Origin of the sequence: Rubripirellula tenax (genome assembly GCF_007860125.1) — a bacterium.
In the GTDB taxonomy this organism is placed as follows: domain Bacteria; phylum Planctomycetota; class Planctomycetia; order Pirellulales; family Pirellulaceae; genus Rubripirellula; species Rubripirellula tenax.
Map to the genome: position 1 here is coordinate 692,058 of NZ_SJPW01000001.1, position 57,671 is coordinate 749,728.

Consider the following 57,671-nt stretch of genomic DNA (forward strand, 5'->3'; position numbering starts at 1 on the left):
GCACGTTTGATTTTCCGCTGCGGTCGATCGTGCTGCGCAATCGTGACGGCGGCTACTGGACGGCTGACGCCGTTGGGCCCCGTGCGACCATCGACGCGAAGCCGGTCGCGTCAAAGGTTGCCACGAAGTTGATGGGCCGAATGTATAGCGAATACCGACCCATCTCCGTCACCAAGCAAGCCGGAAATCGGCAAAACTACAGCAACGCAATTTTTGATTTGGTTTTGGATACGAACCGACTGATTGATAGCCAAAATGTTATGACCGACGGTTCATTCGAATTGGTGCTGCAGCAACGTTTGCAATCCGACGGCGATATCCCGGCCGGTTACTTCATCGCGACGGCTGAGCCAAGCGGCGACGTCATTTGCATCGACGAAGTCGATACCGTCGATAGTGTTCGCTACCTCTTTGGGACGCTTCCGTAGACGATGAATTTTATTCCCGAAACTGATTCCGTTCCTGGCGCCGAATCTAGCACCGAATCCGTCGCCGAGTCGATGGTCGTACCCGCGGTACACGTCGCGACGGATGACTGTATCGAACTACGACGGTTGCACCGGTTCTTTGGAAAGACGAAAGCCGTCGAAGATATCTCGTTCACGGTTCGGCGCGGGCACGTGTTCGGCTACATCGGACCTAACGGCGCGGGCAAGACGACGTCGATGCGGATACTGGCGACGTTGGATTTGCCCAGCTACGGTGACGCGTTCGTCGATGGATTCTCGGTTGTCAACGATCCCGAACACGTTCGCCGCCGGTTGGGATTCATGCCCGATTCGTTCGGCACCTATCGCGACGTGAACTGCACCGAGTACCTAGATTTTTTCGCTCGAGCTTACGGTTTGGTCGGCCGCCAGCGGACCGAGCGATTGGCTTGGGTGCTGAATTTTACAGGGACCGAAGGGATGGCGGAAAAGCCCATCCGCGGACTCAGCAAAGGCATGAAGCAGCGGTTGTGTTTGGGCCGCGCTTTGATCCACGACCCGGCCGTCATGATTCTGGACGAACCGGCGGCAGGACTTGATCCGCGCGCGCGAATCCAGCTTCGGAAGATGATTCGCGAATTGGCCGATCGAGGCAAAACGGTGCTGATCAGCAGCCACATTTTGACCGAACTCGCCGAAATGTGTGACAGCGTCGGTATCATCGAACAGGGCCGGCTATTGGCCACCGGCAGCGTCGAACAGATTCAACATCAACGCGAGACCCATCGCGAATTAAAGATTCGCATTTTGCACAACGCCGACGGAGCCGGTGCCAGCTTGAGTGCGGTAGATTCGGTCACCAACTTGATCGTCGATGGCGAATTGTTGAAGTTCGAATTTGCCGGGGACTTAGAGGCCCAGGCGGGATTGGTCTCGCACTTGGTTCAACAAGGTTTCGCGGTCGCCGAAGTCGAATCGCACAAGAAGAGTCTCGAGGATGTTTTCTTGCAGGTCACCGAAGGCTTGGTGCAGTAGTTCGGGATTCGCTTTGCCAGCGCAATCTTACGCCAAAAATTCTTTCCGCAAACGCGTCAGATATTCTAAGATCGGGCGCGGTTGCCCGTCGGCATCGATGACGCCCGAGTGACTGTTGACGTGCGGTTCAGCGTCGCTCCACCCGTCCCACACAATTCCGTGGACGATGTGCTTTGCCAACAAAGTGCGAATCAAGGGGCCGGCGATTCGCAACTGTTCGGTGGCGGCATCCTTGGTCATCGCGTCGTACTGCAGCACTTCGCCCGGCGCCTGGGCTTTCAGGTCGGATCCCGTTCCACCGGGTAACGAAAGTTGAACCAGCAACGGCATGCCCAACGTCGCCCAGCGATCGATCATCGCGCCGAAATCGACGGCTGATCGTGGCAGCGTGGATCCGGTTTTGTAGTTGACGCGGAATTCCAAACCGATACCGGCCATCTGCAGGCCTGTCCGCACCAACGCGTCGGCAAAGTGCAGCGGCGAGATCGCTTCACGGCTTTTTGCCATATATTCGCCGAACGGTTGGTCGAAAGTCATGATCGCGGGCGTGTTCGGATCGGTGCGTCGGACGGCGGCCAGGATTTCCAATGCCAGCCGCATCGCCTGTTCATCATCCAACTTCAACGGACCGATCGTGTTCAAGCCCGATGCACAATTCCAAAGCTGGACCGAGCCCCGGAACTTGGTGACGGTCGTGGTCACGTAGTGCGTTGCCGCCTGCAGGAACGATTCGAAGTTGTCTTCTAAGAGATACAACCAGTGCGGCATCAACCGTTCACGGAAGTCGATCAACGGTCCACCGATCACGCGAACTCCGCGGCCCGCCAGTGATGCGATCGTGCTTTCGGCCGACTCAAAATCGAAGCGGCCTGAATCGGTTTCGATATCGGCCCAGTTCAATCGGACGGCAGCCGCGTTGAAACAATTCGCAAACAGATCCATTTGAGAATCGTTCGACGGTGACGGCGGGATCACGGAACCGGCAAGCAGGGTACCGATGTTCGGTTCACGCTGTTTCCGGAACGAAATTGATTGGACGCTGTACGATTCGCCCAAGTCGGCAATCGCCGTTTCAAGCAGTTCGATCGAATGGATCGCGAATCGGGCGCTGGCGGATGGATCGGCGCGTCGACCGGCCGCTTCCAGAAACGCGTCGGTGCCATCGGCTAAAAGGTCAATGAACTGTGGACTCAAGTTCAATCCCGCACGTTGCCAAGCATCGGATTGAATCCGTGCCCGGTAACAACTGTTCCGTGCAAGTTCCAACGGCAACAGGTGGCCCTCTTCGCCCAAGGGACGAAGGCTGCACGTGCTGAGCATTCGATAGCCGAATCCCTTGATATCGCACGCCAGGTAAAGTTTTCCTGAAGCGTCGACGGAGGGTCGATTGATCGAAAGCCGCGAACCGTTGAAACTGTTGAACGACTGGAAGGGCACGCCTTCGATCCCGCAAATGTACGCGTCACCCCAAAGCGACTTGCTGATGAAGTCGCTGGCCGATTCGGGGACGTCGTAATGAAACTGCCCCATGCCGGGTAGCCGAAAATTGGGTGCGGGAATGCAAAATCAGGAAAGGGTTCGCCGCCGAGAAGGCATACTTCAAGGGTGGAATTGCTAACATAATCAACCAACGCGGGGTTGGCGACCAGACGGTTGCCCCAAGGCGTAAGGTTTGCCACATTACGCTCGAATGAAACGATTTCACTGACAACGACGGTTCGAGAATGCACTATTTGTTTGACGATGCCGGGGCGATGATGCGAACCGATTTTCCGCTCCCTCGGCGGAGCGGTAAGGTGCGTGATGTCTACGATCTCGGCGATCAATTGATGATTGTTAGCACGGATCGCATCAGCGCGTTCGATTTTATCTTGCCATCCGGAATCCCCAATAAAGGCTGCATCCTTACCTCGACCAGCAAGTTCTGGTTCGATCATCTCGACGTCCGGCACCACCTGCTTTCCACCGAAGTGCCGACGGCCCTTGCCGACCAGTTCGATATCGAGCCGTTGGTCGGCCGCGTCATGATTACCGAAAAAGCGTCGGTCGTACCATTTGAATGCGTCGTGCGAGGCTACTTGGAAGGAAGCGGACTGCTCGAGTACCAACGAACGGGCGTGGTCTGCGGCAACTCACTACCGCCGGGATTGCGGCAATGCGACAAGCTTCCCGAGCCGATTTTTACGCCGGCGACCAAGGCCGAAGAAGGTCATGACGAGAACGTCCGGTTTGAAAGAATGGTCGCTGATCTTGGTGAGGACTTAGCCAATACGCTGCGAGAAAAGAGTCTCGGCATCTACGGTGCTGCGTGCGAACATGCCCAGCGTCAGGGACTGATCATCGCCGATACCAAGTTCGAGTTCGGCTTGGTCAACGGCGAAGTCGTCTTGATCGATGAAGTGTTGACGCCCGACAGCAGCCGGTTCTGGTCCGCCGACGTGTATCAGCCTGGCCAGGCTCAACCTTCGTTCGACAAACAATTCGTTCGTGAATGGTTGTCAACGTGCGGGTGGGACAAGCAGTCCGATCCACCGATGTTACCGAGCGACGTGATCGAAAAAACGAAGTCGAAGTACGAAGAAGCGTACCGACGATTGACCCAGTAACCGTCGCCTAACGTAGCCCTGCGACTCCGCTGGCAGGGTGTACGATGTTTTCACATGAACTGCTTCGCAGTTCACATCCCGCAAGCGGAGTCGCGGGTCCACATCGAGTGCCCGAGTTTTGCAACTCGCTTACGGCAGCACATCACCTGCTAGCTCGATGCCGAAGGCCGTTTCTAACTTCGATCGATCAAACGCCAATACGATTCGGTGCTGGCCGGCCGACAAATTCAAATCGGCCAGTTCCCAAATCGGCGTTGGTTTTCCGTCGACCCACGCGTCGATGCCCTCGGCCGGCAACTTGACGGCGACGTTGCCGTCGTCCGACAGTTTGACATCGAATCGGATGAAGGACGTCGGTGGCGTTTGTTTGTGTTGTTGAAACCGATCCAATTCGGAAAGCGGGATCGTGCCGTTGACCGTCGCCGTCATCGGACGCCAAAGCATGTCGGGATCGTCACCGGCCACGGTGTCTGTGCTGGTTCGATTGAGCTTTCGGTTGGCTTCGGGTGAGAAAACCAGTGTCTCGAATGATCGCAGTAGTGACTGGGTTGAAACGGTGAACTCCGCCGTGCGTCCAAGCGCCGACATGAATGCGATCAGGTCGACCAATTCGGATTCGGTCAGCGAATCGACCAAGCCCGCGGGCATCAGCGACTTGCCCGGTTTTTCTTGTTCGATCGAATCGGCGTCGATACGCACTTCTTTCCCGTCCGCAAGACGCAATCGAACCGCTTCGTCGTCCTTGCCGATGACAATCCCGTTGATCAATTGGCCGTCGTCCGTCAGCACCGAAAGCGTCGTATAGCCTTCCTTGAGCTTTGCGCTGGGGTCGATCAGCGACTCGACGATGTAATCCAGTTGCGCGCTGCCGCCAAGGCTGATCAAGTTCGGCCCGACGACGGAGCCCGCCGAACCGATCGCGTGACAGTTCACGCACTGAAGCGCTGCGCGGCGATAGATCGCTTCGCCACGTTCGGCTGATCCGGTGGATTGAACTTTCGCGATGATCGACGACGACCACTCGGGCGAAAGTTTCCAGGACGCGTCTTGCAATTTACCCGCGGTAGCCAAAGCGCCTTCGATCGATGTGTTGCCGCCCGCCGCACGAACTTGCCCCACCACCATCCGCGCGACATCCGCGTCGATCGACACCCGTTCAATCGCGCTCGACAATCGACTGGCGGCTTCCTTTCGGTTGGCCAACTGTGCCACCCAGTCCCCAATTTGCTTCGCGGTGACTTTGTCGTCGGCCGACACCGCCGCAAGCATCGCAGCAATCCGCCCGATCGCTTCGCCGGGATTCCGCTTGACCATCGCGGCCACCGCAGCGATCCGAGTCGCCGCGTGTGTCGAATCCGCGAGCGTTCGGATCTTCGCGATGGCGGTCGGCGAATTCAGTGCGCCCAATGCCGCGACACTTTGGGATCGCAGTTCGTCGTTGCCGCTTTCAATCGCATCGAATAGCACATCTTCCAATGCGCGGACGTTCCATGCGGCGGCCACTGTCGTCACCGTTTCGGCCCAAGCCGAATCGCTGGTCAGCGTATCGACGTTTGTGACCAAGTCGCCGAGCACGGGACCGATGCCAGCCGGGATGATCTTGTCGCGTGTCGTCCGGTCGACAAGAGGGGCGAGCAGCGCGAGCGAGCGGGCCTTTTTGTCGACGAGTAAAATCTTTGCCAACCGGCCCAGTTGATCGGCATCACCCGCGCCGGCGATCGCATCGACCAGTGCACCCAAGGCTTCGCCGTCGGCAGATTGTGTTTGCAGGAATCGCAGCGCCGTTTCGGCAGCCGCAGGACTCGAGATGGCGGACACGGCATAGGCTAGCTGTGCGGGACGATCGGCCCAGTCGATCGGATCCAGAATCGAATCGCCGCCGTGATCCGCCGCATAAGTTTCCGCGATGGCGCGAACCGATTGCCAGATCGCAAAGTCCAGGTTCGCATCGATGCTATGGTCGGTTGCCGCCAAGACAGATGTCATCGCTTCCGTGCCCGAGAGTTGGCCGACCGACACGACCGCCTCCAATCGCGTCGTCGGTTCTGCATCGGACGTCAACGAGCGGGCGACCTTTTCGATGTGAATCCGCTGGGCAGATTCCGGGGCCATTCGCAATCGTTGTCGCCAGATGCTGCGCAGTGCAGCGCGGCGATACGCCGGATCAATCGCCGACAGTCGATCGAGTTCACCAACGACCTCGTCTGGTTTCGTCTCCGCCGCGACTTCGTTGATCCACAGCCATTCGTTCGTCCGCGTACTCGGCTTTTCCGCCGTCCATGATCGCATCGCCGACATCACCGACGCTTCGTCTCGGGACAGGCGTTTCCAGAGTTCTTGTCGAGCGAATTGAGCCACCGCCAATGAAGGGTCTTCCAACATCGTGATCAATTCACCGGTTGTCGCCGTCGAAAAATCGGGCCATGGGTCCAGCGGTCGACCATCGAAAGAGACTCGCCAAATGCGGCCGTGCGTTCGATCGCGACGAGGGTCGCGAAAGTCGACTTCACCATGTTGAATGATCGGGTTGTACCAATCGGCGACATAAAGCGCACCGTCGGGGCCCATGCGGGCGTCGATCGGGCGAAACGCGACGTGCGGCGTCGTGATGATCTCCGGTTGTTGGCGACTGATGTATCCACTGGCCGACGGCTTGATGCTGAATCGGCAAACGCGGTGCGACCTAAAATCGCTGGTCACCAGCGAACCCGCCCATTCCGGCGGGATATGAGTGCCCGACAAAATTTCCAACCCACAATGTTTTGGGCTGCCGGGGTTCATGCCGGCCAACCAACGCGACGCGCCGGGTGACGTGACAAATACCGCATCGGGGAACGTGTAGTTGATGCCTTCGAAAAATGCACCGTCGGTGACAAACGATTCGCCGTGCGTGTCGAAACTGTGTCCCCAAGGATTGATGAAGCCTTTACAGAAAATTTCCAATTCGTTTGTCGTTGGGCGATAACGCCAGATGCCGCCGCCGTCCAAATGCCGCGAACCGTCCAGCGTATCGACGTGGCTGTGGATATAGATCGATTGGTTGAAGTACACGCATCCGTCGGGACCGAACCGAAGCGTGTGAATCAGGTGGTGGGTGTCTTCCGTTCCAAAGCCCGACAACAGGACGCGGCGACGATCGGCGCGACCGTCGCCGTCGGTGTCTTCCAGATACAGCAGCCGAGTACTTTCGGCCACATACGCGGCGTGGGGGCCGTCGGGCAGTACGCCGGTCGGGATCAACAGTCCGTCGGCGAAGACGGTCGCCGAATCACTGACACCATCCGAATCGGTGTCGCGCAGCACGACGATCTTGTCGTTCGCTTCTTGGCCCGGTTCGATCTGCGGATACACTTCGCTGCTGGAGATCCAAAGTCCGCCCTTCGAATCGAAATTCATTTGAATCGGTTTGGCGATATCAGGATCGCCGCCGAACAGTTGGACCTGGGCGCCGTCGTGCAATCGCATCGCGGCAGCTTCGGCAACCGGATCGGGCGTCGGGATGTCTGTCAGGTCGTTTTGCCCCGACGCATCGCCGGCAAGTGAGGTTCCCAGCAATCCGGCCAGACAAAGCAGAGTGATCGGGTGGAAAGCGTTGCGTTGACACATGGTGGACCTGGCAAAACGGTGATCGGCGGGAAGCCCAGAGTATAGACGCAAACCGAGCGGACTTTGCGACCGACGATTCACGGGCATCGTTTGGCACAAGGCCGGGATCTCCGTCGCTTGCCAATGTTTGACCGGTGAACGCCTCACACCTAACCTTGGGAGAGAGTAAACTGGGTGTCTGCCCCGAACTCTTCTCTTCCCATGAAGTGTCGCGACGTTTTCCCCGTCGTGACGCACGGCAAAGTCGAAAAGGTAACTCGAATGCGATCGGTCGCTGCTACTCAACATTGCGAACACTCGAACCAACGGACGCGCCGCACCCTCAGTTGCTTTGTGTTCTTGATTGCCGTTGTCATAGCGGCCACGGCGTCGGCTCAGAAGCCAAAGAACGCGAAAAAGGATGATCCGAAACTGAAGCCTAGGCCGGTCACCTTAAAGACGAAAGACGGCGTCGAACTGCGAGCGTTCTTTTTTCCTTCGGACAAGTTGAAAGACGAAAAAGGAAAAGAAGCGCCGACCGTGCTGGTCGTTCATGAATGGGAGGGGCAAGCCAGTCCGTATTTGAATTTGGTAATGGCGTTGAAGGAGGCCGGATGTGCGGTCTTGATTCCCGACTACCGCGGACACGGCGGCAGCAAAGAGTACGTCGGCCGCGGCGGAAAAATGGAGACATTCAACGTTGCCCAAATGGGAAAACGCGACGTTGAAAATATCATCCTTTTGGATCTCGAAAAGGCGAAAGGGTATTTGAAGGACGAGAACAACAGCGAAAACCTAAATCTGAATGCGTTGGTGGTCATCGGCATCCGCGAAGGCTGTGTGATGGCGACGCACTGGGCCGCACGCGACTGGAGCTTCCCCAGCATCGGCAGTAAGAAACAAGGACAAGACGTCAAAGCGTTGGTCTTGATTTCACCCGAGAAGCAAATCAAGTCGATCTCGCTCGATCAGGCTTTGACCAACCCGACGATCTTGCGATTGCCGATCATGGTCGTCGCCGGCAAAGACAGTCCCGAGGGTAGCGAGGCGGAACGGGTCATCAAACGCATTGAAGGAATCAAGAAACGCATGGGCGGGGGTACCGTTTCAAAGTTCGAGTCCAAGATGGTTAGCACGGCGCTGAGCGGCCCGTCGTTGGTCAACGACGTCAGCGACGTGATTCCCGCGATCGTCAAATTCGTAACCACGGAAGTCGACGCGAAAGACGACAATCCGTGGGTCAATCGCGAATAATTACTGCGTCAATAGTCCTGCTGTTTCCCGTACCTACGAAGGCGATTCATCGCATGCGCATTTTCTTCGCCATCACGACGATGGCTCTCGTGTCGTTTTCATGTCTGGCAGATTCGCCGAAGATCGACGCGGTGAAAGTTGCCCCGAACGAGATTGCGACCTGGATCGACTCGCAAATGCCGTCGCTGGTGCAAACGTATCAACACCTGCACACGCATCCGGAATTGTCTTGGCAGGAAGACGAAACGGCCGCGTTAATCGCCAAGACATGGCGTGACGAGGGCTTGGAAGTCACCAACGGCGTCGGCGCCGGTGGCGCCATCGATGGTTCCGGCGGCGGCGGAGTTGTCGGCATTCTGAAGAACGGCGATGGGCCGACGTTGATGTTGCGCTGCGACATGGATGCGTTACCCATTACCGAACAAACCCAAGTTCCCTACGCATCGACCAAGACCGTTTCCTTGCCGGGAGGCATTTCGACCGGCGTGATGCACGCGTGTGGTCACGATATTCACATGACCAACGTGATCGCGGTGACGCGTTACATGGCGACGCATCGCGACGATTGGTCTGGCACGCTGATGGTGATCGCTCAACCGGCGGAAGAAAAAGGCGAAGGCGCTCGTGCGATGATCGACGACGGTTTGTTCACGCGGTTCGCGAAGCCGGACTTCGCTGTCGCGCTGCACGTTTCGGGTGATACGCCGACGGGGCAGGTTGGGGTTTTGGCTGGTTTCACGCAAGCGAACGTGGACAGCGTCGATATCGACGTCAAAGGTCGTGGTGGGCACGGCGCCGCCCCCGACACGACGATCGACCCGATCGTCCAGGCCGCCGATTTGGTGATGTCGCTACAAACGATCGCCAGCCGTGAAATCAAACCGAGCCGTCCCGTGGTCATCACCGTCGGCGCGATCGCGGGCGGAACGAAGCACAACATCATCAGCGACTCGTGCCACTTGCAGTTGACCGTCCGCACGTACGGCGATGTGATCCGCCAACAAGTTTTGGCAGCGATCACGCGGAAAGCCAACGCGGTCGCCCAAAGCTATGGTGCCCCGCCGCCGGAATTGATGTTCAGCAAAGGCACTCCCTCACTGGAAAACGATGTCGAGCTGGCTGATCGACTGCTGCGCGTATTTGAAGAACTGGTTGGTTCGGAAAACATCGCGTTCAGCGAACCGTCGATGGGCGGCGAGGACTTCAGCCGCTATGGACGCGAGGGTGTGCCGATCTTGATGTACAAGTTGGGCAGTGTCAGCCAAGCCCGTCTGGATCGGTTCGTCGAACTCGAAGTACCGCCACCTTCGCTGCACAGTTCCAGCTACTATCCCGATGTCGAGCCGACGCTTCGAACCGGTGTGTTGACGATGACGTCCGCGGCGCTGGACTTGCTTGGCAAATAATCGACGGTCAGAGCGAGTCGATCGCGTTGGGGACCTGCGTTACGCGGATCAGCAACACGATTTGTTCCAATTGGTTGTCGGCGTTGATGCCCGAGAACATGTGCTTGGCCAGTCCGGTCAATGGCCACGTCGGCGCGATCACGATCGTGTCGCCTTCGGCCGCCTCGATGTCCAAATCAAGCGTGGGTATCGCCCACGTGTCTCGCTGTTGCACGATTCGCATCGCCGCTTCGGCGCCGACGTACTTCTGGCGCAGTTCGCCGTGCTGGATTTCCGTTCTTAGCGACAAATGGACTCGCTTTTGCCCGGTCAATTGAATCGGGTTTACGGCCATCATGTACTGGGCGTTGTTGAGCGTGCGGCCGATTGTATTTTGGTCAACGCGGACCATGGCCACGTGCGAGCCTTCCATTGGATTGCGTAGCGCCAGTTCGTAGCGTTTGCCGATCCGCATCGGAATCTGTTTTTTGCCGCGAGATAAGTCGCTGGCGACCGACGCGCTGGCCAAGAACTCATCAACGTCATCTTGATCCGCGGCCAGCGAAGTCATCCGCTGGCGGAATCGTTCGTGGTTGTTCACCATGCCGACGCGGATTCCGTTGCTGAGAAATCGCCCGCGCAGCTTCAGGTCGATCGAAGTCTCGTCGACCCACTGCCAAATCGAGGCCGCTTGATCTGCGTCGGTCTGGGCGACGTCGAAGTTCACGAACTCGAAGTCCAGCACGATGCTGCTCTTGCTTTCGCCGATGCGAAGGTCTTGAGGCGGGGGTGATTTCGCTTTCGCCAGGATCGAATCGACACTGGAATCGTCTTTCCAAGTCGCGCAGCCGACCATCAAAATCGCCGCAGCGATCCCGATCAAGCATCGGTAGAGCCGAAAAGTACGAATCGTCGCTTCCCGTCGGGATGGGGTCCAAGGAACGAAGTCCAAAGGTTCGACGGTACGAATCAACGGCATTTCACGTCAAGAGAAGATAAACTGCTAGCAAATGGCGTGCTTGTCGGCGGTGGCTTGACGCTTTGTCCACGGGCCAATTGGTACAGTCGTTAAGATCGGCGCTGGTTGGGGGCATCGGCTGCGTTTCTGCGAGAAACGGTTTTCTTGACCCTCGTTTGTGACACACCTTTCCAGTGGTGTTACGCATTCGTATACGTAAACCGCACGACGGGGATTTAATCCTGAGCAAAGGGGCTTTGCTATGTCACCCGAAAAGATATCTTCCGAAAGCACGAGCCAACGCGGCTTGGTTCAGCTTGTCTATGTCAGCGCAGCGAACGCTGCGTTTAGCGACGATCAACTCGACGAGCTTTTGGCGATCGCTCGCCAAAACAACACCTCACTTGATGTAACCGGTGTTCTGCTATTCACCGAAGGAACCTTCTTTCAGGTTCTCGAAGGTCACCCCGACGTCGTTCAAAAACTTTACGACAAGATCGCTTTGGACTCGCGTCACAGCAACGTGCTGATGCTCGCCAAAAGCGAAATCGATGAACGCAACTTTGGTGACTGGAGCATGGGCTTCGTGCGTGATCAACGCGTGATGAACGAGTTGACCGGTTTCGTTGACTTCTTCAGCGGTCGGAGCTTCATGGATTTGGCCGGTGATTCTCGACGCGTCGAGCAAACGCTTGACGGATTTCGCCGCGGTCGTTGGCGGCGGCAAATTGCCGAAGCCGCATCTTAAAGAGACTCGTATTTAGGCGTGGCGGAATTTATCCGGGATCAGTCACGCGCCACCTAAAAACTACTGAATCCCTGCGGATCCAGCAACGAAACGAAAAGGGAAGTGCCATGAAGGGAATTGTTTTCACCGAGCTGATCGAAATGGTTGAGGAAGATCTCGGCATCGAGATCGCCGACCGCATGATCAGCGGAGCCAAGACGGCCAACGACGGATCGTACACATCCGTCGGAACCTACGATCACGCCGAACTGATCCAGCTAGTCATTTCGTTGTCCGCCGAAACGGGAATCCCGGTTGCCGACCTGGTTCAAACGTTTGGCAAGCACCTGTTCGCTCGCTTTCATGAGCTGTACCCACAGTTCTTTGCCGGCGTCGATTCCGCGATCGACTTCCTGCCCATGGTTGAAACGTACATTCACGTGGAAGTGCGAAAGCTGTATCCCGACGCCGAATTGCCATCTTTCGATTGCGAAAGCAACGGCGGAGTCTTGAGCATGACGTACCGATCCAAGCGACCGTTCGCCGACTTGGCGGAAGGTCTGATCTTGGCCTGCGTCGATCACTACCGCCAACCGATCAGCGTCACTCGCCACAATCTAGGCAAACAAGATGGCACTCATGCGTGCTTCGTTCTTACACCTACGTCCGACGTTCCCGCTCAGGAACTGGCAAGCTGATGCCCAACGTTGAACTCCTGCAACGACGATTCGAACGCGAGCGGGCTGCCCGCAAAGCAGCCGAGGCGCTGCTAGAGCAAAAGTCGCTCGAGGCCTATCGAGCGAACCAAAAAATTAGCGAGATGGCCAAGCACACGCAGGCGATCGTCGAAACCGCTGCCGAGGGCATCATCAGCTACGACGCCGATGGAATCATTCGTTTGTTCAACCGTTCGGCGGCCAGTATCTTTGGCCTCGAATCGGCAATCGGAACCAGCATTCACCATCTCTTTGAATGTAGCGATAACCTTTGCGACGCCCTCTTTTTGGCCGGCGAATTTGGTACCGAAGGCAACTCGACCAACTCGCGGGAATTGGTCGGTCTGCGTTCCAACGGGCGAACATTCTTTGCGGAAGTTTCGACCAGTCGCGTCGACCAAAATCAATCGCCCGTCTTCACCGCACTGATTCGCGACCTTTCCAAACGCAAAGAACTCGAGGTCCGTTTGAGTCAAGCCCAGAAAATGGAATCCGTCGGTCAATTGGCCGCCGGGATCGCTCACGAAATCAATACGCCGATCCAGTTCGTTGGCGACAACATCAAGTTCCTGCAGGGCGCGTTCGAGGACATTGCCGGACTGATTGAACTGTACGACCAACTCGCCGAAGCGGTGACCAGTTCGAGCCCGACCCGAACGTGCTTGGACCAAATCAAAGAACAAGCTGAGATTGCCGATCTGCCGTTTTTGCGAGAAGAGTTTCCCAGCGCGATCGAACAATGCCTCGAGGGTATCGAGCGGGTGGCCACGATCGTTCGCGCGATGAAAGAGTTTTCGTTGCCGGCGACCGAAAGCAAATCGGCCGTTGACATCAACCGGGCGATCGAAAACACGCTGACCATCGCCGCAAGTCAGGTTCGCGATATTGCGACGATCGAAACCGAACTGGACCCATCGCTCAAGCCCGTCGTCTGCTTGGCGGGTCAAATGAATCAATGCTTCCTGAATCTGCTGACCAACGCGATTGAAGCGATCGAACAACACTGCGAATCCGGCGCTGGACGCATCAAAATCACAACGCGATCGAACGAGGATTCGGTCGAGATCCGCGTTGAAGACAACGGTCCGGGAATTCCCGCAGAGATCACCAGCCGAATCTTCGACCCGTTCTTTACGACCAAACCCGTCGGCAAGGGCACCGGCCAAGGACTCTCGTTCGTCTACGGCGTAGTCGTGGACAAGCATGACGGCAGCATCCACGCACACTCATTACCCGCGGGCGGGACGACGTTCGTTGTTTCCTTACCGATCCACCATCAAGCAGCATCAAAGGAGCAGACTCATGCGAATTCTGCTCATTGAACCCGATTCACAGCTGCACGAACGTTGGCGCAGTCGCCTGCTCGGATCGCCATCCGAGTTGACGATCGTTTGCTCGGATGCCGAGGCAATCCACGCGAACGAGTCGTCTCACTTTACCGTCGTCCTGCATGCTTGCAACGAGTCGGGTCACGCGTCTGGTCACGCGTCCGAGCCTTTCCCAAGTGAATCGCTGCTCGGCCAACTCCGCTTGCGAGCCGGCTATGCAATCTGCGTTACCAGTGTCGAAGCCGTTCGTCAAATCGCTTTCGCGGCGGGCTACGACGATTGCATCGCTCACGAATGCTCCGACGCCGAACTGGCCACTCAACTCCGGCACGCTCGTGATCTGCAGAATCTCAATCAACGATTGGCCCAGGCACAGAAGCTCGAATCCATTGGCGAACTCGCCGCGGGGATCGCACACGAAATCAACACTCCCATTCAATACGTCGGCGACAACACTCGGTTTGTCCAGGAAGCTTGCAACGATCTGCAATTGGTTCTGGAAAGTTGCCAATCGTTACTCGTCGCCGTTGACTCCGGTGCCAACGTCGACGAGGCAACACAGAACTTGCGAGTCGCAATCGAAGAAGCCGACATCGACTACTTGATTGAAGAAATTCCGTCCGCGATCACACAAACGCTCGAAGGCGTTGATCGTGTCGCCAACATCGTCCGTGCCATGAAAGAATTCGCTCACCCGGGCGTTTCCGAAATGACGCTGACCGATTTGGCGCAATCGATCGAAAACACTGCCATGGTTGCGCGGAACGAATGGAAGTACGTCGCGGATCTCGAAACGATCTTCGATCCGGACATGCCTCCGATCCACTGCTTGCCGGGTGAGTTGAACCAAGTCCTGTTGAACATGATCGTCAACGCCGCTCACGCGATTGGCGACACGCTTAGTGAAACACCCGATGCAAAAGGCAAGATCACGATCAGCACTCATTTGAAACCCCAAAACGCCGAAATTCGAATTTCGGATACTGGCAGCGGCATTTCGGCGGAGAACGTCGAGCGGATTTTCACGCCATTCTTCACGACCAAGCGAGCGGGAAAAGGAACCGGCCAAGGGCTAGCGATCGCCCATTCCGTGATCGTCGAAAAACATGGCGGCTCAATCGGCGTGGAGAGCGAAGTCGGCAAGGGAACGACCTTCGTGATTCAGATTCCACGCGAGAGGCAACGAGTATCGGACATTGCCAGCCAACCACAAAAAACTGAGCCGACGGCGCAAGCCGCGGGTGTCGCCGGTTGAACGGGCGGCACACACACTGACGGCAACAGCACAACGAAGCAGACCAGAGAAACACCATGAAAACTAAAGTACTTTTTGTCGACGACGAAGCCAATGTGCTTGCCGGTTTGCGCCGCATGCTTCGCTCGCAGCGCAACGTCTGGGACATGCAGTTTGCCGGTGGCGGCGCGGAAGCTCTCGCGGTACTCACAAACGGTCCGATCGATGTGATTGTTAGCGACATGCGCATGCCCGGCATTGACGGCGCCGAATTGCTGACGCGAGTTTCAAAGCTGTACCCCAACACTGTACGCTTGGTGCTGAGCGGTCAATCCGAACACGAAAAGATCTTTCGCGCGATCGGTCCGGCGCATCAATTCATGTCCAAGCCGTGTGACCCCGAGGTTCTGATCAGCACCATCGAACGGGCATGTGGATTGCAAAGTCAACTGTCCGACGAATCGCTCAAGAAAGTCGCGTCACAGATCACGTGCCTGCCAAGCCTGCCGTCGATCTATCGCGAACTGGTTTCGGAACTTGAATCCGACGACGCGTCAATGGAACGGATCGGACGCATGATCGGCAGCGATTTGGCTATGACCGCCAAGATCCTGCAACTGGTCAATTCTTCGTTCTTCGGATTGCCTACTCATGTCACTTGCCCCAAGCACGCCGTTTCGATGCTTGGGCTGAACATCATCCGGCCATTGGTGCTGACCGCCGGCGCGTTTGCTCAATACGACGATCCAGGGATCAGCGGATTTTCGCTGCAAAACGCGATCGAACACAGCTTGGCCGTGGCCACGTCGGCTCGAACGATCGCGAAAAGCGTCAGCCAACAAAACAACTTGGTCGATGATTCGTTCATCGCCGGCATGCTCCACGACATCGGCAAACTGATCCTGGCTGCAAACCTGCCCGAAAAGTATGGCGAAGCGTCGCGAATCGCTAGTGAAGAAAACCTTCCAATGTGGCAGGCAGAACTGCAAGTCTTCGGAACCACGCATGCGGAAGTCGGCGCTCACTTGCTCGGTCTGTGGGGATTGCCCAATCCGATCCTCGAAGCGGTCGCGTTTCATCATCGCCCCAGCGACGCCGGAACGAAATCCTTCACACCGCTGACGGCCGTGCATGTCGCCGATGTACTGCAAGACGCGAACTATCCCAACGATGATTCGCCGTTCAGTCTCACCTGGGACCTGAACTATATCAACTCCATTCAAGCCACCGGACAACTCGACGGCTGGGCTATCCTGGTCGAATCGGGAGCACCGCAATCGGCGGCGATCGGATGAGCAACAAAGTTCTACTCGTCGACGACGAACCTAACGTGCTGAAGGGCTATCAACGCCACCTCAGGAAGTCACACGACATCGAGCTTGCCATCGGTGGCGCCGAAGCTCTGGAAGCGATCGCATCCCAAGGTCCATTCGCCGTTGTTGTTTCCGACATGCAAATGCCGGAGATGTCGGGCGTCGAATTACTAAGCAAAGTTCGCGAAGTCAGTGAACACACTGTTCGCATCATGCTGACCGGGAATGCCGATCAAAAGACGGCCGTCGACGCCGTGAACGAAGGCAACATCTTTCGTTTCCTGAACAAACCCTGTTCACCCGAGAAGCTGGCTCAAGCCATCGACGCGGGGCTGGAACAATACCGGCTGATCACCGCCGAAGCCGAACTGCTAAACAAAACGCTTGCCGGCAGTGTGCGAATGCTGACGCAAGTCTTGTCGCTCGTGATGCCACAAGCGTTCGGAATGACGCAAGAATCGCGGCGGCTTGCCAGAGCGATGGCCGAGACGGTCGGTGACGCCGGTCCGATGTGGCAAGTCGAGATGGCCGCGATGTTGATGCGAGTCGGCTGTGTTTCATTGCCAACCAACGTGCTCAACAAGTACCTCGCCGACCGCGCGCTCGACGCCGATGAAGCGAAACTGATCAAAGAAACGCCTCAGCTTGGATACAAGCTTGTTTCCGCGATACCGCGACTGCAACCCGTCGCCGACTTGATCCAAGCCCAGAACGATCCACCCGTGCCCAGCACGCCGGTCATTTGTCGAATCCTAAAGATCGTCGGTGATTACCAGCGTTTTCAAGCCGCTACGTCGCCCTTCACGGCGCTCGACCGACTGGCCAATTCGCTGCTGTACGATAGCGAGCTCGTGAAGGTGCTGGCCAACATCATCTCAGCCGGTTGCCAACTGAAGGACGTCGGCATCATCGAAATGAAGGAAGGCATGGTGCTGGAGTCCAATGTCGAAGACCTTTCGGGCCGAGTCCTGATCGCCAAGGGCGCAGAAATCCACGAAGCCATGATTCAAAAGCTCGCCCTGTTGAAACGTTCGGCCACCGGAGTGCGTGAACCGATCCGAGTCCGAGTCGTCACCACCGTCGGTCAAGCGAAGTCGCTGGCCGCGACTTCCCCAACCTAAACCTTTTCGCAAACGGCCTTCGGCAACCGCCGTTCGTTCGCACCTTTCCAACCGGAGACTTCCGATGCTTTCCATCTTGATCGTAGACGACGACGTCAACCTGCTGAGCGGCCTGCGCCGCACACTGCACTCCCAGCCCTACGACCTCTTCACGGCCAATTCCGCCGAGATTGCGATCGACATGTTCCGACGCAAAGCGTTTGACCTTGTCGTCGTCGATCAAAAGATGAGCGGCCTGACCGGCTCGGAACTGATCACATGGATCGCCAAGGAGTTTCCGGAAACCGTTCGACTGATGCTGACCGGTCACGCCGACGTCAACATGATGATGGACGCGATCAACAAAGGCAAAGTCTTTCGCTTCCTAACCAAACCCTGCCACAGCGTCGACATCGCTCTGGCGATCCTAGAAGGTCTCGAATCCAAACTGCAGCTTCAGTAACGAATATCCGGCGATTCGAGAGCCGGTGGCCCCGACCAAAACGCTTTCGGTAAAATGTTCACGAAACGATTCTATCTGGATTTCCTGGCTATGGGGGAAGTCCTATGGTGGAGACACGAGCAACTTGGGAGAGCGATTTATGCAAGCCGAACTCAAATAATGCCTCGTCAGCAGAATTCGTGGGTTTGATTTGGTTCAGGAAGCTTTCCCAGTTGGTGATACAGAGCGATTTCGATCGTTTCATAGGACTTGAAACCGAATGCCTTTCCGATGGCCAGCTTCGCTTTGATGTTCATGCCCTCCACGCTGCCGTTTGAGATCTCGCCGCGTGCGCGGAACCAGTTTAGCAGGATCGGTCGATGACGACGTAGCGTGCCGGCCATTTCTTTCATCGGTTCGATCTTGCTGCGCATCGCTCGGGTACACCATTGATCGAGAAACTTGCCTGCCCAAGCCGGACTGCTGTACATCCAGAACCTCTGAAAGTCCTCACGCATCATGTACGCTTTGACGCACCGGAGATTCGTTTTGAGTAGCTCGCTCATCTTCACCGCTTGCTTTTCACTCAGATTCTCGCGGCGTTTGAGCAGGCACCACCTGGAGTGCTTGAGCAATTCTCCCTTGCCCTGACTTTTCAGCTGGCGTGATTCCTCGGCACGAACCTTGTTGATCTTCTCATTCATCTTCTTCATCACGTGAAAACGATCAAAGACATGCACCGCATCGGCGGCACACTCGGCAATCACGTTCATGTACCGTCGCCACATATCGGTGCAAATGAACTTCAGACTTGCCAGCGACGACTTCGGAATCGTCTTGAAGAATCCTCGCAGACTCTTTTCGGTGCGATCCCGCGCAACGTACAGCAGACGTCTGCGCCCTTCGTCGATCTGATAGACCAACGTCAGGTATCGGTGCCCTCGCTTGTACGCGATTTCGTTAACGCCAAGTGCTTCGATGTCACCGATTTGCCGGTTCACCAGTCCCTAACGCACGACCCAGTCGATCGCTCGAAAGACGGTGTCCCAACTGCTGCCGAAGATCATGGCGGTTTCCTTCCAGCTCAGTCGCTTGGCCCACCTGGCCAGAAAGATCCGGTAACTGCAGGTGCTCTGGTGCTTGCCGTCGGCCCAGGGAACTTGCTCGACCTTCACGCCGCAATCGGGACACTCGACACGACGCATCGCATAGACGAAGTACACCGAAATCGCCCACAGTGGCACGAACTCGAAGCGTCGCTCGGGCAAACGATCGTAGCCGGTCCGTGTCTTGCCACAATCGCTACAGATGGGGCGGCTGCGAGCACGCGGTTTGATGTCGATAAGGATGGCCGACTTGTTTTCGCCGAATCGGGCTGCTGTGTAGACGAATCCCTTTTGCTATTCGACGTGGTTGAGGATAGCTTTGAGTTGCATCTTGTCGTGGCCGGGTTGTTGTTGATGTGTTGCAACAACATCAATAGCTCGCCTTCCGGCAAGATAAATTTCTTCATTCAAAAAATCGGTGATGAAGCCCCTTCCGCCTCGCCGTCGCGTCGGCCTGACACAGGCACCGCCGAGGCCGACACGACGGCGAGGCGGGAGGGGCGGCCCCATTCTGCGGAGCCCGAACCAAGGTCGACGCCCGCCACAGCTGACGACCAATTCACACTTTTTCGACCCACGAATTCAGCCGAAGAGCCCAAATAGTAATGAGAACAAAGCCATTCATTCCGTTCACAGTGGTGATGAGTGACGGTACGCACGTTACGATCAAATCCTGAAATGGCATGGCTGACAAAGCACTGGCTTTGTGTGACGACTGACGGAGGTGAAACCACCGAGCATCTTTACTTGTTGCACGTCACTCGTATCCAGCGACAAGAACGCGACGTAGCGTAGCGCTGGCTGCGATCAGCGCCGCGAAAGATCGCGGCATCGAGTCGCAACATTCGCGACGATTGGCGTCATTCGCGGTCAAATCATTGCGACAGATTGCCCGCCAACAATGGGAACCCAATGCTTCGGCGAGCAATCCTGCACGGCCCTGCGACTCCGTTCGCAGGGTGTCCAACGACTTCTTTCAACTGCTTTGCAGCTTACATCCCGTCAGCGGACTCGCGGGTCCACATCGGGTGGTCGGAAACCGGGCGAACGCATCACTAGATCGGATCGAGTGGAACGAATTCGTTGTTCGGCACATCGCTTGATCTTCCCGAGGGCGTCAACAGGGCCTGGTAGATCGGGTAGGAAATGGATTCGGTGACGAATCGGACACTGCCGTCGACCATCGCCATGTTCACTCCGCCATCGTGCAGCGACGACGGGCGGGCTAGATCGGGAGCGTTGGCGGCCGTCATCAGATCTAGATACACGTCGCCTCCGTTGATCTTGTGAACGGCGTTGGGGGTCGGAGCGCCGGCGAACCCGTTGGGGTCTTCGAAATGCCAAACCGCGCCTTGCAAATACCGCGACGACGCTGGGTACTCGACGACATCCTTGCCATTGACGTTGACGATGTTGGTCAAGTGGTTGGTGTTGTTGGTCAGCCGTGTGCGATACAACGCACCGGCTTGGTGATTTTCGGACAACAGCATCGTTTGGCTGGCGCCGTCGTCACAGTCATCGATCCGGAACGGTTTACCCGTAGCAACCAATTGCGTCGGAGCCGATCCGACAAAGCCGGCATATTGGTTGTTGAAGATGCCGTTATCGTGGTGCTGTGACTTTGCAAAACCGACCGTTCTCGCCGGCGAACCGGGCCGCGTGTAGGTGAAGGGGAATGAATCGGCGTGCATCCCCGTGTTGGCAACGTAGTGGTTGATGCCTCGCGTGGTCAGGTAGTTTGACGCGCTGGGGCAAATGAAGGTTTCAAAATTCACGGCCGCGAATGGGCTGTATCCTTCGGCGGTCGGCGCGTTGATGGATTGGTTGTCGGCGATGATCGGATAGCGATCCAGGCTCCATCGTTCGTAGGCCGGTTGGTTGCCCAATTGGCCCAGCAACGCGATGGGCCAACCGCCGACCTTGACGTGCCGCGGCACGTTGCCCGCGTAGTTGCTCGGATCGGTCGGATCGACGCCGCCGTTGAACTCGCCGAACTTCTGCAGGTATCCCGGCATGTGCCCGTGCGTCGTCTCGAACAACGTCGTTGCCAGCGCCAGTTGCCTGAGGTTCTCGCCGCATTGGGCGCGAGCGGCGGCGTGCTTGGCGTGCATCACGGCAGGGATGGTGATGCTGATCAGGATTCCGATGATCGAAATTACCACCAGTATTTCGACCAGTGTGAAACCCGGCCGGCGGCAGCGGGTTGCTGGCGAGGCACAATCACGTGCAGGAGCGCATGCTGAAAACATCGCAGAGTCTCCGATTCGATTTTGAAGAGAAGGGACGCGGTGAAGCGTGCCTTGAGAAGAGACCCTAATTTTAAAGAGTCGATCGCCCCCGAAGCAAGGAAATTTGGGCAATGTAGATCACCAAACAAGCAAAACCATTCGGGAGCTTTATTTTCCCCAAACGGTTTCGTCGTGGTCATTCGATCGATTTCGGCGTTCTAGCAGCCTGTTGAAAAAGGGGTCTGACCCTCTCCGACGTTTTGAGTTCACAATGTTTCAGCAACGTCACCAAAGGGGCAGACCCCTTTTTCAACAGGCTGCCAGAGAAGGCATTTCCGCGATGTGGTCGGCTTTTCTACTACCAACGCAGGCCGAATTTCTCGCCACCGGACGCCGTATTGTTGCCGCCCTTGAGCGGACCGGTGTGGGCCGGTTTGATGGCGACTTCGCGTTGCGGTTCGTCGTCTTCGGCTTCGGTTTTGGCCGATGGGTCAACTGCAACCGCATGGACCTGCTTCATCGACAACGAAATTTTCTGTGCGTCGCGGTCGAACGACAACACTTTGACTTCGACTTCCTGCCCTTCGCTGACGAAGGAGTCGATTCGCGAAACGCGGTGGCTTGCCACTTCGCTGATGTGTACCAAGCCTTCGACGCCGGGGGCCAACTTGACGAAGCAACCGAACGCCGCGATCCGCGTCACGGTTCCATTGTGAATGCTGGCCGGTGCAAATTCGCCTTCGGCGGTGTCCCACGGGTTCTCCTGTAGGTCACGTAGCGACAAGCCGATCTTGCCCGATTCTTTGTCGACCTTGTCGATTTGGACATTGACCTTTTGGCCCACTTCGACGACTTCGCTGGGGTGGGCGACGCGGTCCCAGCTCAGCTTGCTGATGTGGATCAATCCGTCGAGTCCGCCCAAGTCGACGAAAGCGCCGAAGTCTTTGACGCTGCGGACGATGCCTTCCATCGTTTGACCGGGTTCGATCTTTTCGAGTTGGTCTTTACGTTTCTCTTCGCGTTCACGTTCCAAGATCGCTCGGCGGCTGAGCACCAAGTTGCCACGTCGCTCGTTCGATTCGGTGACGACGCACAAGAATTTTTGGTCAACGAATTCGCTGGCGTCTTCGACGCGATGTTCGGAAATTTGGCCCATCGGGATGAACCCGCGCCCGCCGCCGACTTTGCATTCGAGTCCGCCCGCGTTGTGGCCCGTGATGGTGACTTCGACCACGGTGCCTTCGTCGATGTCTTCCCAATCCGAAGCCGAGACGACTCCGCCGGGCAGCGACAAAACGTAAAGACCATCGGCCGTCGCAAAGGCACGGATAATGACTTCGATCTGTGATCCGACGACGGGTTCTTCGGTGAATTGTTCGAACGGAACCATCCCCTCGTCGGGGCCGCCCAATCCGACGAATACATGATCAGCATCGATCTTCAGCACTTGGCCGGTGACGCGAGCATTTTCTTCGAGCGGTTCTTTGCGGTCGGGCATACCGGCGGGGCCGCTCAGCATTGCGTCGACGTCGGCCGCGGCCAGTTCGGCATCCAATTCGGCCTGCAAGTCGTCGGACAATCCCATCCGTCGGTTGGGCACCATGACTCGGGGCGAAGTTTTTGGACGTTGGATCTTGTCGGGGTCGCTGCTTTCACTGCTGAATGCACCGGCCGGTTTGGCTTTGCCGGAACCGTCGGTTTCGCCCGCCAATCGTGGTTTGGGCGATTTGTTCTTTTTCGGTTTGCCACCACCGGGCTTGGCACCGGTCGGTTTGACGCCGGTTTGCTTTGCCAAATCAGCCGCGCTGACGGACGGCGACGAAGGCTTGGCCGTACTTAGGCCACGAGCCGAAAGCGGGCCGACACTGCGGACGGCTTTCGAAAGCGGTCCCTGCTTGGTTTCGCCCTCACCGGGTGCCGAATCAGTGGCCGTCGAATCGCCGGCTCCCGAATCGTTCGCCGCCGCTGGATTGGCATTCGAATCTGAACTTGCATCCATCGCTGGGGTGCTCGCATCCGAAGTGGGTGAAGACATCGCGGCATCGCTTGCCGCTGTGGGGTCCGTTTCGGGATTCGAGTTGTCGCCGGTGGTCATCGAAATCGTCAGCAGAGTAACAAGGGAATAAGAGACTCATTTTTTCGCGGGGTTGATACCGCCACGATGCGACAGTCTAGCAATCAACGGGCGCGGTCGGTAGTCTTCGCGGTGACTTGCTGGCTTTTATGAAAAGGACACCTGCCGTGCCGAAGATTGACCCATTTGCTACCGATGCTCTAGCAAAACTTGGGAAACCCTGGACCGACGCGATCACCGAGGCGGCAATGCCCAGCCTGGGTGCCGGCCCCGTCGACAATGGACTGACACGGTTGCTGGACACGCAACCGCTGCGACCCCGACGCAGGGCAAGTTCAATCGATGCGGATTCCGCGAGTTCGCCCAATTCGGCGGGCGACTGGAGTGAGCTGTCCGATCACGCATTCGATGCGTGCCGAGCCGGCCTTTGGCTACTGGCCGGCGACCTTCATCGCAGCCATTCGATCAGCCAGGATGACGAATCGCCCGAAGGGTCGTTTTGGCACGGGATCATGCACCGAAGGGAGGGGGACTTCAGTAACGCGAAATACTGGTTTCGGCGTGTCGGTGATCATCCGGTCGAAGAAGACGTGAAACAGCACGCGAGCGGCTATAAGGGAAATATGTTTTCCTTTGTGGACGAGTGCAAAGCGGCCTCGAAACACTCCGACGAGGGCGTTGCAGCAAGCTGTGAAGTCACGCAGTGGATCGAGTGGCAGACGCTGATGGCCTACTGTACATCGGTTTGAGGCAATTTTGGGCCGTCGCGAGCCCTGGCAAAAAAGTTACCAGTTTTAGGTGCAAGATTGTCGCATCGATCGACGATAACTTTAATATCCTCGAGACGGGAAACTGAAATGTGTGGGGCACAATTTCGCATTTGCCGTCTCTTGAACGTGATGCGGCTCGGGTTTTTTCCATCGGCGAGGTTTTCGGATCTCTCAGGTGGGGCACAAAAGCCCGAGCCGCTTTCGTTCCTATTCTCGGGGCGCCCTCTTCGCCCAATCTGCACACCAAGTGCATTGCCCACCCAAACAATCGATTGAGTGGTGATCAGGGGCCAACACAACAACTCTGGCACACCCAGGATCACCGGTTCTATGTGGTGATGACACCACCACGGCGTTTCAAAATTACAACGCTTTGGGGGTAACGCTATCGGGGCCACACAGCCCGCGATTCAGCGTAAGTCCTTTGGCTCGAACGATTTGTGGGTGTCCGATTGAGTTCGGCTGAGACTGTGGCACGCCCATTGCGTCGGCTGGATTGGAAAAGAACATTCGTTCGATTCCCGCCCAATGGTTCCCGCCCATGCACTGTGTCCTTATCGCCGATCTCGCCGCACTCGTGTCCCAGCATGGTCCGTCGATCATTTATGGACACGATGCGATCCCGCCTGAAGCGATGACCCAATACTGGACGACATCACGGACGCGGTTCGAGCTGTGGCATCAAACGGTTGCTCGATATCGCAAGGTCGAGGTCACTGGCGATTTTGCTGCGCTTCGGCGTTGGTGGCGTGACCACATCGTCGTGGTCGAAGAAGTGCTTGTTACCGAAATGCTGACCCGCGTGATCGCCGCCCTGGCGGCTGGTCTGGACCGCGAACACGACACCGACGAGATTTCGCCGATCACGCACGCCGTTTTTCTGACCCACTTGGAAGCCCGTAATCGGATCCAGCAACTGATGTTGTACGGTCGCGGCAGCAGTGTCCACGACACCGTCCGGCTGAACCGACTTCGCCAAGGCGTCGAACGTTGGACCGACGCGATGATCGGACGGTTGTCTTCGGAATCGCCCAAGACCGTTCGCTACGCCTTCGACCCGAAACGGGCCCGCGAGTATGCCGAAGAAGCGCGCAGTTGCGGGAACCGCTCGATTCGAAACACATCATCTTGGTTGATGAACGCCGCGATGCACGACACGCTTCGGCGACGAACATCGCCGTCGGCCGCGCTACCCGAAGCGAATCAGGCCGTCGTTCGAAGCGTGATGCTGATGTTGCGACCGGATCGGTTCGACAGCATCGGCACACTCAAGTCGCTGTGGTTGCATCGATTGCAAACCAATGCCGACCGAGCCGACCGCGTGCTGGACGAACTGGACGGGCCCGACATCGATGACGCCCCGACCGCAGACGCTATCGAAATGGCAAACGACAAATACTTCGAACGTTGGTACATGTGAGCGACGTTTGATTCGATCACTTCAACTTGACGCGACAAACGTACGAGTCAGCGGTGATGTAGAGCGTCTTTTCGTCTTTGCCGAACGTGCAATTGCTGGTCCGTTGGCCGGTGATCATTCGGCCCAGCAGCTTGCCGTCCATCGTCATCACGAAGATGCCGCCCGGGCCGCTGGCGAAGATCGTTCCGCTGGAATGAACCGCCAAACCGTCGGGTAAACCTTGCGATTGCTTCATCGCGTCGGAGGCATCGGCAATCTGCGTTCCATCACCAAGCGTCTTGTCTTGCTTGATCGGAAACGTCATCCAGATCGGCTTATCGGGATCGCTTTGGGCGACGACAAGGGTTTTTTCATCCGGCGACAACCCGATCCCATTGGGCCGAGTCAATTGTTTGGTCAGAAGCGTCAGGTTGCCGTCGGCTGCTAATCGATAGACGCCGCAAAAATCAAGTTCGCGACGCGGATCGCTAGCCCGTTCGGGCAAACCGTAAATCGGATCGGTAAAGTAAATGTCGCCGGCCGAATCGATCACCAAGTCATTGGGGCTGTTCAAACGACGGCCCTGGTATTGATCGACGAGCGTTCGTTTGCCGCCGCCACGCGTCAGGACAGAAATTCGGCGGTCGCCGTGTTCGCAAGCCGTCAATCGCCCCAATCGGTCGAGGGCTAGTCCGTTGCTGCCCGGTTCCAATCCGTAGTAGCTCACTCCGGTGTAACCACTTGGTTGCATGAACAGATGGATGCCATCACGCTGGGACCACTGGAAGATACTGTTGCGAGGGATGTCCGAGAACAGCAAGTAGCCGCCTTGTTTGTCGTCGACCCACACGGGCCCTTCGCACCAAGTGAAACCGGCGGCCAGGACTTCGATCTTGGCATCTTCACTGACCCATTGGTCCAGCGCCGGGTCCAGTCGTTCGATTCGGCCGAGCGTCTCGGGGGTTTGAGCCGACGCGGCACTGGCGAATGAAAAAAGAAAGACGAAGACGAAAGCGGTGCGCATGGCAAGCGTTTCCACAACGAGAAAACGAGTCGGACATATCGGAGGCCAGATTGTACTTGCTGGCAGACGCAAAAGGCAAAACGGGCCCCGCGATGTCCATCAACGGCAGACCGACGAGCGTCTTGATCGGGCGGTGACCTAGCAGCCTGTTGAAAAAGGGTGCTAAAGGTGCGTCGGCAAGAACCGCTTTTGCTCGTCGCTTTCCATTGGCAACGGCGGATCGATCCACGCGATCGGTTGGCCGGACGCCAAGCCGTCACGAACACGCTGTTTGAATTCGGGCACAATCTTGGCCAGCGCGTCACGTTCGGTCGACGCGACTACGGAGATGCCGTCCAGATTGGCAACACGTGCGACGACGCCACCGTTCACATCGCGTTTGACGTAAACGATACAGCCGAACGAAGGGACCTCCGCCGTCGGCTTGTCGGACGATGGGTCAATGGGAAGTGAGGGATTCGACATCGCCAGTCATGGGGTAGCGGAGGAAGGTTTGGTAGTTGTCGCGAGACCGAGTCGGTTCGCTTGAACGTCAGCAAAATGAATCGTTGGCTCGTCAGGCGAGTTCCCTCGCACGACCAATCGCAGATCGCCGGCATCCGTTTCATTTCCGTCAATCGGCAGCCAGCCAACGAAGACCTGCTCGAAAAAGACATACCATTCGGCGCCTTGACGCTCGATGTGGACGACGTGAAACCGATCCAAGATCGACAAAGGCGCGGGTTCTTGGTGCTGGACGTTCAAGTCGCCGAAATCGCCCTGCTTTGTACCCAACTGGATCAAATCCGATTGCACACGCAGCGTCGACCGGACGGCGTCGTTGTCGCCTGCGTCGAAACCGAAATCGACTTCCGCGACGGCTGCTTCATCGGACAGGTAGACCAGCAGTGTGATCCGTTGATGCGGCCAGTCGGGTAACCGGCGTGTGATCGCGCCTTGTCGAGCCAAGCACGCGATGCTGGTCGAATCGTCAGGTGCCGGGACGACATTCCAAGCGCCGACCATCGAACCGCCGACGTCCCATCCCGCCAAGGTGATTCCGTCAAAAAGAGTCTCCAGAGCTTCCGTACGAGTGAACTGGCGCACCCCCGGTGCATTGGGGCGCAACGCAAACGCGGCAAACGCCACCAACGATCCTCCGACTGCGACGGCGGCGATCGAACCGTAGATCCATCGACGACGGTGAATCTGGACCGATGTTTGACCACGAACAGGTTGAACCGATGAATCGAAGGGCTGCGTCACCGCCAAATTCTTGGGTGTCGGATCCGAGGTCACACTCGGATCAAAGGTCATCGTTTCCGCCATTGAATCGACGTTGTGTGGCGTTGGCGATAGCTGAAGGGCGTCGATACGATCGATTAGATTGCGATAACTCGCCGGCCGGTCATCAGGCGATGGCGCGATCATCGATCGCAGCAGTTCGGCTTGGCCATTGGGCAAATCGCGCAGCAGCGGATCGCCGTCCGGCAAACCGGACTTCTTGAGCGCCGCCAACCGAACCAGACTCTTTACCGCAAACGGCATTTGGCCACTCAACAAGTGCAGCGCCGTGATGCCGAGCGAGTAGATGTCGCTACGAAAATCGATCGTGCCATTGTCAAACTGCTCGGGCGACATGTAAGCCGGACTGCCCACCAATGCATTGTCCGTAGTGATGCGGGCTTGATCGAAACCCGTATCCGACAGGATCGCCAACCCGAAGTCCGTGATCTTCAATTGGTCCACGCCCGCCGGCAGCGACGAACCTTCGGGCGGCGACGTCACAATCAGATTGGCTGGTTTGATATCGCGATGAATGACGCCGTGCGTTTGCGCGTGCGACAATCCGGCCGCGGCTTGGCGAACAAAGTTCCACGCAATGACGGGCGACAACCGCTGGCCGCCACGAACCAATTGGTCACACGGTTGCCCTTTGATGAATTCCATCACCAGAAAGTAGCGACCGTTGTGCTGGCCGTAGTTCCAAGCCTGGACGATCCCGGGGTGTTGCAAACGAGCCACCGCCATCGCCTCGCGTTCAAACCGCTGGGCGACGTGGGCTCCGGTCATGCTGGAAAGCAAGATCGTCTTGATCGCAACGATTCGATCCAAATCCAATTGCCGCGCCCGATAGACCACGCCCATTCCGCCGCGGCCCAGAACTTCAAGCAACTCGTATCCCGGCACCGTATCGGTCGGATGCAACAACGATTCGGCGATGTCGACCAAGTCCGGCGTCATCCAACCACGACGCACGACCAAGGATTCGATCGACATACCACCACTGGATGCTTCGGCCAACGCTTCCCGCGCGACGTCGGCGGTCAAGAATTTTAGCGCAACGCATTGATTGACAAAGCGATCGTTGAAGGCGGCGTCACTCAATCACTCATCCGCTCTAGTTGCTTTAAAATGGCGTCGACCGATGGTCGATCGGCGATCGATTGACCGACGTAAGCAAATCGAACTCTCCCTTGGCGATCGACGATGTAGGTAGCCGGCTTGGCCAATTCGTCTCGAATGCCCAATTGGTCAACGGATTGTAAATCGATGTCTAAGAAAATCGGAAAGGGGATCGATTCGTTTTCGACGGGACCGCCCGTGATCTTCTTGCGAAGCTCTTCCACCAACTTCACATCGCCGTCGGTCTCGGTGGGAAAAACGACAACCAGTTCGGCGTCATACTGTTCCAGTTCGTCGAACCGACGCGCCCATTTCGACGTCTGCGACGCACAATACAAACAGATCGCACCGGTCCATCCTCGAGTCACGACCAGGACGGTGTACTTGCGTTTCATCCCTTCGACTAGCTTGACCGGTCGACCGTCGGTGCCCGTGAAAGCAAGTTCCGAGAAGTCCTCGATCGGTTGCGTTTGCGATTGCACCACATCCGAGAAGGTGATTCCATCGTTGACTGCCGGGCGGCAACCCGAAAAAACCACACAGGCGACCATGAACAGCAAACCGAGCCGCGTTGATGACATCGGTTCTTTTGAGAGGCAATCAGATCGCGACAAGGCATCCACCTAAAAATGGCGTGATCGTCGGTTTCGCGAGTTCGCGAAACCAACGCGTGGGCCGCCATCTTACGCTTTCGACCGAGACTTTGCCGCCTGGGCTTTGCGAATGTGTCGCGGTTGGATGATATCGGTTGCCAGGCCCAACACGCCGAACAAGCGAATCGTGTAATAGTTGATGTCGATTTCCCACCAACGATGCTGGACCGACGCGCTGGCTGGGTCAGCGTGGTGGTTGTTGTGCCAGCCCTCGCCAGCGGTCAACAAGGTCACAAACCAGTTGTTGCGGCTGTCGTCGGTCGTCTCGTAATTTCGGTAGCCGAACACGTGCGTCAACGAATTGACGGCCCAAGTGATGTGCCAAACCCAAACCGTTCGGACAACCACACCCCACAAAAACACGCTCGCCGCCATCCGATACGCTTCAGGCGAATTGCCGTAAATCATCACGCACACGACGTTGGCAACGATGGCGTAAACGATCGCATGGCCGAAAAAGAAGATTCCCGCCGCGATGGGAAGCTTCTCGAGCCATCGGTAATACGGATCGGCCAACACGTCGCGAGCGTACTTTTCGTACATCGCATAAGTCGCTAGCGGCGTTCGTGTCTCGTGGACCAGCCACTGAACGTGAGACCACAAGAAACTGATCCGCGGCGAATGCGGGTCGTCTTTGTGGTCGCTATGCGAATGGTGCATTCGGTGCCAAGCAACCCAGTGCGCGGGCGTTTCCTGCGCGGTACACATGGCTAGCGTGACCAGCGTGCGTTCGAACCACTTCGGCGACTTGAAACTGCGATGCGACAACATACGGTGATAGCCGATCGGAATCGCCATCTGTCCGAAAACGACGACGCCTGCCATAAACGCGATCACACCGGCCCAGGAGAAAAAATAGGGCAGCACCGCAAGCAAAGCGATCGCGTGCAGGGCGACAAAGAAGACCAGATAGTCCCAACGGACCGCCGACATTGTATGGCCGACGGGGCTGAGTTTGTCGTCGGAAGAGGCTTCGACGGAATCGTCGATCCGCGGCGTTTCAATCAAATCCGGGGAAATCGCATCCGCGGCAATCGTCGCCCGTGCGTCCTGCGTTGGTGAAAGCGTTGCTGCCTCGGTTGCCATCTCGGCTCCTAGATGATTAAAAACGATCCATGCGTGGTTGGGAGCATACCCGATCGAACGTTGTTCCTTGCAGGGGCGAAATCTGGGTTTTCGCCAAGTGCGCCAATGTTTTGCCGACGTCGCGTTGCCCAAATGGTCCAAACCGTAAAACTTGTGTTATGAACCACCGAATCAGCACCGGAAGCCCTCAACTTGATGACATGCTCGGTGGCGGATTGCTGCCGGGCACATTGACCGTCGTGATGGGTGCGACCGGGATTGGAAAGACTCAGCTTGGGATCGCGTTCGCCAGTGCCGGCAAAGACCAAGAAGGCCAGCGTGGCATCATTTTCGACTTGACGTCTCGTGGCGATTCGCAAAATCATCGCGACTATGCCAAGCGGATGTTTGACTGGGACTTGATCGAGACTCCCATTGTTGACCGCGTCGATGCGGCGACCGTCTGGGATCCCAATCGGGCTCGAACCGACGCCATGCACGTGTTTCGCAACGTCGGGCGGCGCGTCACCGCATCGGATATGGATGCCGACGGTTGGCGGCGATGGAAGTCGGAACAGGCTAAGAAACTGGACCAAGCGATCGCGTTTTTCTATGGCAACTTCATCCACGGCGTCCGCCGCGCCGTGATCGACGGAATCGAACCCGCCGACCGAGCAGCCGACTCGATCCAGTACGAATTGTTCGAATACGTTTACCACCAAATCATCCGCAAAGAGCACGATTGGCTGGCCCGCGATCTGTTCCGCGTCGGATTCCGAGAAAACGCCGATCGCGTCGCCGCCGCGGCCTACGAGCACACACAATTGGGCTGTTTGCTGCTGGCGACCAGCCACGAAGTCATGCTGGACGACTTGATTTCGCGGCCGATCGAAAGCGGCGATGTCCTGTCCAACGCCAACACGATCATTTTGATGGGAAAGACTCGCGACGGAAATCAAGTCGGTCGTGCCCTGTGTGTCGCAAAACATCGTGGAAGCCCGTGCGAGGAGTCGATTGTGCCCTACCGAATCGAAAACAGCGGAATCTGCATCGGCTAACCAAAGGACTGAGGTCGAGTTAGAATGGGCGGACGTCGACGCCGCTCTTCTTCTTCCCGAATAGTTCCCGATTCCATGTCGCACAAAAAATCAGCTCCGCCGCCCGCGGTCCTCCAAGACAACTCCGCCGAGGCCGTCGCAGGACGCTTGCGGGCGAGTTTGCTGCAGGAAAAGGGAGAACTTGAGGTCGACAAGATCTTCCGGGCGCTGGTGAAGCTGGAGGGGTCCGACCTGCACCTGAAGGTCGGCCAGCCGCCGATGGTCCGCGTTCGGGGCGAACTCAAACCGCTCAATCGGCCGCTGATCGACATGGAAGAAATGGTGCGGCTGCTGTTGCCGATGATGGACGAGCGGAACTTGATCATCTTCGAACAAGAAGGCGGCGCCGACTTTTCGCACGTCATCCACGTCGATGGCGTCCGCTGGCGATTCCGCGTCAACATGCTCAAGTCGCTGGGCAACATCGGATTGGTCGCCCGCCGGATCAGCAACTTCATCCCCGACTTCAAGGGTTTGTATTTGCCACCCATCATGGAAACGCTTTGCCACTTTGACCAAGGCATGGTGTTGTTGGCCGGTGTGACGGGTTCGGGCAAATCGACGACGATCGGTTCGATGCTCAACTACATCAACAGCATCTATCGCAAACACATTTTGACGCTCGAAGATCCGATCGAGTTCATTTACACCGAAGACAAGTGTTTGATCAACCAACGCGAAATCGGCCAAGACGTGCTCGACTTCGAAGTCGGCATGAAGCACGCGGTGCGAGAAGACCCCGACATCATCCTGGTCGGTGAGCTTCGGGACGAAGAGACATTCATGACGGCGATCCACGCCGCAGAAACCGGTCACTTGGTGTTCGGAACGATTCACGCCGCAAGTGCATCGACAACGATCGGACGGATCTTGGACTTGTTCCCCGAAGAAATGCACGGTGCGATCCGATCGGCCATCGCTTTCAATATGAAGGGTATCGTCGCGCAAAAACTGCTAAAGACGATTCGGCCCGATGTGCCTCGCGTGCCGACGTGCGAAGTCATGACGTTCTCGCCAATGATTCGCAAACTGGTCCTCGAAGGCCAGGATCACAAACTGCCCGACGCGATTCGCATCGGTGCCGAGGACGGCATGCAAGATTTTACGATGAGCTTGAAGCAGTTGATCGACGATGAACTGATCGACCGCCCCACCGCCTTCGCCGTGGCACCTAACAAAGAGGCGCTCAAGATGGCGCTGAAGGGTATCGACGTGAAGGCGCCGGGTATTCTGTAAGCGACCGAATTTTTCCTATTCACTCCCCTTCATCCGAACGATCTTGCCACGATGGCCGAAAAAGAAGAAATCCAACTTTGGCAAACCGTTGCTCCGGTCGAATTCGCTCCACGAATTTCCGAACGGACCCAAGCACAGTCGCTGCTGATCGCGACACGCCAAGGACCCGGCTATCAAATGATTGGCGGTCAACTGGCGCACGCGATCCAGTCGCGAGCGACTCACATCTTGTTGGATTTTTCGCAAAACGCGTGTGCGATTCGCTACCAAATCGACGGCAATTGGGAACAATTGCCGCCGATTGACCGCGAAACCGGCGACGCGATGCTGTACGCGCTGAAGCAATTGTCGCTGATGAATCCCGCCGATCGCCGTTCGTCACAAACGGGCTCGCTTGGATTGAAGATCGCGAAGGACAAATTCTCGCTCACCGTTCAAGCGCAAGGTGTCGCCACCGGCGAACGCGTGTTATGTCGGATCGCAATGGATAAGATTCCGTTCGATCGGATGAGTGACTTGGGCATGCGAGACAAGTTGTTTGACGCCTTCAAACAAAAACTTGACGAGCACGGCAACATCGTCTTGATCACAACGCCCAAGGGCGAAGGCCTGACGACGACCTGGGGCATCGCCGTCAATGCGGCCGATCGTTTGGTCCGTGACTTTCAATCGTTCGAAGATCAAACGGCGCCCGAACCAGAAATCATCAACGTCAACCAAAACTTCTTTGGCGGCGACTCGGGCAAGACGGAAGTCGAGATGGTCAAAAAGATGATCTTGAAAGAGCCGGACGTGCTGCTGTTTCCCGAACTGCCCGAACCGGAATCGATGCAAATCTGCTTGAAGCAGGTGAAGTCATCCGAAAAACAAGTTTATCTGCGGATGAATGCCAACAACGCGATGGAAGGCTTGGTCCGTTTGGTCGATCGCTATCGCGAATCATCGAAAGAGATCAGTGAAACGATCGGTGCGGTACTTTGTCAAAAACTGGTCCGCCGACTTTGCGACAATTGCAAACTCGGCTTCGAACCACCACCGCAACTCTTGAAACAACTGGGCATCCCGGCCGGCCGCGTCGCGATGCTGTACGGTCCGTTTATCCCGCCGCCCATCGAACAACAAGTCGACGAGAACGGCAAACCGGCGCCGCTGATTCCGTGTCACGTTTGCAATGGCCGCGGATACTTCGGCCGGATCGCGATCTTTGAACTACTGACGCCGGGCGAAGAATTGCGAAAAGCGATCCTGAAGACCCAAGACATCAGCCGCTTGAACCAAGTCGCAAAGTCCGAAGGCCACCGCGGCCTACAAGCCGAAGCGATCCTAACCGTCGCCCGCGGATTAACCAGCCTAGATGAACTCAAACGCGTCTTCGCGAAGCGGTAGGAATCATCTGAGAACAGGATGAAGTCAAATGCTTCGAACATTTCTAGCCGGAATGCCCAGCGTTTTGCCGGAGGATATTGACACAGTCTTGCGACTATCGGGTTCCAGCAGCGAGCGACTCCAAGCGATTTCGTTTCTACTCGTCTGTGTGATTCTATCGACGGTGATCATCCGAACGCTGTGGAATTTCATCGCGAAAGAGTCCCATTGGCTGCCATCGCTTTCGTGGACGAAAGCGATGGCCGTCGTCTTCCTGTGGGGATCCGTTTTCATCCTTGTGCTGACCATGATTTCAGGAGCCCGCGAGCTTATGACGCCGGGAGCCTGGAAAAAAAGCGGCGCAACCTACACATTGGACCGAGAGTGATGTCGCTACGACAATCGCTGGCGCTGCTCGCTCTGGGAATTGGTGCCATGGTGTTGCTGGCCGCGACTCCCGCGCCGATTTCTACATCGCTGTTGTTTGGTTGGACCGATTTTGCTCAGTCGTCGGCATCGAAGGTGCAGCCACACGCCGGAGGAATCGCAGTCGCGCTGGCAAGTTTCCTCGTTGCGACAACGTGTTGTCACTATCTCGTCCTATGGCTGGCGAAGGAATGCAATTCTCGGCGTGCTTCGGACGCCAAAATCCGATGGAGTGTCCGCGCCAGTTTCTCGGTGATCTTGCTATGCACGATTTTGTTTGCGTTGGGTATCGCTGTTACTGGAATCGTTCATCAACTCGGGTGGCTGGCAACATCGCCGGATCCAATCTTTGTCGGAAAAAACCAATTGCGAGGTGACAGCGACTTGTCGACGTACCGCCCCAACGAAATCGCAACGACGACGCAACGCAATTGGATGTATCACATTCTTCCCTACTCGCATTACTCCCAACCTGAATTGGATGAAACGAAAGCGTGGAATGCGGAACCCAACGCCAGCACGTTTCGCACAGTCACTTACGAATCCATCTGCCCTTCGATGGGAAACCCGATTTGGTCGCCCGACGGGTTCGGACTTAGCCACAACGCTGGCAACCCCGAAGTGTTCGAGTCTCGATCGCCAATTCGATTCGAAGACTTTGACGACCTTGGAAACACCATTATGGTTGGCGAAGTCGATACCGCACTGGTTCCCTGGGGCGATCCCTCGGGCCTTCGTCCGTTGACTCTGGGGATCCGTGACGAATGGCAGCAATCAGCAAGTGGAGAAGTAGGCTATGGAAGTCTTCATGCGAACGGAATGATGATGTTGATGGGCGACGGATCAACACGATTTGTCACAAACACGACTGATCCCGTGCTACTCGAAAGCCTTTCTCGAAGGGGCAAAAGGGAGGCCCCGTGAAGCTGCGAAATCCTGCGTGTCAATCGCAGAAGTGGAATATTTCGTTCGCCAAAACATAACTACTTGAAACAGTCTCCTCAATTCGATCGTTGCATCCGCAGTCGAGGCACGATCAACGTTGGATCTTCACGCCGGCCTGCAACGACCAATCGTTGTGGCCGCCGGGAATCGGTGTGAAACGGGCGCCGGTGACTTGCTCGGTGAGAGTCTTGGCGTGTTTGACAGGAATGATCTCGTCGTTGGTGGCGCCGAAGATCTCGACCGGACCCTGGTAGTCTTTCAGTGCCGCCACATTGTCCCATCGGTCCAGCAACAAGAGACGCACCGGAAGAAAAAAGAACCGTTTCGCGGCGACGCTTGCCAACGATTCAAACGGGACGACGAGTACGATCTTGTCCGGCGGCGTTGCTTCCTTGGCGAGCGAGCATGCGGGACCGCTGCCCAGTGATTCGCCGAGAACGCAAATCGTGGCGTTCGGATTTCGCGACCGTAGAAGCCGATAGGCGTCGGCCGCTGTTTGGTTAATCGACGCCCGCGTCGGTTTTCCCTCGCGAGCCCCGTACCCCGGATACTCAAGAACGTACAGCGAATCCGTCTCTGACATTCGTCCAAGCACGTAGTCTCGATCCGCGGCTTGACCGCCGTTGCCATGCGTCATCAACCAAATGGTCGTCGCATCAGGAACCTCGCGACAAAAGCCTATCGCTTGCTCCGATTCGATCCACGGACTCAGCCGTGACGCCCCATCATGATGCGACGGAAAATAGAGCAAGTGCCGTTGAAAAAAGAAGACAACGGCTACGACAACAACGTAAGGGATGATCGCGATCGTAAACATCCGCAAGACCCGCCGAGCTATTCGCCTGATCACGAAGACATTCCCAAATCACAAGACCAAAAAAAATGTCTACATCACCCTCCGGGTGATGGCTACTTTTTACTACGCGGATTCATCGTAGTATGCTGCGTCATCTTTTCCGTCGCCGTCGAAGTCACCGACGACCGGCTGGCTATCGGGATTGTCTCGCGGCACTTGAATTTGCAAGTCGTTGCCCGTGATCCGTCGGTCGCCGTCCGTGTCGATGATCCAAAGGTCACCGCGGACGACACCGATTTCGTCAATCTGGTCACCGTTGAAGTCGCCCACGATCGGTTCATCGCCGGGTTGTCCGAACTTGACCTTTTCATCGTTGTCGGTCCATCGACCGTCGCCGTCGGCGTCCAGCAACCAGTTGCCCGAATCGAACACGCCGATCTGATCAATTCCGTCGCCGTTCCAGTCCCCTGCGATCGGCGTATCGGCCTGTTCGCCGTATTTGAAAACGTGGTCGACTGCATCGGCGCGAAGCGACCCTTGATCCCCACGAACCATCAACCGCTTTCGATCGTCGCCATCGTCGCCATCGTCGTCTATCGTCGCCAAGGATCGCGAATCAACTTCGCGTCGACGTTTGTTGTCGGGGTCCGGCAAGCCGGGGTCTTTTTTGATCTTCTGTTCGTCACGGTGCCATTGGCGACCAAAGATCCCGATGTCGTCCTTGCCGTCACCATCCCAGTCACCCACGACGGGTCGATCCAGTTCAGTGCCCAACTGCATCCACAAATCGCCTGCGTCCCACTTGCCGTTACCGTTGAAGTCGACAAACCATTGGCCGTTCTTATACAAGACGCCCTCGTCGACTCCATCGCCATCGAAGTCACCCGCCAGAGCCCAACCGTCCTCGACACCAAGCGTCAGGGCATCGCCTTTTGCCATTCGCTTACCGTCACGATCGACGATCGTCCAACGACCCCGGTCCTGGTTGCCATCGATCCACTGGCCCGACACTTTGCGTGTACTGACGCCTTGAATCAGACCATCTTCACCAACGACACCACCACCCGGGAAACCGCCGTTGATCACACTTAAGTGCCATGACACCGCCCATTCATCGTCGGTGACCACCGGCGTTCGATAGGTCAACGGTTGAGCAAACGAGACGATTCGGATTCGAGGATCAAAGGTTTCGATAGGTTGTTCAGCACGGGGCGTTTGAGGGCGCGGCGGTTCCAATTGCGGAATCTGGTTCGGCGCGATCACGATCTCGCTGAAGTTGTTGTTGATACTCTCGCCGCCACCGATGAGTGTCACGTTCAAAATCGCGTCGTTCCGCGGATCCGATGCTTCGTTTTGCGACAGTGTCTGGATCACGATCCGATCGTCGTCGTCAACGACGTCGGCCGGGTTCACCGCAATACCGCCGGTCGAACCGGGTGTATCCAGACCGTCGACGTAGTTTTCAGGCTGGACTTGATAGACGTGGTAGACGCCCGGCCGCAGTCCCGTGAACTCGTAGTATCCGTTTTCGTCGGTCGTGACGCGAATCGGTCCGTCTTCGTAGACACCCGGCAACGCTCGGTCGGCTAGGAATGGTAACCCCAACAAGTTTCGCAGCTCAATCGTCACCCCGCCCAGCAGCGTGTCGTCCGGCGTCAATTCGCCATCACGGTATTGGCGTAGGTCCTTCGCATCGGGTGTGCCCGACAAGCGAATCGCTTCGCCGTCTTGAAACACGTGTCCTGAAATCAATGCCGGCGGCACTTCGGGGAAGTCATAGTGACGCGCGTCGACTCCGCCGCGCAGCTCGATGCCGACCAACCAGTCATCACCGCCGACACTTCCACCGACGTCGCCCACGACTTGGCCGCCGTGGAACAAACCAGCCGGCTGTGTTTCGCGCACCGAATAGACGCCGGGCGCAAGTTGATTGAACAAGTAGTCGCCGGACGCATCGGTGCGAACCTGGCGCACGATCGAACCCGCATCATCGATCAGTTCGACCAGTACGCCGGCCAGCGGTTCGTCACCGGGGTCGAAGACTTGATTGGGAACGGCTTCTTTCCAGACACGACCGCCAAGCGACGCAGCCGGTAATTCACAAAAATCATAGTTCACCAGCATCTCGCCGGAGTGCAAACGAGCACCCAACAAGTCCTCGCCCAACACTTGGCCGTCACCGGTGCCAACGACTTGGCCGCCCTGGAAGTAGCCGTCGGGTTGTTGCTCGAAAAGTTGGTAGCTTCCCGGTCGCAGCCCCGTGAAGCTGTACGCGCCATCAGCATTGGTAACGGTGCTTGAGATGAATTGTCCCGACGCATCACGCAGCTCTATCGTGACGCCTTCCAGCGGCGGTTCACCGGGATCGCGGATGCAGTCACCGTTGCCGTCGACGTAAACGATACCCGCGATGCTAGCGGGTTCGAGTTCACAGAAGTTGTAACGCGTCAGTCGCTCGCCCCAACCGACGGGAATTCGTGAAATCACATCGGTTTGCGAATCGTCGCCGCCGTGGCTGCCCGCTTTTTGGCCGCCTTGCAACCAACCCGCCGGTTGAATCTCGCGGACCGAGTACTCGCCGGCCGGCAAGTTTGTGAACTGATAGTTACCGGACGCATCGGTGTTGGTGAAACCGACCAATTTGCCGGTGCCATCGTAAAGTTCGACGCGGGCGCCTTCGATGCCGACTTCGTTCGCATCGAATTCACAATCTTCGTCCAGATCCGAAAATACCGATCCGCGAATCTCGGCCGGTGGTCGTTCGCAAAAATCGTACTCGACCGCCGTGACACCCGACGCAAGCGTGATGCTGCCGATGCGGCTGCCGTCCAGCGCGGTACCGCCCGCCGATCCCGGTATCGCGTTGCCTTCGAAGTATCCGTCGGGTTGCGATTCGATGACCGTGTACGTTCCGGGACGCAATCCCGTGAACGAATACGCTCCGTCGGCGTTCGTCGTTGTCGTTGCCACTTCGGTACCCGACGCGTCCACCAAGCGAATCGTTACGCCGGCCAACAAGAGCTCATCTTCGTCTCGTTCGCAGTCGTCATCGGTGTCGACAAAAACCTGCCCAAACAGCGATGCCGGCTTCAATTCACCGAAGTTATATTCGACGCCGATGTCGCCCTGCTTCAATTCGATCGACGCTAGCGTATCGTTGCCGGCATCACGACCGCGCCGCGTTCCACGAATGTTGCCGACGGAGTCTTTGCCGTCCAAGAACCCGGCCGGTTGTGTTTCGACGATCGAATAGTCGCCGGGCATCAGGTCTTTGAATTCGTATCGTCCCGCCGCATCGGTCGTCGTTGTGGCGACGGTTTCGCCAGCACCGTTGATCAGCGTGACCTGCGTCTGGGCGATCGGTTCTTCGCCCGCATCGCGATTCCCGTCGTCGTCACCGTCTTGGTACACGTATCCGGACAGCGTCGCCGGTGCCGCTTCGCAGAAGTTGTATTCGAGGCCGACACCCGATGGCGTCATCGCGATCTGCGAAATCAATCCACCGTCCACGGACGTTCCGACGGTGATGTTGTTGATTCGGCCGACATGGGATCCACCATCGATCAACCCGTCAGGCGTGAATTCAACGATGCGGTAGTTGCCGACTGGAATCTCGGCGAACTGATACCCACCATCCGCCCCGGTCGTCGTGCGAAAAACGGTGGTACCCGATTCGGTTTGCAATTCGACGCGAACGCCCGGGATGGGCGTGCTGCCGTTGCCATCATGATCACCGTCGCAATCTTGGCCCGGTCCCGCTAAGTAGACGAACCCGGCGATCGAACCGTAGGGCGTTTCACCAAAGTTGTATTCAACACCGTCACTGCCACCGATCAGCGTGATGCTGTGAATCCGGTCGCCGGGATTGTCGGCGGTACCCACAACTTGCCCATCGATGGTACCGGCGGTGTCGATGCCGTCGTTCAGCCCCGAGGGTTGATTGACTTCGATGACTTCGTAGCTTCCCGGCGGCAGTCCGGTGAAGGTGTACGATCCGTTTCCGCTCGTCGTCACCGTCAACACCGAAGGCGTGGTGGTGGTATCGAAGGGCACCAGACGCATGGTCACGCCCGGAATGCCGACTTCGCCGTTGTCTCGTTTGCCGTTGTTGTTTGCGTCAATGTAAACAACACCCGAGATCGAAGCCGGTTCGGCTTCGGCGAAATCGTAGTCCACCGCCGACGTGTCGCCCAACAGGATATCGATACCCGTCAGAATGTCTTTCGATTCCGCCGTACCAATGGATGCACCGGCCACGCGACCAGGAATCGCCGCCACGCTGTAAAGTCCGTCGGGTTGCGTTTCAACGACGCGGTAAGTCCCCGGTTTCAAGCCCAACGATTTTGGGAACATGTACTTGCCCGACGCATCGGTCGTCGCGCGCAGCCCCGAGTCGACGTAGACGCCCGTCGCGTGCTTCATCCAAAGAGCGACTTCGACGCCGGGCAGAACCCGCTCGCCGGCTTGGCGGATCGAGTCCAGGTTGTTGTCGACCCAGACGGTACCCGACAATTCAATCGGCTTGGCCGTTTGCCGAGCCGACGCGACCGCCGCCGCCGACCGGTTTGGGCGACTGTCCGGCCCGGTACCTTCATCAGGCGGCAAGTTCAGTCCGAACGCAGATTCCGGATCACCGTAGTCGTTTTCGAAGATCGCGTCGGCGTGAGCCGTTTCGAAATGCGGCGCGTTGAACGTTGCTTCCAAGATCGAGTCCTGGAACTCTTGTCCCGACGCGATCACATCAAGGCGGTCGTTGAAGATCGCCAGGTCGACGACATTGCGCAGCACTTCGTCGACGTCGAGCGTGAACTCCAACCGATCGCCGGCTTTGAAGTTGGACAGCCGCAACACCAATTCCTGACCGCCATCGGCGACTTGAGCCGTCGCGTCGATTTCACGACCGTCCGCCGAAGTCATGCGGACGATACTGAACCCGTGCGATCCATTTTTTCCGCGGCCGCCTTGCTCCGTATCATAGATCAAGTCGCCAACGGTGATGCCATCGCCGTCCTTGTCAGTGATGATCTTGACTTCGCTGAGCTCGGTATCCGGCGCGCCGCCGCTGAACGACAGAATAAATCGGTCGCCTCGCGAGTCGCTGCCGACGTCTTGATCGCTCTCCAAGTAGTCCGTTTCTAAGTAGACAACACCGACGTGAATCGGATCGGCTGCGAACAAGCGTCTAGCTTCCAAACGTTCCGGACCTACCGCGCGTCGTTTCAGCGCATCGGTACGGACGGTCGGTTTTCGATCGCGGTTTCGTTTGGCTTTCCAGATCACGCTCGGCACCTCCGTGTGCCCACAATTTTGGTGTTCAGCGTCCGACCGAACCGTCGGCATCTGCGATGCGGGCACCGTAGGTAACAATGTCTGCGATGGACCAACGACGCAGCATTGCGTCGAAGCCACCAGACACCAATCCGTCATCGCTGGCCGCAAGCGCGGCGATACTGCCGCGATGGCCTTCCAATGTTTGCGTGACCTCGCCCACGTCTGTATTGACGACGCGAATCACGTTATCCGAACCGGCCACCGCTACGGAATGACTGTTCAGAACCGCGACCGCGAACAGTTTGCCGGTGGTCACGTTCACACGATGACGAAGCTTTCGCTCGCGTGTGTCAAATACCGTCACGTCGCCATCTTCCCCGACCGAAACGGCGATGTTGCTTTGGCGATGGAAGACGACATCGTGGATGCGTCCCTTGTGCAGCGGATGTTCGCTGGACAATTCACCACGTTCGGGGTGAAACAGGTGCAGATCACCACTGCGTCCGGCGACGGCGATAACAGCCCCGTCTTCGCGGTAAGCAACCGCCCGCAAGTCGTTACAGTCGCATTGCAGCACCGAGCGTGGGCGAACGGTCCGACCGATCAAGTAGATTTCGTTGTCAAACCCGACGGCGGCCATTTCTCGGCCGTCCGGCGCGAATCGGACGCGAGCAATCGCGGGAGTTCCTGACATGACCTGCAATTGCGCGAACGCATCACCGCGATCCCACAACATCAGTTGCCCATCGTTGCCGGCCGAAACCAGCTTCTCGCCGGCCGGATCGAATGCCAGCGATCGAATCAAGTCACGATGGCCGGTCAACTTGTGAACGACACGATAGTTTGCCGCGGAAAGAATGCGGATCACATGGTCGTCGCCCGAAACCGCCAAATACTGGCCCCGTGGATCTGCCGCGATTGCCGTCACGACAACGGGCGCATTGGTAGCCCCTTCAAGTCGATAGACACGACTTTGCACCGGAAGCGATGTCGTGCCCGTTGTGCGAAGCTCGGTCGTTCGTGTCGGCGCGGTCGGTTGTTGCCCGACGGCGGTGATGGCCGGTGCCAAGAGCGCTATCGCGCACAAGCATTGGCGGCGCGATAAATTCGCCGCATTTAGGTTCCTGGTCATGTTTCTCCCCCCGGAGATTGCGTACTCATTAAAGATGATCGGCATGAAAGGCACGCCATATGACCTGAATAATCGGAAAAGCTTCACGCGCCCGGGGGGTTGGAGCAAGAAAGCGAAACGCGATTCTGAAACTCCTCTTTCCTTTCGATCGCATCCCTGGTTACAAGGGCTTCGTAATCGTCAGATCGACGGATCGAGTCTGGCGGGTGAGTTTCACGAACGACGAAAGCGGCGCTGAAGGATGATGCGACGAACCCTTGCTACCGGATTGGCGATTTTGATGGCGGCCAGTGCCGCTAACGCGCAGCAACCCGCTGGGACACCCAGCTATGCCCAGCGTCCACTCGATCAAGGCATCGAAGGAAACTTCGGCAATGCCAACCAACCCGCGGCACGCGTTGCCGCCGCACCGGCGGCGGCCGCAGCCCCCCAACAACCGTTTCCTCCACTTTCAGTGGAAGCCCAATCTCAATTGCAACAAGTGTTGCTGGCTTGGCAAAAACAAAGCCAAGGCACCAAGACGCTCGAGTGTAAATTCACGCGTTGGCACTTCGATATGTTCGCCGCGCCAGCCGGTTTGCACGCAACGAGGGCCGACGGAGTCTTGAAGTATGCGGCGCCCGACCGTGGACTCTTTCGCGTCGATCAACTGGTGTTCTTTGCCGGCATCGATGGCGACAAGCCTCACTACAAACCACAAAATGGCCAATTCGGTGAACACTGGGTCTGCAACGGTCAACAATTGATCGAAATGGATCGCAGCAAACAAGAATGCCGAATTCAAGACCTGCCGCCGGAAATGCAGGGCAAGAACATCATCAGCAGCCCGCTGCCGTTCGTGTTCAATCTGGATGCCACTCAAATTCAACAGCGATACTGGATTCGCCAAGTCGACGCGGGAACACCCGGCATCGTCTTGATCGAAGCCTGGCCGAAACGCCAAGAAGATCGCGCCCAGTACAAATTGGTTCAGATCGCGTTGGAAGCAAACACCTTTTTGCCGCAAGCGTTGAAGATGTACGCTCCGAACTTCGATCTGAAAACGGCTCCGAAATGGGATCAGTACGAATTCACCGATGTCAAGCGAAACACCATTGGTGCCGCGTTGGGCGTGTTCATGAACAACTTTGTCCCCGAAAAGCCGCCATCGAGCTGGAAGATCATGCGTGACAAGTTCGTCGCGCCCGTCGATCCGCCGATGCAACAAGCGACCAACCCCCATGGGGACGCGGTTCGCTAGAGCCCGCCTGCTCGACACTGGACTGTAAACGTCTCGGGACTCAAACCCCGAGACCCGCCGAGGCCGGTAGCCGTCGCATCTTCTCGTAGGGTGTGCCGGCTCCCGGCCTCGCTCGATTTTGGCAACCTAGGCATTTCGTCGAGCGGGAGGTAATCTTTTGGGATCACTGGCGATGCTTGCCAGGACCGATGCTTCCCAAGTCCCAGAACGCCACCTTCCGATCTCGATCATCCAGTATGCCCACCTACGATTACCAGTGCGACGCGTGTGGTCACGCGATGGAAGTCTTTCAAGGAATCAACGATCAGGTGCTGAAAAAGTGCCCCGAGTGCAAGAAACAGAAACTCAAGCGACTGTTCGGCACCGGCGCAGCGATCGTTTTCAAGGGCAGCGGGTTCTATCAAACGGACTACCGCAGCGAAGGCTACAAGAAAGCCGCCGCGGCCGATTCCAAGAGCCAGTCCTCGGGTGAATCCAAGTCTGAGTCCAAATCCGAATCCAAAAGCGACTCGAAACCCAAGTCCACCGAGTCGTCCGCGAAGCCGAAGAAGACGGGAGGCGATTCGTAAACCACGAATCGTATTGCAACGGATGCCGCATCTCCGCTCACCCCACCGACTCGATCCCAAGCGATCGGCTTTGTTGGTCATCGACATCCAAGAGAAGTTGGTGCCGGCGATTCGCAGCGCGGACAACGTGATTCGCACCACCGTCCGATTGATCGAGACAGCGAATCTTTTGGGAGTGCCCACAGCCGCGACGGTTCAGTATCCCAAGGGACTCGGCGGTTTGGTTGGCGAGCTTGCCGAACGGCTGCCGCCACCGGAAGAGAAACTTGATTTCTCAGCGGCCGTGTGCCGCGGCGCGCTTGATGCTTGGACGGCCGATGGCCGCGACCAAATTTTAGTCGTCGGCATCGAAACTCACATTTGCGTGCTGCAAACGGTGTTGGACTTGTTGGCCGAAGGCTTGCGAGTTTACGTCGTCGCCGAAGCCGTTGCGGCGCGGCATGGTCGGGATCACGAAGTCGCGATCGACCGAATGGTGGATTGCGGCGCGGTGATCGTGACGGCCGAGTCGGTCATGTTCGAATGGTGCGGGACGGCCGATCGGCCCGAGTTCAAGCAGATCAGCAAGTGGGTCAAATCGTAAGCGATGACGGAACAAGACTCCGCCGCCACGAACCACCTGATCGCCCTGGGCAAAGTGACGATCTTTTACGTCCCATCGCACAAGCTGGACGATCCGCGGTTCTACGACGGACAAAAAACGGCTCGTTCGTCGATCCACGAATTCTTGATGCACCATTATCGTGCGTACACTCAAACGCCGACCCCCGTAAAAGGGTTCTGGGTCGATCCCACCGGACAACTGGTCCACGACGTGATGGAGCGATTCGAAGTCTCGTTTGCCAACGAATCCGACTTCGATGGGCTGGTCCAATTTCTGGTCGAACTGTGCCGCTGTCTCAACGAAGAAGCGATCTACGTGACGCGGGGCGAGCGAAGCTTCCTGATCTCGCGCGATGTTCCCGATTCGGCGGGTGCTTAGCAGCCTGTTAAAAAGGGCTGACCCTTTGGAGACGTTCCTGAAACATTGTGAATTCGAACGTCGGAGGGGGTAAGCCCCCTTTTTCAACAGGCTCGTGGACTGTAATCCCTTGCCTGGATTCTCTATCCTTACGCACGGATCAAAGAAACAGTCGCTGTCGCGCTCGGGATAGATGTATTGAACGGATTTTTTGCAAGCTGCATGGCCGCACCGTTGACCATGATCGGCTTGATCTTTGCAAGCGATTGGGGCACCGAATCGGCAATCGGCCAAGAATTGCTATCGACGGTCGAGGCCCCCACCGAACTGGATCCGGCGGCACAACGATTGGAATTGCTGCGCGCCGACATCGCGTATCTTTCCAGCGAAGAGCTTCGTGGTCGTAGCGTTGCCGACGACACCATCTTGCTGGCCGCAGACTACGTTGCCGATCGAATGACCAAGATCGGACTCGATACCACGGTGATGGACGGCACTCCGTTTCAGCCCGTGTCGATTCCTTTGGGCGCCGAGGCGGGTGCCGCCGACGCGAACCGATTGGTGATTCGAGTCGGCGAAGCAGATGAAGCCTTGATTGCCGGGTTGAATGATGGACTGTCACCGATGGCCGTCGGTTCCACGACGGGCCAGTTGACCGGACCGATCGCGTTTGTGGGCTATGGCATCACCGCGCCGAGACTGAACTACGACGACTATGCCGGCGTTGATGTACGCGGTGCAACCGTCATCGTGATTCGCAAAGAACCTCAAATGGCTGACCCCAACAGCCCGTTTGATGGGACTCGCAACAGCCGTCATGCCTTCTTTGCAACCAAGATCAAGAACGCGATCAATCACGGCGCCAGCGCCATGATTATCGTCAACGATCCGGTCAGCATCGCGCAGAACGTCAAAGACCAAAAAAACCGAATCAAAGCCGAACGTGGTCGGATCCAATCGATCCAAGAACAACTGGATGCTTTGCCTGCCGAAGCCGTCAACAATCGCGATACGTTGCAGACAAAGATCGAAGGCGTTGAGTTGATGATCGAGTCCATGACCGAAGAATTGGCCAGCATCGGGCGAGGCGTGTTGGGCATCGCCGATGCGGGTGAACGAACCGAAACCGATGCCGCCGGTGGTGCGATCACTTCGATCCCCGTCGTCTCGGTCGCCCGCGACACGATCGATCGATTGCTCTCGCGCACGACGGGTCGGTCGCTGGCCGAAATGGAAACCGCCATCGATGACGACTTGACGCCTCAAAGCAGACGTCTTCCCGGCGTTTCGGCAACGCTTGCGGTCGAATTGAAATCGTCAAACCGCGAATCGCCCAACGTCATCGGCGTGATCGATGGACACGGCGAATTGGCGAACGAAACCGTGGTCATCGGGGCTCACTACGATCACGTCGGGATGGGCGGTGTGGGCTCGTTAGCGCCCGGCACCATCGCCGTTCATAACGGAGCCGACGACAACGCGTCCGGCACGGCAACGTTGCTAGCAACCGCAGGCGAAATGGTTCGCCGATTGGCGATGATCGACTCGCATCGCCGAATCGTCTTCATTGCGTTCACGGGCGAAGAACGTGGGCTCCTGGGCAGCAAGTACTACGTCCGTCATCCGCGTTTTTCGCTCGAATCGACCGTGGCGATGATCAACTTGGACATGGTCGGCCGCGTGCGTGACAATGAATTGACCGTCTATGGCACCGGCACGGCGGACGTGATCGACGAAATCGTGGAAGGTGCGAACCGAGAAACGAAGTTTGATCTGTTCAAAGTCGCTTCGGGATATGGCCCCAGCGATCACCAATCGTTTTACGAAGTCGGTATTCCTGTGCTGTTCTTTTTCACGGGCCTGCACAACGATTATCATCGACCATCGGACGATTTTGACAAAATCGATTTTGGTGGCATGACCCGCATAACCGATATAACTTCTAACTCGTTGTTCGAGTTAGCCATTCGCGGCGCGCGGCCCCGTTATGCGGCGACCGATCGAAGCGTTCAAATTCGCCGGCAAATGACGGCCTTTTTGGGAGTTTCGCTATCGGACCGCGGTGATCAAGTCACCATATCGGGCGTGACGGCGGGTGGACCAGCCGAACAGGGAGGATTTCGCATCGGAGATCGACTGATCTCGATTGCGGGCAAACGCATTTTCCGAACATCCGATGTTCTGGCTCGACTTCGTGACCTCTCACCAGGCGACGAAGCCAAGATTGAATTTGTCCGCGAAGGTCGAGTGATGGTCTTGAAACCGCGACTTGCGGCTCGGCCCGAGGGCTGATTCGATTTCGGAATCACGAACTCTTCATTGAGTGAATAATTTTGTAGAAAAATGGTTCCGGGCATGGTGTTCGGACCATTTCAATCTTTACGCCCTTTTGATCTGGTGACACAATCCAAAACGTCGGGCTTCCGAAAGATTGGAAACCGGTATCGCCAGAATGACTCGGCGCAGGTGACGGACACCTCGCGTGGAATCGAGCAAATCAACAGGCGTTAGATCGAGTACGCACCACATACGCAAGGAGAGCGGACGTGCGATTTATTGGCAAAGCAGCCATCTTAGTGGCAATTGGAACCCTGGCTGCGATGACCCCCAGCTTGGCAACTGCGCAAGAAGCGGGGCATCGTGTCGCGGTGGTCGACGTCGCTTTCATCTTCAAAAATCACCCGGGCATCAAAGCTCAGGTAGCCGCGGTCGAAAACGACCTGAAGAGCTACGGCGGTGAGATGCAGAAGAAACAGGAAGAACTGAAGGCCGCAGCGGAACAGATCAAATCCTTCAAGCCGGGTTCGACCGAATACTCGCAACAAGAAGAGCGAGTTGCCGGATTGGAGTCGAAGCTGCGACTCGACATGGCCCGCAAGAAAAAAGAGCTCGCCGACGCGGAAGCTCGCATCTACTTCGACAACTATCAGAAGATCGCTGATGGTGTGAAGTTCTTGGCCCAACACTACAAGATCAACCTTGTGCTGCGTTACAACAGCGAAAACATGGACTTGGAAGAAGGCCAATCCGTCATCCGTGGCGTCATGAAAAACGTTGTCTACCACGACGACGACTTGGACATGACCAAGGGTGTGATGCAGTACTTAGACAAGTACTCCGTTGCCGGCAACGGCGCCGCGGCTCCAACAAACCGCTAAGTCGTTCCAGAGTGGAACCTTAGCCATGGACTTCGGTTTCTCGGGTGCAGAAACTTGTATCCTTGAAACCGCCTTCCCAAAACATTCCCAAATGCGTAGCCCGGGACTCGTCCCGGCCTACGGTTTGGCGAATTCAACCCAAAGAACAAGATCACGCCTGCCAAGGATGGTAGGTCCACTCGATGCAGGGAGGCAGTCGCGTGCATCGCTCACGCAATGAACACACGACCGCCGTCACGTGCATGATTCACGGACGGGGTTATTGGAGCGGACAAGCGGTGACTGTCACCGTCCATCCCGCACCAATGGGCACCGGCATATGCATGGTCCGAACGGACTTGGATTCCCGTCCCCAATGTGTCGCAAACGTTTCGCACCGCGAAGACGCCAGCCTGCGAACCAATTTGGTTTGTGGTGATGCTCGTTTCCAAATGGTCGAACACTTGATGGCAGCCCTGGCGGCGCTCGAAATCGACAATGCAATCGTCGAGATCGATCGTGAAGAATTGCCATCGCTTGATGGCAGTTCCCTTGCCTTCGTCGAACAGCTCTCTCGGGCAGGTTTGGTGATCCAAGCTCGCCCGAAACAAAGACTAATCGTTCACGACCGTTATCGCGTCGGATCCAGCAGCGGTTGGGTAGAGGCGATGCCATCGAAGCATGGCGAAACGTACTACGAATACCAACTCAGCTACGACGACGAGACGCCCATTGCACCGCAAGCGTTTGGCATCGAATTGACGCCGGACCGGTTCATTCGCGAAATCGCACCCGCCCGAACGTTCGTCACCGCCGAGCAGGCCGAACAAATTCGAGCGACCGGATTGGCCTCGCACGTCACCAACCAAGACCTGTTGGTGATCGACGAAACCGGCCCCATTGAAAACAGCTTTCGGTTTGCAAACGAATGTGCGCGGCACAAAACACTCGACATGATCGGCGACCTTGCACTCACTGGCGTCGAAATCGTTGGCCGGTTCACGTCGTTCCGAGGCGGGCACAACTTGAACGGACGGATGGCCGCCCAACTGCACAAGCTAGCGATCGAGCAAGCCTCAAGGCAGTCGCAACAAATGGCTGATGCGAAGTCCCAAAACACCCGAAGAGCTAAACTTACGAACACTGGTATCGAGCGTCGCGATGCAGCCTAGACCCAGCAAAGCTGTACCGATTCGATCTCCCAGATTCCGATACCCAAGATTCCGACACCCGCGTCGATTGCAGGAATTCCTATGAGCAACACTATCGCTCAAACCGCCGTTGTTGATCCCCGTGCCAAGCTGGGGCGCAACATTCGCATCGGACACTTTTGTGTTATCGGTCCACATGTCACGATCGGCGACGATTGCATCATCGATTCACATTGTGTTTTCAGCGGACACACGACCGTCGGAGAAGAGAATCACTTCTTTTCCGGTTGCGTGATCGGTACCGATCCTCAAGACACGAGCTATCGCGACACCCCGACATCCGTCGAAATTGGCGACTGCAACACGTTTCGTGAACACTGCACCGTCAATCGAGCCACCGACAAAGAAGACGGGATCACGCGAATCGGCAATAACAACTATTTGATGACCGCCGTCCACGTCGCGCATGACTGTAAATTGGGCGATCGCATCGTGATCGCGAATAACGGAATGCTCGGTGGCCACGTTCATGTGTTCAACGACGTGACCATCGCAGGCGGCGTTGGTGTCAATCACTTTGCGTCGATCGGACAAATGAGTTTCGTCAGCGCAATGAGCCGTATTTTGCACGACGTTCCTCCGTTCATGATCGTCGACGGGCAACCCGCCAAGCCTCGGGCCGTCAACAGCGTTGGCCTGAAACGTCACGACTATCCGACTGAGGATGTTGAAATCCTGAGTCGTATCTATCGGCTGATGTATCGGTCACGAGTCGGTGTCGAAGCGACGCGAAAAGAGATTCTTGATTTAGGTCCGATCCGTCCCGTCGTCAAACAGTTCTTTGACTTCATCGATTACGCCGCTACCGGCAAACACGGTCGCGGACGTCAACAACGAAAGAAAGCAGCGTGAGCAAGCTACGCATCGCCGTCATCGGCGCCGGTCATCTTGGACGCATCCACTCGAAACTGATCAGCCAGGTCGACGGTACGTCGCTGGTGGGAATCAGCGATCCGTTCGAAGCGGCGCGAGAAAATGCGGCGAAGCTGTTCTCGGTTCCGACCTATGCGGACTATCGCGAAGTGATTCCGCACATCGATGCGGCCATCATCGCGGCTCCCACCGATGCGCACGCCGAAATCGCCGGCGACTTGATCTTGGCCGGGAAACACGTCTTTGTCGAAAAACCGCTGACCATTCATTCCGCCGATGCCGATCGCTTGACGGCGCTTGCGGCGAAGAAACGCGTGACGATCCAAGTCGGACACGTCGAACGATTCAATCCTGCTTTCACGGCCCTGGGCGACTTGGCCGTCGATGTGAAATACGTCGAAGCCGTCCGCGCGTCCAGCTTTCCTGGTCGATGCTTAGATGTGGGCGTGGTGATGGATCTGATGATCCATGACTTGGATCTGGTGCTGTCGATGACAGACGCGCCGCTGGTTTCGGCTCGCGCGTCGGGGATGGCTGTGATCAGCGATCATGACGATATGGTCGAAACCCGTTTGGAATTCGAATGTGGCTTGGTTGCGAATCTGAAAGCTTCTCGGATCAGCCCGACGCCGGCTCGGACCATGCAGATTTTCGGCGCCAACGGTTTCGCCGATATCGACTTCGGTACACCATCGCTGTCGGTGGTTCGCCCGTGTGATTCAGTGGTCAACCGATCGTTCGACCTGTCGTTGGAAACAGACAACCCGCTCGGATATGGAGCGACCTTGTTTAGTGGCAAGCTAAAGTGCGAGACCGTCGATTTACAAGCCAGGAACGCAATCCTTGATGAACTGCATGACTTTGTCATCAGCATCCAATCCGGGATCGCTCCCGCGGTCGATGGAGTCGCCGGCGCCCGCGCGGTCGCCGTAGCAAACCGAATTCTGGAAGCCATCGGCGAACGACGCTGGTATGCCGATTCGTCGCGCACAGAAACAGGCCCCGGTGCGATCCCGCGAGAGCGAATCGAAACGTCCAGCCGTCGTCTTCGACGTGCAGCTTAACCAACTCGGTTCACGACTAGCATTAGCGCTGTCCTGGACCATGCCTCGATCAATTAGTTCGCAAGATCGCGGGTGTCCTTGCGGGAACGTACGACTGAAGCGATAAGACTTCACGGCGACCGAATTGTCGGCGCCGTGAATCTTTCGGCCGAACGCTCCCTGACGATGTCGAGGAAGCTTCTATCAGCTCTATCCTTCGTACGAAACCGTATCGGAGGATTTCACCGCTTGGCGAACTTCTCGCGTTTCAATTTCTTTGTTCAGTCTTGCGATCGCCTCGGCAATCGGCATCGAACCGAGATCGCCGTCGATGCGGTCTCGCAGCGCAACGTGGCCCGCTTCGGCTTCCTTCGGTCCCACCACAGCCATGTAGTTGACCAAGTCCAGTTGCGCGTTACGAATCTTCGCCTGCACCTTACCGCCCGTGTTATCAACCGTCGCCTTCAAGCCAGCGTCGGTTAGCTGTTCGGCGACGGCAACGGCGTATTCGATCGACTTGTCGCTAAGTGGCAACACGCGAACCTGCTCCGGCGACAACCACATCGGGAACGCACCGGCGAAGTGTTCGATCAATACGCCGACGAAACGTTCCAATGAACCAAACGGAGCGCGGTGGATCATGACGGGTCGGTGGGTCGTGTTGTCCGATCCGTTGTATTCCAGCTTGAACCGCTCGGGCAGGTTGTAGTCGAGCTGGACGGTTCCTAATTGCCACGATCGGCCGATGCAGTCACGGATCATAAAGTCGGCTTTGGGGCCGTAAAACGCGGCTTCGCCGGGCTCTTCGTTGAAGTCGAGTCCCGAATGCTGCAACACGCCTCGCAGCGCGCCTTCGGCTTGATCCCACTGGGCCTCGGTGCCGACGTACTTGGTGCTGTCGGGATCGCGCAGCGACAGTTGCACGCGGTAATCGTTCAAGCCGACCGATTGCAACACGAACTTGGTCAGTTCGATTGTCGCACGGAATTCTTCTTCGACCTGATCGGCAGTACAGAAAATGTGCGCGTCGTCCTGAGTCAATCCGCGAACTCGCAGCAGGCCGTTCAATTCGCCGGTTTGCTCGTGACGATACACGGTACCGAACTCGAACAATCGCAGCGGCAATTGGCGATACGAACGCGGCTGTGCCTTGAACATGTAGCAGTGGTGCGGACAGTTCATCGGCTTGAGGAGGTACCGCTCATTTTCGACTTGCCAGTCGTGCAGCACTTCGCGTTTCGCATCATCTGACGACGACGGTTTGTAACTCTTCAGTTGTACGCCAAACACTTCGGCTGCAGCGATCAACTTGTCTTCGTCGTCTTTCGACAGCGTGCCGGCCTGCAATCGTTGGCCCCATGCGTCCAACATTCCGCCCACTTCGCTGCCGTATAGCGGTGCGAATTGGCTGTCGCGATAGTAAGGAAAGTGACCGCTGGTTTCGTACATTTCGACGCGGCCGATGTGCGGGCTATAGACCGGATCGTAACCGCGCGACAGCAATTCCTTTCGCAAGAAGTCTTCCAGCGCCACCCGAACCCGCGCGCCCTTGGGCAACCACAAACACAATCCTTGGCCGACTTCGGGGTTGATCGAAAACAGTCCGTGTTGCTTACCCAGCACGCGGTGGTCTCGACGTTTCGCTTCTTCAATTTGTTCCAAGTACGCCGCCAGTTCTTTTTTGTCAAAGAACGCAGTTCCGTACAACCGTTGCAGCGGCCGACCGCTGACGTCGCCTTTCCAGTGCGAACCGGCAACGCTCATCAGCTTGATCGCTTTGATCTTGCCCGCGTCGGGAATGTGGGGGCCCCGGCACAGGTCGACGAACTCGCCTTGGCGATAGAAGCTGACGCTGGCTTGATCAGAAAGACCCGTGTCGATGTGTTCGACCTTCAAGTCTTGCTTCAGGTCATCCAGTAACTTCCTCGCTTCGTCGCGCGAAAGTGCAAACCGCTCAAACGGTTCTTTGTCCTTGATGATCTTTTTGATCTCGGCTTCGATCTTCGCGAAATCGTCTTCGCTTAGCTTTTGCGGGATATCAAAGTCGTAGTAGAAGCCGCCGTCCGTGGTCGGACCGAACGCCAACGAGACTCCTTTGTACAAACGCATCACCGCGCGTGCCATCACGTGGGCGGCCGAGTGGCGCAGCACGTCCAAGGCTTCGCGGTCGCGGCTAGTCAAAAGCCGAATCGCCAGCGGCGCGGTGCCTTCGGCCAGTTCGCCAAGCGGGCGGTCAGCGTCAACGATTTTGCCGTCAATTTCGGCCGCAATGACGGCGCGGGCCAGGCCTTCGCTGATCCCCATCGCAATGTCCATCGAAGTGGCGTGGGCGGGGTGTTGGGCGAGGGTTCCGTCGGGCAATTGGATCTGGACGTTCTCGGGCGAAGCGGTGCTCATCGTGACTCGGGGGGCAAATGGGAAAATGTGGTCCTGGCATACCAAAGGCCAGAATCCATCGGTCCGTAAGAATGATGGTGCGAAGGTGGAAGCGTCAATGCCGAGTTTTTCAGCACTAACCCGGCAACCCCACGTCGACCCGCGACGCCGTTCGCGGGTTGTCAGCTGCAAAGCAGCTGACCGGAAACCCCACGACAGCGTCGCAGGACCACGAGGGTTGCCCGCACAACGTCCACGCTTGACAAAACCGCGAATTCAAACGATCGTTTAAAACAGTTGTTTGAAAGTTCCGCATTCGGGAAGCTGTCTTTGTTAGATTCCGCCCCTTCCACCGAAGCGGATACCCGTACGCGACTGCTGGACGCGTCCGGGCCCGTCTTTGCCGCGCGAGGATACGACCGGGCGACCGTTCGCGAGATTTGCACGGCGGCCGGAGTGAATATTGCGGCGGTGGGGTACCATTTTGGGGACAAACTGGGTCTCTACCGCGAATTGATCCGTCAAGTCCGCGAAGCTCGCCAGCGCCAGTTCCCAACGCCTAATCATGATGCAGGCGATCCGGCGCAAACGTTGTCAAGAATCGTCCACACGCTGATGTCGCGAATCTTGGCTGCCGACCCGTCCGGATGGGAATCGCAGCTGATGATTCGCGAAATGCAAAGTCCTACGGCTGTGTTCCCCGACATCGTGCTGGAGTATTTCAAACCGTTGCACGACCGATTGATTGAAACCATTTCGGCACTGATCCAAGACCCCACGGTGCCCGATCACGTGATCCAGAACCTGGCCCTTTCGGTGGTGGGGCAATGTGCCCACTACAAACTGGGAGCCGAAGTGATTGAAATTTTGATTCCCGCTAATGTTCGCAAAACGCATTTCAACGTCGATTCACTCAGCCGACACATCACGGCCGTCACCCTGGCCGCGATCCGCAGCGAAGAAGTCATCCGTCCTCAGATCGAACCATGAACCATCCGCAAATCACTCCGGCAAACGATTCGCCGGCAACTCATCCACCGGAAACCCCGTCGCCGGAAACTGCGCCACCGAAGAAATCCTCGCTGGCCAACGGCTTCCTTTTCAATTTCGTCATTCCCATCGCCCTTTTGGTCGGTGCAGGATTGTTGGTCGTCATGCTGGGCACCGTTGAACCGGCCAACCGACCGGCGATGGATACGACTCGTGACGGTCGTTTGAAAGCGTTGGCGCCGGTGCGCGTCGAACGACTGCAATCGCTTCAGCAAACCGGTCAACCTCTGCGTCTGCAGGTCGACGGGACGGTCGTTCCCTACCGTGAAGCGAACGTGGCCGCCGAAGTTGCCGGCCGAATCGTTTACAAAGCCGACGAGTGCGAAGCGGGAACTTACGTCAAAGCCGGCCAACTGTTGATGAAGATCGACGCGACGGATTACGAATTAGACGTCGACCGGCTGACCCGTCGCAAGGAACAAGATTACCAAGCGATTCGTGAAGCCGATCAAGAGATGACCAATGCGAAACGTTCGATCGATGTTGCCAAGCAAGATGTGGCGTTGCAACAAAAAGAAGTCGATCGACAAAAAGCAATGCCGGCGGGATATGCGTCTCGCGCGGAAATCGACCAAGCCAATCGAGGATTGTTGGCGGCAAAGCAACAATTGGTCAACTACGAAAACCAACTCGACCTGCTGGCCCAGAAACGCATTCGCTTGGAGGCATCCCAGCGCCTGGCCGACACCGAACTTCGCGGCGCGCAAACCAATCTTGCTCGCACCGAAATCCGAGCGCCCATCGAAGGCGTGATCGTTTCCGAGGAAGCCGACTTGAATACGTTCGTCGCACGGGGGGCCACTTTGGTCGTGATCGACGACACGTCCAAAGTCGATGTATCCAGCAGCTTGCGGATGGACCAACTGTACTGGGTATTGAATCAACGCCGTGAATCGGTCGATACGGCGTCGCGAAATTATGATTTGCCGGAAACGTCGGCGATCATCGAGTACGAAATGTCGGGCCGCGACAACATCATTTACCGATGGAACGGCAAACTGTTGTCCTACAACGGGATCGGTTTGGATCCGGTGACGCGGACGGTTCCGGTTCGTGTCGTGGTCGATAACCCACAACAATTGGTCGATGAAAATGGCGATCCGGTCAGTCGCACTGGGGCACCGGCATTGGTGCGTGGGATGTACGTTCGGGTCAAGTTGCTAATCGAACCGAGTTCCTCATTGGTGGTGATCCCCGCCAAAGCGTTGCAGCCGGGTAACCGGGTCTTTCAATTCTTGCCCGACCCGTCCGTGTTGGAGACACCCGATACCGTATCACCCGCTTCGGCCGATCAAGAAGAACAGGTCATTGCACCGGCCCCAAAATCGGACGCTGACGAAACTTCGGCGATGGTGCTTGACGCGTTCGACCCATCGAAGTGGGAAGCCGGAAAGGTGGTGGTGCGTACCAGCGTGGTTCCCATCGATTCGTTGATGATCGAATCATCCTCAGCCGACGGGGACGAAACGATTGCCGAACGGACGTCGGCATTCGAAGGCGCCAATCGATTATGGGTTTGCGAAGTCCAGGATCCGTCGCTGGCCGGCGGCGCTTTTGTCGTCGTTTCACCGTTGGGCGGAATCGACGATGGTTCGATGCCGGTCCGGGCGGATCGCAGTGGCTTGACGGGTGACGACGATGCCATGATGAACCAACCGAAAAACCAACCGACTGTTGCGGCCCATTCGGCCGGTGGCGAGGGGGCATGATGAAGAGAGTCATTGCATGGGCGATCACGAACGCCCCGGGTATGAACGTGTTGATGTTGGCGCTGATGATGGTCGGCGGCGTCTGCCTTTGGAAAATGCGGCGCGAGGTCTTTCCGGCGTTCGAGCTAGAAATCGTCATGGTGACGGTGCCCTATCCTGGCGCGACACCCCAGGACGCCGAAGAAGCGATCTGCCAGAAAATCGAAGAAGCGATTCGATCGATCGACGGAATCAAAAAGGTCACGTCGATCGCTCGAGAAGGAAGCGGGTTTGTGTTGGCCGAACTTCGCGCCGACGTCAAAGACGTGCAGAAGGTGATGGCCGAAATCGATCGGGAAGTCGATCGTATTCCCAGCTTTCCTGCGCTCGCCGAAGACCCATTGATTCAACAGATCACCTTTCGCGAAGCCGCGATCCGG

46 protein-coding genes and 1 pseudogene (2 of these 47 cut by a window edge) are annotated in these 57,671 nt (G+C 57.0%); 31 read left to right on the forward strand and 16 right to left on the reverse strand.

Annotation, left to right across the window (positions count from 1 at the left end; genetic code table 11):
* Both Poly51_RS02500 and Poly51_RS02505 read left to right on the forward strand, forming a co-directional pair.
* Nucleotides 1-428: the 3' end of a hypothetical protein gene (locus tag Poly51_RS02500; RefSeq protein WP_146453897.1), read on the forward strand. 2,011 nt of this gene lie to the left of the window's left edge; the window shows 428 of its 2,439 coding nt (coding positions 2,012-2,439); the start codon falls outside the window, past its left edge; it ends in the stop codon at nt 426-428.
* A 72-nt stretch (nt 429-500) separates the two neighbouring features.
* Nucleotides 501-1,463 (forward strand): ABC transporter ATP-binding protein, encoded by a 963-nt coding sequence (locus Poly51_RS02505; RefSeq protein ID WP_146455114.1) that lies wholly within the window; start codon nt 501-503, stop codon nt 1,461-1,463.
* A 27-nt stretch (nt 1,464-1,490) separates the two neighbouring features.
* Here Poly51_RS02505 and Poly51_RS02510 read toward each other — a convergent pair whose 3' ends face one another.
* Complete coding sequence (locus tag Poly51_RS02510; RefSeq protein WP_146453899.1) at nt 1,491-2,993, reverse strand: glycoside hydrolase family 10; 1,503 nt, start codon at nt 2,991-2,993, stop codon at nt 1,491-1,493.
* A gap of 194 nt (nt 2,994-3,187) precedes the next feature.
* On the opposite strand from Poly51_RS02510, the gene Poly51_RS02515 reads away from it, so the two are divergent.
* A complete protein-coding gene (locus Poly51_RS02515) occupies nt 3,188-4,069 on the forward strand; it encodes a phosphoribosylaminoimidazolesuccinocarboxamide synthase (RefSeq protein WP_146453901.1) in 882 nt (293 codons plus the stop codon).
* Between the two features lie 129 nt (nt 4,070-4,198).
* On the opposite strand, the gene Poly51_RS02520 is transcribed toward Poly51_RS02515, so the two are convergent.
* A complete protein-coding gene (locus Poly51_RS02520) occupies nt 4,199-7,675 on the reverse strand; it encodes a PVC-type heme-binding CxxCH protein (RefSeq protein ID WP_246114211.1) in 3,477 nt (1,158 codons plus the stop codon).
* A gap of 201 nt (nt 7,676-7,876) precedes the next feature.
* On the opposite strand from Poly51_RS02520, the gene Poly51_RS02525 reads away from it, so the two are divergent.
* Nucleotides 7,877-8,908: an alpha/beta hydrolase gene (locus Poly51_RS02525; protein ID WP_246114212.1), complete on the forward strand. Its 1,032-nt coding sequence runs from the start codon at nt 7,877-7,879 to the stop codon at nt 8,906-8,908.
* A gap of 53 nt (nt 8,909-8,961) precedes the next feature.
* A complete protein-coding gene (locus Poly51_RS02530) occupies nt 8,962-10,314 on the forward strand; it encodes a M20 metallopeptidase family protein (RefSeq protein WP_146453903.1) in 1,353 nt (450 codons plus the stop codon).
* A gap of 7 nt (nt 10,315-10,321) precedes the next feature.
* On the opposite strand, the gene Poly51_RS02535 is transcribed toward Poly51_RS02530, so the two are convergent.
* Nucleotides 10,322-11,272, reverse strand: a complete 951-nt coding sequence (locus Poly51_RS02535) for a hypothetical protein (protein WP_146453905.1) — start codon at nt 11,270-11,272, stop codon at nt 10,322-10,324.
* Between the two features lie 241 nt (nt 11,273-11,513).
* Between Poly51_RS02535 and Poly51_RS02540 the strand changes: the two genes are divergently transcribed.
* The 7 genes from Poly51_RS02540 (at nt 11,514) to Poly51_RS02570 (ending at nt 18,132) form a co-directional block, all read left to right on the forward strand.
* Complete coding sequence (locus Poly51_RS02540; protein ID WP_146453908.1) at nt 11,514-11,999, forward strand: BLUF domain-containing protein; 486 nt, start codon at nt 11,514-11,516, stop codon at nt 11,997-11,999.
* A 107-nt stretch (nt 12,000-12,106) separates the two neighbouring features.
* Nucleotides 12,107-12,676, forward strand: a complete 570-nt coding sequence (locus Poly51_RS02545) for a heme NO-binding domain-containing protein (RefSeq protein ID WP_146453910.1) — start codon at nt 12,107-12,109, stop codon at nt 12,674-12,676.
* Entirely contained in the window at nt 12,676-14,016 is a 1,341-nt protein-coding gene (locus Poly51_RS02550; RefSeq protein ID WP_146453912.1) for a two-component system sensor histidine kinase NtrB, read from the forward strand. The genes Poly51_RS02545 and Poly51_RS02550 overlap by 1 nt, the downstream gene beginning before the upstream one ends.
* Entirely contained in the window at nt 13,997-15,277 is a 1,281-nt protein-coding gene (locus Poly51_RS02555; protein WP_186775294.1) for a sensor histidine kinase, read from the forward strand. Before Poly51_RS02550 ends, Poly51_RS02555 begins: the two co-directional genes overlap by 20 nt.
* A gap of 56 nt (nt 15,278-15,333) precedes the next feature.
* The gene (locus Poly51_RS02560; RefSeq protein ID WP_146453916.1) at nt 15,334-16,551 is read left to right on the forward strand and encodes a response regulator; all 1,218 of its coding nucleotides are present in this window, start codon (nt 15,334-15,336) and stop codon (nt 16,549-16,551) included.
* Nucleotides 16,548-17,690 carry a response regulator gene (locus Poly51_RS02565; protein WP_146453918.1) on the forward strand — a complete coding sequence of 381 codons (1,143 nt, stop codon included), beginning with the start codon at nt 16,548-16,550 and terminating at the stop codon, nt 17,688-17,690. Before Poly51_RS02560 ends, Poly51_RS02565 begins: the two co-directional genes overlap by 4 nt.
* A 64-nt stretch (nt 17,691-17,754) precedes the next feature.
* Nucleotides 17,755-18,132: a response regulator gene (locus Poly51_RS02570; RefSeq protein WP_146453920.1), complete on the forward strand. Its 378-nt coding sequence runs from the start codon at nt 17,755-17,757 to the stop codon at nt 18,130-18,132.
* Between the two features lie 167 nt (nt 18,133-18,299).
* On the opposite strand, the pseudogene Poly51_RS02575 reads toward Poly51_RS02570, so the two are convergent.
* The 3 genes and pseudogenes from Poly51_RS02575 to Poly51_RS02585 form a co-directional block, all read right to left on the reverse strand.
* A pseudogene (locus Poly51_RS02575) lies at nt 18,300-19,547 on the reverse strand (ISL3 family transposase).
* A gap of 725 nt (nt 19,548-20,272) precedes the next feature.
* Nucleotides 20,273-21,466 (reverse strand): DUF1559 family PulG-like putative transporter, encoded by a 1,194-nt coding sequence (locus Poly51_RS02580; RefSeq protein WP_146453922.1) that lies wholly within the window; start codon nt 21,464-21,466, stop codon nt 20,273-20,275.
* A gap of 337 nt (nt 21,467-21,803) precedes the next feature.
* Nucleotides 21,804-23,540 carry a 30S ribosomal protein S1 gene (locus tag Poly51_RS02585; protein WP_246114213.1) on the reverse strand — a complete coding sequence of 579 codons (1,737 nt, stop codon included), beginning with the start codon at nt 23,538-23,540 and terminating at the stop codon, nt 21,804-21,806.
* A gap of 146 nt (nt 23,541-23,686) precedes the next feature.
* Here Poly51_RS02585 and Poly51_RS02590 point away from each other — a divergent pair, with 146 nt between their 5' ends.
* Complete coding sequence (locus Poly51_RS02590; RefSeq protein WP_246114214.1) at nt 23,687-24,268, forward strand: hypothetical protein; 582 nt, start codon at nt 23,687-23,689, stop codon at nt 24,266-24,268.
* Between the two features lie 384 nt (nt 24,269-24,652).
* Here Poly51_RS02590 and Poly51_RS30260 read toward each other — a convergent pair whose 3' ends face one another.
* Nucleotides 24,653-24,799: a hypothetical protein gene (locus Poly51_RS30260; RefSeq protein ID WP_186775296.1), complete on the reverse strand. Its 147-nt coding sequence runs from the start codon at nt 24,797-24,799 to the stop codon at nt 24,653-24,655.
* A gap of 31 nt (nt 24,800-24,830) precedes the next feature.
* On the opposite strand from Poly51_RS30260, the gene Poly51_RS02595 reads away from it, so the two are divergent.
* Nucleotides 24,831-25,709, forward strand: a complete 879-nt coding sequence (locus Poly51_RS02595; protein ID WP_146453925.1) for a hypothetical protein — start codon at nt 24,831-24,833, stop codon at nt 25,707-25,709.
* Nucleotides 25,710-25,725: 16 nt separating this feature from the next.
* Here the strand turns inward: Poly51_RS02595 and Poly51_RS02600 are convergent, their stop codons facing one another.
* The 5 genes from Poly51_RS02600 to Poly51_RS02620 all read right to left on the reverse strand — a co-directional run bounded on the left by Poly51_RS02600 (nt 25,726) and on the right by Poly51_RS02620 (nt 30,836).
* Nucleotides 25,726-26,712, reverse strand: coding sequence for an SMP-30/gluconolactonase/LRE family protein (locus tag Poly51_RS02600; RefSeq protein WP_146453927.1), 987 nt, complete (start codon nt 26,710-26,712; stop codon nt 25,726-25,728).
* A gap of 162 nt (nt 26,713-26,874) precedes the next feature.
* Complete coding sequence (locus tag Poly51_RS02605) at nt 26,875-27,177, reverse strand: hypothetical protein (RefSeq protein WP_146453929.1); 303 nt, start codon at nt 27,175-27,177, stop codon at nt 26,875-26,877.
* Nucleotides 27,178-27,183: 6 nt separating this feature from the next.
* On the reverse strand, nt 27,184-29,079 hold the full coding sequence (locus Poly51_RS02610; RefSeq protein ID WP_146453931.1) for a serine/threonine-protein kinase: 1,896 nt from the start codon (nt 29,077-29,079) through the stop codon (nt 27,184-27,186).
* Nucleotides 29,076-29,678, reverse strand: a complete 603-nt coding sequence (locus Poly51_RS02615) for a peroxiredoxin family protein (protein ID WP_222435773.1) — start codon at nt 29,676-29,678, stop codon at nt 29,076-29,078. Before Poly51_RS02615 ends, Poly51_RS02610 begins: the two co-directional genes overlap by 4 nt.
* A 102-nt stretch (nt 29,679-29,780) precedes the next feature.
* Entirely contained in the window at nt 29,781-30,836 is a 1,056-nt protein-coding gene (locus Poly51_RS02620; protein ID WP_146453935.1) for an acyl-CoA desaturase, read from the reverse strand.
* 158 nt (nt 30,837-30,994) lie between these two features.
* On the opposite strand from Poly51_RS02620, the gene Poly51_RS02625 reads away from it, so the two are divergent.
* The 5 genes from Poly51_RS02625 to Poly51_RS02645 all read left to right on the forward strand — a co-directional run bounded on the left by Poly51_RS02625 (nt 30,995) and on the right by Poly51_RS02645 (nt 35,863).
* Entirely contained in the window at nt 30,995-31,873 is an 879-nt protein-coding gene (locus tag Poly51_RS02625; protein ID WP_146453937.1) for an RAD55 family ATPase, read from the forward strand.
* 75 nt (nt 31,874-31,948) lie between these two features.
* The gene (locus Poly51_RS02630) at nt 31,949-33,148 is read left to right on the forward strand and encodes a type IV pilus twitching motility protein PilT (protein ID WP_146453939.1); all 1,200 of its coding nucleotides are present in this window, start codon (nt 31,949-31,951) and stop codon (nt 33,146-33,148) included.
* A gap of 51 nt (nt 33,149-33,199) precedes the next feature.
* Nucleotides 33,200-34,534, forward strand: a complete 1,335-nt coding sequence (locus tag Poly51_RS02635; RefSeq protein ID WP_146453941.1) for an ATPase, T2SS/T4P/T4SS family — start codon at nt 33,200-33,202, stop codon at nt 34,532-34,534.
* A gap of 28 nt (nt 34,535-34,562) precedes the next feature.
* A complete protein-coding gene (locus Poly51_RS02640) occupies nt 34,563-34,901 on the forward strand; it encodes a hypothetical protein (RefSeq protein WP_146453943.1) in 339 nt (112 codons plus the stop codon).
* A complete protein-coding gene (locus Poly51_RS02645; protein WP_146453945.1) occupies nt 34,901-35,863 on the forward strand; it encodes an H-X9-DG-CTERM domain-containing protein in 963 nt (320 codons plus the stop codon). Before Poly51_RS02640 ends, Poly51_RS02645 begins: the two co-directional genes overlap by 1 nt.
* Nucleotides 35,864-35,975: 112 nt before the next feature.
* Here the strand turns inward: Poly51_RS02645 and Poly51_RS02650 are convergent, their stop codons facing one another.
* The 3 genes from Poly51_RS02650 to Poly51_RS02660 all read right to left on the reverse strand — a co-directional run bounded on the left by Poly51_RS02650 (nt 35,976) and on the right by Poly51_RS02660 (nt 43,083).
* Nucleotides 35,976-36,734: an alpha/beta hydrolase gene (locus Poly51_RS02650; protein ID WP_222435774.1), complete on the reverse strand. Its 759-nt coding sequence runs from the start codon at nt 36,732-36,734 to the stop codon at nt 35,976-35,978.
* A gap of 69 nt (nt 36,735-36,803) precedes the next feature.
* Nucleotides 36,804-42,020, reverse strand: a complete 5,217-nt coding sequence (locus tag Poly51_RS02655) for an MSCRAMM family protein (RefSeq protein WP_146455124.1) — start codon at nt 42,018-42,020, stop codon at nt 36,804-36,806.
* A complete protein-coding gene (locus tag Poly51_RS02660; RefSeq protein ID WP_186775297.1) occupies nt 41,995-43,083 on the reverse strand; it encodes a WD40 repeat domain-containing protein in 1,089 nt (362 codons plus the stop codon). Before Poly51_RS02660 ends, Poly51_RS02655 begins: the two co-directional genes overlap by 26 nt.
* A 241-nt stretch (nt 43,084-43,324) precedes the next feature.
* On the opposite strand from Poly51_RS02660, the gene Poly51_RS02665 reads away from it, so the two are divergent.
* The 9 genes from Poly51_RS02665 (at nt 43,325) to Poly51_RS02705 (ending at nt 52,138) form a co-directional block, all read left to right on the forward strand.
* Nucleotides 43,325-44,323, forward strand: coding sequence for a TIGR03009 domain-containing protein (locus tag Poly51_RS02665; RefSeq protein ID WP_246114216.1), 999 nt, complete (start codon nt 43,325-43,327; stop codon nt 44,321-44,323).
* Between the two features lie 236 nt (nt 44,324-44,559).
* A complete protein-coding gene (locus tag Poly51_RS02670; protein ID WP_146453949.1) occupies nt 44,560-44,892 on the forward strand; it encodes an FmdB family zinc ribbon protein in 333 nt (110 codons plus the stop codon).
* A gap of 22 nt (nt 44,893-44,914) precedes the next feature.
* A complete protein-coding gene (locus Poly51_RS02675) occupies nt 44,915-45,475 on the forward strand; it encodes an isochorismatase family protein (protein WP_146453951.1) in 561 nt (186 codons plus the stop codon).
* Nucleotides 45,476-45,478: 3 nt separating this feature from the next.
* Nucleotides 45,479-45,874, forward strand: a complete 396-nt coding sequence (locus Poly51_RS02680) for a hypothetical protein (protein WP_146453953.1) — start codon at nt 45,479-45,481, stop codon at nt 45,872-45,874.
* A gap of 177 nt (nt 45,875-46,051) precedes the next feature.
* The gene (locus Poly51_RS02685) at nt 46,052-48,145 is read left to right on the forward strand and encodes a M28 family peptidase (protein WP_146453955.1); all 2,094 of its coding nucleotides are present in this window, start codon (nt 46,052-46,054) and stop codon (nt 48,143-48,145) included.
* Nucleotides 48,146-48,453: 308 nt separating this feature from the next.
* Nucleotides 48,454-49,011, forward strand: a complete 558-nt coding sequence (locus Poly51_RS02690) for an OmpH family outer membrane protein (protein ID WP_146453957.1) — start codon at nt 48,454-48,456, stop codon at nt 49,009-49,011.
* Nucleotides 49,012-49,211: 200 nt separating this feature from the next.
* On the forward strand, nt 49,212-50,162 hold the full coding sequence (gene lpxC, locus Poly51_RS02695) for a UDP-3-O-acyl-N-acetylglucosamine deacetylase (RefSeq protein ID WP_146453959.1): 951 nt from the start codon (nt 49,212-49,214) through the stop codon (nt 50,160-50,162).
* An 81-nt stretch (nt 50,163-50,243) separates the two neighbouring features.
* Nucleotides 50,244-51,053: an acyl-ACP--UDP-N-acetylglucosamine O-acyltransferase gene (gene lpxA, locus Poly51_RS02700; protein WP_146453962.1), complete on the forward strand. Its 810-nt coding sequence runs from the start codon at nt 50,244-50,246 to the stop codon at nt 51,051-51,053.
* Nucleotides 51,050-52,138: a Gfo/Idh/MocA family oxidoreductase gene (locus Poly51_RS02705; protein WP_146453964.1), complete on the forward strand. Its 1,089-nt coding sequence runs from the start codon at nt 51,050-51,052 to the stop codon at nt 52,136-52,138. The genes lpxA and Poly51_RS02705 overlap by 4 nt, the downstream gene beginning before the upstream one ends.
* Before the next feature lie 189 nt (nt 52,139-52,327).
* Here Poly51_RS02705 and thrS read toward each other — a convergent pair whose 3' ends face one another.
* Nucleotides 52,328-54,514 (reverse strand): threonine--tRNA ligase, encoded by a 2,187-nt coding sequence (gene thrS, locus Poly51_RS02710; RefSeq protein WP_146453966.1) that lies wholly within the window; start codon nt 54,512-54,514, stop codon nt 52,328-52,330.
* A 309-nt stretch (nt 54,515-54,823) separates the two neighbouring features.
* On the opposite strand from thrS, the gene Poly51_RS02715 reads away from it, so the two are divergent.
* The 3 genes in view from Poly51_RS02715 to Poly51_RS02725 are tightly spaced (each overlapping or abutting the next) and all read left to right on the forward strand, a layout consistent with a single transcriptional unit that may run on beyond the window.
* A complete protein-coding gene (locus Poly51_RS02715) occupies nt 54,824-55,483 on the forward strand; it encodes a CerR family C-terminal domain-containing protein (RefSeq protein ID WP_186775298.1) in 660 nt (219 codons plus the stop codon).
* Nucleotides 55,480-57,252: an HlyD family secretion protein gene (locus Poly51_RS02720; RefSeq protein WP_186775299.1), complete on the forward strand. Its 1,773-nt coding sequence runs from the start codon at nt 55,480-55,482 to the stop codon at nt 57,250-57,252. The genes Poly51_RS02715 and Poly51_RS02720 overlap by 4 nt, the downstream gene beginning before the upstream one ends.
* On the forward strand, nt 57,252-57,671 hold the beginning of the coding sequence (locus Poly51_RS02725) for an efflux RND transporter permease subunit (RefSeq protein ID WP_146455128.1). Its footprint extends 2,829 nt past the window's final position; the window shows 420 of its 3,249 coding nt (coding positions 1-420); the start codon lies at nt 57,252-57,254; the stop codon falls past the right edge of the window. The genes Poly51_RS02720 and Poly51_RS02725 overlap by 1 nt, the downstream gene beginning before the upstream one ends.

What these genes read in the sequence shown, in the direction of transcription:
- Poly51_RS02505 (WP_146455114.1), top strand. Translation starts at nt 501, where the DNA reads ATGGTCGTACCCGCGGTACACGTCGCGACGGATGACTGTATCGAACTA.
- Poly51_RS02510 (WP_146453899.1), bottom strand. Translation starts at nt 2,993, where the DNA reads ATGGGGCAGTTTCATTACGACGTCCCCGAATCGGCCAGCGACTTCATC.
- Poly51_RS02515 (WP_146453901.1), top strand. Translation starts at nt 3,188, where the DNA reads ATGCACTATTTGTTTGACGATGCCGGGGCGATGATGCGAACCGATTTT.
- Poly51_RS02520 (WP_246114211.1), bottom strand. Translation starts at nt 7,675, where the DNA reads ATGTGTCAACGCAACGCTTTCCACCCGATCACTCTGCTTTGTCTGGCC.
- Poly51_RS02525 (WP_246114212.1), top strand. Translation starts at nt 7,877, where the DNA reads ATGAAGTGTCGCGACGTTTTCCCCGTCGTGACGCACGGCAAAGTCGAA.
- Poly51_RS02530 (WP_146453903.1), top strand. Translation starts at nt 8,962, where the DNA reads ATGCGCATTTTCTTCGCCATCACGACGATGGCTCTCGTGTCGTTTTCA.
- Poly51_RS02535 (WP_146453905.1), bottom strand. Translation starts at nt 11,272, where the DNA reads ATGCCGTTGATTCGTACCGTCGAACCTTTGGACTTCGTTCCTTGGACC.
- Poly51_RS02540 (WP_146453908.1), top strand. Translation starts at nt 11,514, where the DNA reads ATGTCACCCGAAAAGATATCTTCCGAAAGCACGAGCCAACGCGGCTTG.
- Poly51_RS02545 (WP_146453910.1), top strand. Translation starts at nt 12,107, where the DNA reads ATGAAGGGAATTGTTTTCACCGAGCTGATCGAAATGGTTGAGGAAGAT.
- Poly51_RS02550 (WP_146453912.1), top strand. Translation starts at nt 12,676, where the DNA reads ATGCCCAACGTTGAACTCCTGCAACGACGATTCGAACGCGAGCGGGCT.
- Poly51_RS02555 (WP_186775294.1), top strand. Translation starts at nt 13,997, where the DNA reads ATGCGAATTCTGCTCATTGAACCCGATTCACAGCTGCACGAACGTTGG.
- Poly51_RS02560 (WP_146453916.1), top strand. Translation starts at nt 15,334, where the DNA reads ATGAAAACTAAAGTACTTTTTGTCGACGACGAAGCCAATGTGCTTGCC.
- Poly51_RS02565 (WP_146453918.1), top strand. Translation starts at nt 16,548, where the DNA reads ATGAGCAACAAAGTTCTACTCGTCGACGACGAACCTAACGTGCTGAAG.
- Poly51_RS02570 (WP_146453920.1), top strand. Translation starts at nt 17,755, where the DNA reads ATGCTTTCCATCTTGATCGTAGACGACGACGTCAACCTGCTGAGCGGC.
- Poly51_RS02580 (WP_146453922.1), bottom strand. Translation starts at nt 21,466, where the DNA reads ATGTTTTCAGCATGCGCTCCTGCACGTGATTGTGCCTCGCCAGCAACC.
- Poly51_RS02585 (WP_246114213.1), bottom strand. Translation starts at nt 23,540, where the DNA reads ATGACCACCGGCGACAACTCGAATCCCGAAACGGACCCCACAGCGGCA.
- Poly51_RS30260 (WP_186775296.1), bottom strand. Translation starts at nt 24,799, where the DNA reads ATGTTCTTTTCCAATCCAGCCGACGCAATGGGCGTGCCACAGTCTCAG.
- Poly51_RS02595 (WP_146453925.1), top strand. Translation starts at nt 24,831, where the DNA reads ATGCACTGTGTCCTTATCGCCGATCTCGCCGCACTCGTGTCCCAGCAT.
- Poly51_RS02600 (WP_146453927.1), bottom strand. Translation starts at nt 26,712, where the DNA reads ATGCGCACCGCTTTCGTCTTCGTCTTTCTTTTTTCATTCGCCAGTGCC.
- Poly51_RS02605 (WP_146453929.1), bottom strand. Translation starts at nt 27,177, where the DNA reads ATGTCGAATCCCTCACTTCCCATTGACCCATCGTCCGACAAGCCGACG.
- Poly51_RS02615 (WP_222435773.1), bottom strand. Translation starts at nt 29,678, where the DNA reads ATGTCATCAACGCGGCTCGGTTTGCTGTTCATGGTCGCCTGTGTGGTT.
- Poly51_RS02620 (WP_146453935.1), bottom strand. Translation starts at nt 30,836, where the DNA reads ATGGCAACCGAGGCAGCAACGCTTTCACCAACGCAGGACGCACGGGCG.
- Poly51_RS02625 (WP_146453937.1), top strand. Translation starts at nt 30,995, where the DNA reads ATGAACCACCGAATCAGCACCGGAAGCCCTCAACTTGATGACATGCTC.
- Poly51_RS02630 (WP_146453939.1), top strand. Translation starts at nt 31,949, where the DNA reads ATGTCGCACAAAAAATCAGCTCCGCCGCCCGCGGTCCTCCAAGACAAC.
- Poly51_RS02635 (WP_146453941.1), top strand. Translation starts at nt 33,200, where the DNA reads ATGGCCGAAAAAGAAGAAATCCAACTTTGGCAAACCGTTGCTCCGGTC.
- Poly51_RS02640 (WP_146453943.1), top strand. Translation starts at nt 34,563, where the DNA reads ATGCTTCGAACATTTCTAGCCGGAATGCCCAGCGTTTTGCCGGAGGAT.
- Poly51_RS02645 (WP_146453945.1), top strand. Translation starts at nt 34,901, where the DNA reads ATGTCGCTACGACAATCGCTGGCGCTGCTCGCTCTGGGAATTGGTGCC.
- Poly51_RS02655 (WP_146455124.1), bottom strand. Translation starts at nt 42,020, where the DNA reads ATGCCGACGGTTCGGTCGGACGCTGAACACCAAAATTGTGGGCACACG.
- Poly51_RS02660 (WP_186775297.1), bottom strand. Translation starts at nt 43,083, where the DNA reads ATGACCAGGAACCTAAATGCGGCGAATTTATCGCGCCGCCAATGCTTG.
- Poly51_RS02665 (WP_246114216.1), top strand. Translation starts at nt 43,325, where the DNA reads ATGATGCGACGAACCCTTGCTACCGGATTGGCGATTTTGATGGCGGCC.
- Poly51_RS02670 (WP_146453949.1), top strand. Translation starts at nt 44,560, where the DNA reads ATGCCCACCTACGATTACCAGTGCGACGCGTGTGGTCACGCGATGGAA.
- Poly51_RS02675 (WP_146453951.1), top strand. Translation starts at nt 44,915, where the DNA reads ATGCCGCATCTCCGCTCACCCCACCGACTCGATCCCAAGCGATCGGCT.
- Poly51_RS02680 (WP_146453953.1), top strand. Translation starts at nt 45,479, where the DNA reads ATGACGGAACAAGACTCCGCCGCCACGAACCACCTGATCGCCCTGGGC.
- Poly51_RS02690 (WP_146453957.1), top strand. Translation starts at nt 48,454, where the DNA reads ATGACCCCCAGCTTGGCAACTGCGCAAGAAGCGGGGCATCGTGTCGCG.
- lpxA (WP_146453962.1), top strand. Translation starts at nt 50,244, where the DNA reads ATGAGCAACACTATCGCTCAAACCGCCGTTGTTGATCCCCGTGCCAAG.
- thrS (WP_146453966.1), bottom strand. Translation starts at nt 54,514, where the DNA reads ATGAGCACCGCTTCGCCCGAGAACGTCCAGATCCAATTGCCCGACGGA.
- Poly51_RS02720 (WP_186775299.1), top strand. Translation starts at nt 55,480, where the DNA reads ATGAACCATCCGCAAATCACTCCGGCAAACGATTCGCCGGCAACTCAT.